We start from the raw sequence: 56,198 nt of genomic DNA, 5'->3' as shown, positions 1-56,198 counted from the left end.
ACTCCTTCACCCTGACCAACCTCGACGCACCGTTGTCGGGGGCCCTCACCGGTACAGCCAACCCGTCCCCGATGAAGAGCATCGGGGACTACGAGCTCGCCTCCCTCCGCGTCACGGACGCAGTGGGGCGCTCAGCGACCTATCACCGTGGGGGCCTCCTCGACCTCCCGGGCGGTTCGAGCATCCACAGCTTCGACTTCTCGCGCCGCGTGGTCCGGCTGGCGAAGGTGCCGACCGCTCCCACGTGGGCTGCCGTCACGTCAGGCCCGTCCTCGGCCAAGGTCCAGTGGGACGACGCCGGTGACAACGGCGCCCCGATCACCGGCTTCACCGTGACCGTCAGCCCCTCGGGCAAGGTACTCACGACGAGCGGCGCTGCCAGGTCCGTGGCCATCACGGGGTTGACCAACAAGACCCGCTACACGTTCACGGTCCGCGCGAAGAACGCTGTGGGCACTGGGGCCGGACGCTCGGTCTCCGGCACCCCGCGCGCCTTCGGGCTGCGCATCCTGTCGCCGGGAGACTTCGGCGACGACGGGAAGACCGACATCCTGGCCGTCAACCACGACGGCAAGCTGCTCTACTACCCCGGCAACGGGCGCGGGGGCTTCGCGTCCACCGGCAAGGTCATCGGAGCCGGGTGGCAGGTGAACCGACTGGTCCTCCCCCGGGTGGGTCCTCGGGAGGGTGGCCTGCTGCCCGACGCGTGGGCGGTCACCTACGGCGGCGCCCTCCGACGCTACGACGCGACACGCCAAGGAACGTTCTCGTCCTGGGCACCGGTGGGCTCCGGCTGGGACAAGTTCGACAAGGTGTTCACGTCCGGCGACTTCGGCACCGACGGCTACCCCGACGTCATGGGCATCACCGACGGCGGCGACCTCTACTACTACCCCTACCGGTCGCAGACGGCCGGCCTCTACCCGGGCGTCCGGATCGGCGGCGGCTGGAACGTGTTCACCCAAGTGTTCGGCGCGGGCGACCAGACCGGCGACGGACGCAACGACCTGATGGCGATCAAGTCCGACGGCACGCTCTGGCTGTACGCGGGTAACGGCAAGGGTGGGTTCGCCGCAGCGGGGAAGCGGATCGGCAGCGGCTGGGGCTCGGTGCGGGCGGCCTTCGTCGCCGACTTCGACGGCGGCGGTCCTGACCTCCTCACCGTCGACGCCAAGGGAGACCTGCGGCTCTACCACGGCAACAACCGGGCGGGCTTCAGCTACCGCGGCGTCATCGGCAAGGGCTGGAACATCTTCCTCTGACCGTCGGTCACGACCTGCTGACGAGCGGGCACCCGGCGGAGCACACTGGCCGGACGAGTCGTCGGCAGGAGGCCCAGCATGACCGTGTCGCCATCGGAAGCACCCCCGCCGCAGGGCGTCCCCGACGGGGTCCGCGCGCAGATCCTCGCCACCGAGCACTGGAGCCTGCTGGCCACGCGCAGCATGACCTGGTCCGAGGTGATGAGCCGGATCACCATCCACCTCACCGTGTCCTCGGCTTCGCTCGTGGTGCTCGCGCTCTTCGCCCAGGCCTCCGGGTTCGACACCGCCTTCCGGGTGATGGCGATCGGACTCGCAGCGGCCGTGCTCGTCATGGGCACCCTGACCCAGATCCGGGTGGTCAACGCCAGCATCGACGACGCCTCGACCGTCCTCGGCATGAACCGGCTCCGCGCGGCCTACCTCGACCTCGACCCGGGCATCGCGCCGTACCTGGTCACCTCGGCCCACGACGACCAGAAGGGCCTGATGGAGACCTACCTGATGGGCTGGCCGCGCTCGACCCTGAGCCACATCGCTGGGAGCACCAGCATCTTCCTGACCGTCGTCAACGCGATCGTCGCCGGGACGCTCGGTGCCCTGGTGGCCGATGCGGCCGGCGCCGCGTCACCGGCAGTGGCGATCATCGGCGTCGGGTGCGGCCTCGGCTACGTGGCCGGCCAGCTGGTGATCGGGCAGCGGACCTTCGCCTCACCCCGGCAGGAGTCGCGCTTCCCCACGCCGGACGTCGACTGATCCCCCGTTCGTCCGCGTTTCGTCCGGTCTGCGAGACGGCTGGGCGACTCCGTGGACGAGTCCCGCCCCGTCGTGCTCCACTGGTGGCATGTCTTCGACCACCGCGGTGACCGCCACGCACATGGCTTCCATGTGCTGCGGCGTCATGCGGTGTTGCTGCTGCGCCTGATCCCAGCCCCGCACCAGCCCGGCGCTCCATCTGAGCGAGCGCCCCACCGCACCGGAGACGAACCCATGAGCACCACTCTTGCCAGCCACGCGGCATACCACCGCATCCACCTCGACCTGCACCTGACCCAGGGCTCTGTGTGTCCCCGAATGTGTTGCCACACCGCACATTCCGACACCCAGTCCACTGAACAGGAGCAGTTCCATGACCGCCATCACCACCGCCGGGACTCCCGGCGTCAACCGCTTCACCCGTAGCCAGCTGCTGCGCACCGCACGGCTCTTCGCCACCGACCCCGACCTCGACCGCCTGGTCGACCCCGAGGCCACCGAGCGCAGCTGGCAGCGCCTCGACGCGACCGACCACCTCGAGATCTGGCTGATCAGCTGGCCCGTCGGCGCCAGCACCGGGTGGCACGACCACCTCCAGTCGGAGGGCGCCTTCCTCACCGTCAAGGGCGAGCTCGCCGAGCAGTCCTGGTCGGGGAACACCGCCCACGACCGCTACCTCTGGGAGGGCGAGGGCCGGACGTTCGGGCCGCACCACGTCCACAACGTCGCCAACCTCGGCGACCGGCCGGCCCTGTCCGTGCACGTCTACTCCCCCTCGCTGCGCGGGATGACCCGGTACGCCCTGCTCGACGGGCGCCTGAAGCAGACCGGGATCGAGCGGGCGGGAGAGCAGTGGTGACCGCCGTCGCGCCCAGCACCACGGCGGCACCCTCCGTCCACTGGGAGACCCGGCTGTTCAGCGACCCGACCGCGACCAGCGCGTCGCCGGCCGGGCGCGGCTGGGACGCGCCGACCTACGCCGGCATCGACGACCAGCTGGGTGACGCCCGCAGCCGGCTGGACCGGGTGAGCGTGCGCGCCGCCTACCAGGAGGTGCTCTACGGGCGGGCCATCCTGGTCGACATCCGACCGGCGGCCCAGCGCCTCGTCGAGGGCGAGGTGGCGCCCCACCTCGGCGTCCTCGTCGTCGAGCGCAACGTGCTCGAGTGGCGGTTCGACCCCCGGCACGACGCGCGCCTCGAGGTCGCGTCGTTCGACGCCCGCATCCTCGTCCTGTGCCAGGAAGGCTTCACCTCGTCGCTGGCCGCGGATGCCTTGCTGCGCCTGGGGATCCACCGCAGCACGGATGTCGTGGGCGGGTTCCGCGCATGGCGCGAGGCGGGCCTGCCCGTCGCCGCCTGAGCTCACCCTGGGACCGGGGTATGCCGCGCGGCTCGGCCCCGCGGCATACCTCCTGTCGGCTGGGCCGCTGGAACCGGCCAATTGGCCGCTTTCCCAGCCACGATCGCCGGTAGGGCCGCTGGAACCGGGCAATTGGCCGACTTCTCAGCCAGGATCGCGGGTTGGCGCGATGGAACCGGGCAATTGGCCGACTTTAGGGCGCGCGACGGTGCCGCGCGGCGCCCTCCGCCGGGTCGTTCAGCCGCGTCGGCGGCGGATCGCCCCCAGGCCGATCAGCGCGACCGCCGCCGCGGCCAGCGCGGCGATGCGCTCGGTGCGCAGGTCACCGGACTCGGTGCGGGTGGCCTCGGTGAACTTCGCCTTGACGGACTCCACCTGACGTCGGGCGATCTCCTGCGGCGCGGTGCGGGTGTGCAGCTCGTCGACCGTGCCCGCAAGCCGCTCGCGCGCCGCGGCGATGTCGGCCTCGATCTGGTCGACGGACCGGCTCGCCCCGGACGAGGCCTTGCCGTTCTGGTTCTCGCTCATGCGGCGCTCCTCGGTGGGTCGGGCGGAGTCTGGGTCAGGCGGGGAGACGAAGGTGAGCCGGACGTCAGGCCAGCCCGAGGTCGCGGCGCAGCTTGGCGACGTGCCCGGTGGCCTTGACGTTGTACCAGGCGTTCGAGACCTTGCCGTCCTCGTCGACCACGACGGTGCTGCGCAGGACGCCCTCGACGGTCTTGCCGTAGAGCTTCTTCTCGCCGAACGCGCCGTAGGCGTTCATGACCGCCTTGTCGGCGTCGGACAGCAACCGGATGGTCAGGCCGTCCTTCTCCCGGAACTTCGCGAGCTTCTCGGGCTTGTCGGGAGAGATGCCCAGCACCTCGTAGCCCTCACCGCGCAGGGTGTTGATGTTGTCGCTGAAGTCGCACGCCTGCGTGGTGCACCCCGGAGTCATCGCCGCCGGGTAGAAGTACACGATCACCTTGCGCCCACGCAGGTCGGACAGCGAGACCTCGCCGCCCTGGTCGTCGGGCAGGGTGAAGTCGGGGGCGGTGTCGCCTGTGGTCAGTCGCTCGGCCACTGCTGTCTGCTCCTCGTCGTCCGGACGGTGTTGTTGCACGATGGTGTTATTGCGAGTCAGTTGCAATAACGTGGCTGTCACCAGCGGTTCCCAACCTATCCCAGCCGGGCTACGAACACCTCAGGACAACCGCAGCCGACGGCACCACCCCACGGCAAGGAGCGACCCGTGCACGTCCCCGATGGATTCCTCGACGCACCGACGTCGATCGGCACCGCAGTCGTGGCCGCCGGTGGGGTGGCGCTGGCCCTGCGCGGAGCCCGTCGCGAGCTCGACGACCGCACCGCGCCGCTCGCCGGGCTCGTCGCGCTGTTCATCTTCAGCACCCAGATGCTCAACTTCCCCATCGCCGCAGGCACCTCGGGCCACCTGCTGGGTGGCGCCCTGGCTGCGGTCCTCGTGGGTCCGTGCACGGCCACGCTGTCGATCACGGTGGTCCTGCTGGTGCAGGCCACCCTGATGGCTGACGGCGGGATCACCGCGCTCGGCACCAACATCACCCTGATGGGCCTGGTCGGGGTGTGGACCGGCTGGCTGGTGTTCATCGCCCTGCGCCGGGTCCTGCCCAAGCGCCCACTGTGGGTGGTCCCCGCCGCAGCCGTCGCCGCGCTGGTCTCCGTGCCCACGGCCGCCCTGGCGTTCTCGCTCCTCTTCGACGTGGGTGGCACGGTGGACGTGCCGTTCGCCACCGTCGCCACCACCATGGTCGGGATCCACACCCTGATCGGGATCGGCGAGGCGGTCATCACCGCACTGGCCGTGCTGAGCATCGTCGTGGTGCGTCCCGACCTGGTCCACGGAGCCCGCCCGAGCCTGGAGCGCCGCACCCTGACCATCCGCGAGGGGGTGTCCGCGTGACCGCAGCCGCGCCACGACCCCGCGTCTCGACCCGACGCCTGATGGCGGTGGGCATCCTGGTGTGCCTCTTCCTCGCGGGGGTGGTCTCCTACTACGCCTCCAGCCACCCCGACGGGCTCGAGTTCGTCGCGAAGGAGCAGGGCTTCGCTGGTTCGGCCGCGCCGCACGCCAGCGACGGCTCCCCCTTCGCCGGCTACGCGACCCGCGGCATCGACGACGCCCGGGTCTCCGGCGGCGTGGCCGGCCTCGTGGGAGCCGCGCTCGTGTTCGTCATCGCCGGCGGACTCTTCGTCGCCGTGCGTCGACGCGACCGGGCCACCAGCGACGACGTCACCAGCGCCGGAGCCACCAGCGACGCGGGGGTCAGCGTGGGCGCCGACGGCGGCCGCCCCGAGCGGGACGGCGCCTGACGTGGGCGCGGGACACGGTCACCACCTGCACTTCCACGGGCACTCCCCGGTCCACCACCTGCCGGCGCACCTGAAGCTGCTCGCCCTCGTGGGTTTCGTCCTCACCATCGTCCTGACTCCCCGCACCGCCTTCCCCGCGTATGCCGTGTACCTCCTGCTCGTCCTCGTCGCCCAGCGGGCGTCGCGGGTGCCGTTCGGCTACTTCGCCAAGCGGATGGTGGTCGAGGTGCCGTTCGTGCTCTTCGCGCTGCTGATGCCGTTCGTCGCGACCGGGCCCCGGGTCGACGTGGGTCCGCTGCGCCTGTCCGAGCACGGGCTGGTCGGCGGGTTCGCCCTGCTGGCCAAGGGCACGCTGGGGGTGATGGCCTCGCTGGTGCTGGCCACCACCACCGAACCGCGGCACGTCGTCGCCGGCCTGGAGCGGCTGCGGCTGCCAGGTCAGCTCGTGCAGATCATGGGCTTCATGGTCCGGTACCTCGAGGTCGTGACCGGCGAGCTGTCCCGGATGAAGGTCGCGCGCGAGTCGCGGGGCTTCCGGGCCACGTCGGTCCGTGCGTGGCCGGTGCTCGCCACGACCGCCGGGGCCCTGTTCATCCGCTCCTACGAGCGCGGAGAGCGGGCCCACCTGGCCATGCTCTCGCGCGGCTACACGGGGTCGCTGCCGGTGACCCACCCCGCAACGGCGACGCCCGCGCAGTGGCGCCTGGCCGGCATGCTCCCGGCTGCGGCGCTCGCGACCCTGCTCGTGGTGGTGACCAGGTGACCACCCCGGTGCTCGAGGTGCGCGGGCTGGCATACGCCTACCCTGACGGACACCAAGCGCTGTTCGGCGTGAATCTCCATGTGCACCAAGGGGAACGCGTTGCCCTCCTCGGACCCAACGGCGCCGGCAAGACCACCCTCGTGCTCCACCTCAACGGCATCCTCACCGCCGGTGCCGGCTCGGTGTCGGTGTCCGGCCTGCCGGTGACCGAGCCCAACCTGATGGAGGTGCGTCGGCGGGTGGGCGTGGTCTTCCAGGACCCCGACGACCAGCTCTTCATGCCCTCGGTGCGCGCCGACGTGGAGTTCGGTCCGGCCAACCTCGGCCTGCGCGGCGCGGCGCTCGAGGCCCGGGTGGTCGCCGCCCTCGACCAGGTCGGGATGCTCGACTTCATCGACCGACCGCCGCACCACCTGTCGTTCGGCCAGCGTCGGCGGGTCGCGGTGGCCACGGTGCTCGCGATGGAGCCCGAGATCCTGGTGCTCGACGAACCCTCGTCCAACCTCGACCCCGCGTCGCGACGGGAGCTGGCCGACATCATCCGGTCCCTCGACGTCACGGTGCTGATGGTCACCCACGACCTCCCCTACGCCTACGAGCTCTGCCCCCGCTCGGTGGTCCTCTCCGACGGCGTCGTGGTCGCGGACGGCACCACGCGGGAGGTGCTGACCGACGACGCGCTCATGTCGGCGCACCGACTCGAGCTGCCGTTCGGCTTCGACCCGCGGACCATCCCCACGCCCTAGCGGGGTGCGTCCTCCCACGCGGCCTCGTCGGCGCCGTAGCGGCGCCCCACCCAGGCGAACTCCCGCGGGGAGTCGTCGAGGGTGAACGCCGGGCGAGCCTGCACGACGTGCCCGTATGCCGTGTCGGAGCCGACCGTCCACGGGCCCAGGTCGTCGACCGGCACGACGGCCCCGTCGAGGGCGTCGGTCTGCAGCAGCCAGTGGGCGGTGCGGGCCAGGTGCGCCGACACCCGCCAGGTGCCGCCCTCATCGGCGCGGCGGCGCAGGGCGGAGAGCACGCCCGCCGCGAGGAGGTAGCCGGTCGCGTGGTCGAGCGCCTGGGCGGGGAGCGCGCCCGGGGCCTGCCCGTCGCGCGACTCGAGCACGGCGATGCCGGTGGCCGCCTGCACGATGCTGTCGAAGCCCCGGCGGGCGCCCCAAGGACCACTCGGGGTCCACGCGCTGAGGGTCGCGCAGACGAGGTGGGGGTGCTGCTCGGCGAGCCGCTCGGGGTCGAGGCCGAAGGCTCCGAGCGCCCCGGGCCGGTAGCCGGTGACCAGGACGTCGGCCCTCCCCAGCAGGTCGTGGAGGCGGTGGCGGGCGTGCTCGTCCTGCAGGTCCACGAGGGTGGAGCGCTTGCCGGAGTCGGTGTCGAGGTGGAGCGCGGCGAGCTCGGGGAGGTGGGGGCTGTCGACCCGCAGCACGTCGCACCCCAGCTGGGCCAGCGCCCGCGTCGCGACCGGGCCCGCGAGGACCCGCGTGAGGTCGAGGACGCGCGGTCGGACCGGCACCGGCAGGGGGTCCGTCGGGGCGACCGAGCGCACCGCCAGCACGTCGTGGCCCGCGACCGCGTGGGCCTGCTCCGACGCCATCCACTCGGCGATCGTCCGCACCCGCACGGCGATGCCGTGGTCGGCGGTGACGAGGTCCTCGAGGTGCTGCGCCGGTCGCTCGGCTATCGCCGCGGTGGCGGCGTCGCGGGTGGCGCCCTCGGGCAGGCCGAGGGCCCGCAGCAGCCGCACCCGGTGGTGGGGGTAGTTGGCGTGCGTGCGGACCCAGCCGTCGCTCGCCTCGAAAAAGCCTGACAGCGCTGCGAATCCGGGTTCACGCGAACCGTCGATGGTCTGCACCTGGTCGTTCCGGAACGACACCGACACCTGACGAGGGTCGACCCGCACCCGCTGTGCACCACGCAGCGCCGCGCCGGCCAGCCCAGCCGCTGCGACCGCTCCTGCGGCGAGGGTGTTCACCGGGAGTTCGGAGGGCAGGGACCCGCCGGGCGCGAGCTCGAGGTGCGCCGCGGCATACCCCTCGTCGAGGCCCAGGGCCGGGAGCACCTCGCGCAGCAGGTGGTTCACACGTCGACTCTAGGACCCGCCGCAGGCCGCGTCGTGCCGGCCGCCCACGAGGGCGGCTCGATGCCTCTCGCGTCCCGTGGCCCGGGCTCGTGACAATTGTCATGGGGCATTTCGTGCATTGGGCGGAGCCTTGCGGATGACGCCGCACCCACGGTGTCACCAGGGGACCACGAGGCCCCACCCCTCCATCCAGGGAGCACACGATGACCCTTCGAATTGGTCTGGCGACAGTCGTCGCCGGATGTCTCGGGCTGGCCGCCGGGGCCCCCGCCCTGGCCGGCACCACGACGCCGGTGTCCACGGGCACCTCGCTGTCCGCGCGGGCGCCTGAGTCCGCCTTCCACGCTTCCGGCGCCGCTGCCAGCTCGGCCGACCCGGCCAGCTGCACGCGACCCGCCCCGGACAACCGCGTGAGCACCACCATCCACTGCTACACCCCGGACCAGATCCGCGCGTTCTACGGGCTGGCGCCCCTGACGCCGGCCACGACCGACGGAGCCGGCCAGACGATCGTGCTGGTGGACTCGTACGGGAGCCCCACCGCCGCGAACGACGTCTCCTTCTTCGCCCAGACCTTCAACGGACCGACGCCCGACTTCGAGGCGGTCTTCCCACTGGGCAAGGTCGACTACAGCCACGCCACGGGCAACGGCAGCGGCACCGCCGGGCCGACGGCGGCCGACGGCTGGGCGGGTGAGGCCAACCTCGACGTGCAGTGGGCCTACGCGATCGCCCCGAAGGCGCACATCGTGCTGGTCGCCACCCCGGTGGCCGAGACGCAGGGTGTGCAGGGCATGCCCAACTTCATGACCGCGATCGACTGGGCCATTGCGAAGTACCCGGCCGGGACCGTCTTCTCGATGTCGTTCGGCACCAGTGAGGAAGCGTTCGGCGGAACCTCGGCGAAGGCGCAGTTCGCCCGGTTCGACCAGACCTTCCAGCGTGGGCTCGCCAAGCACGACACCTTCTTCGCCTCCTCTGGGGACGACGGCTCGACCGGCGTGGGCCGCTCACACCACCAGGGCACGGTCGTCGACCACCCGTCGGTGAGCTACCCCAACTCCTCCCCCTACGTCACGTCGGTCGGCGGCACGCAGGTGCAGTCCGGCTGGACGTGGGCGCCGACCCAGGACAAGCCGTTCAACGACGACGGCAGCCGCAACCCGCTCTACTGGGCGTGGATCCAGGGCGGCAGCAGCCAGGCCGTGTGGAACGAGAGCTGGGCCGCCATCGGCACCGGCGGCGGCCTGTCGAGCGTCTACGCGCGACCGGCCTTCCAGTCGACCGTGGCCGGCGTCGTCGGCACCCACCGCGGCGTCCCGGACCTCGCCTGGAACGCGGCGGTCAACGGTGGGGTGCTCGTCTTCCACACCTACTTCCCCGAGATCGAGGGACCCCCGGCGTGGGGTGTCTTCGGAGGCACGTCGGCGAGCTCACCGCAGGTCGCAGCCCTCACCGCCATCGCGAACGCCTCGCGCAAGGCGTCTGGCAAGGCCGGCATCGGCAACCTCAACGCGGCCATCTACGCCAGCGGCTTCCCGCGGGCGAGTGCGTTCAGCGACGTGACGGCGCACACCTATGGCACCGCTCCCAGCGGCGTCCTGCAGGACAACCGGATCTGGGAGACCGGCGCGGACGGGTTCGTCACACCGGGTGCGGTGCCCGGCTACCCGACCACGGTGGGCTACGACCTCACCACCGGATGGGGCAGCCCGCAGGCCCCGGGCTACGTCGCGGGACTCACCGCCGCGCCCTGACGCCGACCGACCTAGCCGGTCCCGGGGCAGCAGCAGGGCTGCTCCGGGACCGGCGCCCCGTCTCCGGCTCCGTCAGCCCCTGGTGCGCCAGCCAGCCGTGGCCTTCCGGTCAGCCGTTGGCGCGCGCGTCACCTGCGGTCTGTGCCTTCCACGCTGCGTACTCGGCCCGCAGGCAGGTGCCACAGGGCCGGTACCCAGCGGCGACGGCGGTCGCCTCGTCCGCGAAGAAGACCCGGTGCTTCACGTAGCCACCCTGTCGCAGGGCGCGCAGGGCGGACGGGCAGTCGAGGCGTCCGTAGAGCTTGCCCCGGTGGTTGCCACCCAGCGTCCCGGGCACCGCACTCTCGCAAGGCTTTCCGTCGGCCCCGATGAGGGTGAACACGGCGAGTCAGTACCCCTCCGGCAGCAGCTCGCCGACCGGGATGCTGGGCTCGATCCGGTTGGCGGCCGGCGCCAGGGGACAGACCCAGCGGTAGTCGTAGACGCACGACGGGTTGTAGGCGAAGTTGAGGTCGACCACCCACCGACCGTCGTCGTCGCGCCCCAGGTCGGTGCCCTTGACCGTGTCGAGCAGGTAACGCCCGGCGCCGTAGGTCTCCTGGCCGGCCGAGCCGTCGCGCACCGGCAGGAAGATCCCGCCGCCGTAGGAGTTGAGCCACCACACGTCGAGCGTGCCGAGCGCGTCGAGGGTCACCCGACCCGCGCCGGTGAACGGCACGATCCCGTCGGTGGCCGACCGGAACTCCCACTCCTGCTGGGGTCTCTCGTCGCCGGCGTCCACCGGCTCCACCTCGACGACGAACCGGTATGCCGCGTCGTAGGCCGCGTGCCGCAGCTGCTGGCCCTCGCGGCGCGGCGAGGCGGGGTGCTCGTGGAACAGCCGCGACCGCCTGTCGACCCACAGCGCGTGGGCGGTGGCGGGGTCCGGCTCGGCCCGCACCGCGGCATACAGGGCATGCACCTCGCGTCGCCACGACGCGACGTCGAGGGCGCCGGGGTACTGCAGCTCGTCCTGCCCTTCGAGGGCTTCGTCGGTCACGTGCGCAAGGCGGGACTTGAACCCGCACACCCGAAGGCACCAGCTCCTAAGGCTGGCGCGTCTGCCAATTCCGCCACTTGCGCGTGGTCGCCAACTCTAACGCGGCGGGTGACGTGGCGAGTGAGCGGCAACCCACTCACCCGGCCCCGGAATGAGTGGGTTGGCGCTCACTCACGACGGGCGGAGCGGCTCAGCCGAGGAGCTCGCGCAGGTGCGGGACCATCGCGCGGAAGGCCTTGCCGCGGTGCGATATCGCGTTCTTCTCGTCCGGACTGAGCTCGGCCGCGTGGCGGGTGTCGCCCTCGACCACGAGGACCGGGTCGTAGCCGAACCCGTTGGTGCCCCTGGCCTCGCGCGCCAGCGACCCGGCCATCCGGCCCTCCGTCGCGCGGACCGTGCCATCGGGCAGAGCCAGCACCGCGGCGCAGACGAAGGCCGCGGCCCGGTGCTCGTCCTTGACGTCGGCGACCTGGGCGAGCAGCAGGTCGAGGTTGGCCTGGTCGTCGCCGTGCCGACCCGACCAGCGCGCCGAGAAGATGCCGGGCGCCCCACCCAGGACGTCGACCGCGAGCCCGGAGTCGTCGGCGAGCGACGGCAGGCCGGTGTGGGCCGCGAGCGCCACGGCCTTGAGGCGGGCGTTGCCCTCGAAGGTCACCTCGTCCTCGACGACATCGGGCGCACCCTCGAACTCGGAGGCACCCACGATCTCGAGGCCGAGCTCCTCGCACACGTCGGCGAGGATGGCCCGCAGCTCACCGACCTTGTGGTCGTTGCGGGTGGCCAGGACGACCCGGGTCACAGGCTGCGCCGACATCAGAGCACGCGCTCGCGCGGGGTCGTGGCGAGCGCCTCCTGCTGCTTGCGGGTGAGGTCGGCGCAGCCGACGGTGGCCTTGTCGAGCAGCTGGTCGAGCATGGCGCGGTCGAACGCACCGTTCTCGGCGGTGCCCTGCACCTCGACGAACCGGCCGTCGCCGGTCATGACGACGTTCATGTCGGTCTCGGCCGTGGAGTCCTCGGGGTAGTCGAGGTCGATGACCGCCTCGCCCTTGACGATGCCGACGGAGACCGCCGCGATCGAGCCGGTCAGCGGCTGGGCGTCCTTGGCGATCAGCCCCTTGGCGCGGGCGTCCTCGATGGCGTCGACGAGCGCGACGTAGGCACCCGTGATCGAGGCGGTGCGGGTGCCGCCGTCGGCCTGGAGGACGTCACAGTCGAGCACGATGGTGTTCTCGCCGAGTGCCTTGGTGTCGATGATGGCACGGAGGCTGCGGCCGATCAGCCGGCTGATCTCGTGGGTGCGCCCGCCGACCTTGCCCCTGCGCGACTCGCGGTCGGACCGGGTGTTGGTCGACCGCGGCAGCATCTCGTACTCCGAGGTCACCCAGCCGGTGCCCTTGCCCTTGAGCCAGCGCGGCACGCCCTCGGTGAACGACGCCGCCACCAGCACCCGGGTGCGGCCGAACTCCACGAGCACGCTGCCCTCGGCGTGGTCGAGCCAGTTGCGCGTGATGCGCACCTCGCGGGTCTGGTCGGGGGTGCGTCCGTCGTGGCGAGTCATGCGGCAAGGCTAACGGGGGCGTATCGGGCGTCGGTGGCCCGGCCTAGGGTGGGAGCCATGGCTGACACCACTCGTCTCGGCGCCCACGTCGACTCGGCCGACCCGGTCACCGCCGCCCAGGAGCGCGGCGCCGGGCTGAGCCAGTTCTTCCTCGGCAACCCGCAGGGCTACAAGGGTCCGGAGTACGCCTACGAGGGCGGGCCGGAGGGGTTGCGGGCTGCGGCGGAGGCCGCCGACGTCGACCTCTACATCCACGCCCCCTACCTGATCAACGTCGCCTCGACGAACAACCGCATCCGCATCCCCAGCCGCAAGCTGCTGCAGCAGTTCATCGACGCCGGTGCGCTGATCGGCGCCAAGGGGCTGATCGTGCACGGTGGCCACGTCGAGCAGGCCGATGACGTCGACAAGGGCATCGACAACTGGCGCAAGGCGATCGAGGCGACCGACCTCAAGATCCCGCTGCTGCTGGAGAACACCGCGGGCGGCGACAACGCCATGGCCCGCACCCTCGAGCGCATCGCCCGGGTCTGGGACGCGATCGGCAGTGCCGAGGGGTCCGACCACGTCGGCTTCTGCCTCGACACCTGCCATGCCCACGCGGGCGGCATCCCCCTGGCCACCGCGGCCGACGACATCCGCGCCATCACGGGTCGGATCGACCTGGTGCACTGCAACGACTCCCGCGACGAGTTCGACTCCGGGGCCGACCGCCACACCAACCTCGGCGAGGGACTCATCGACCCCGACGAGCTGGTGGGTGCCGTGCGGGCCGCCGGTGCACCGGTCGTGATCGAGACCCGTGGCGGCCTCGAAGGTCAGCAGGCCGACCTCGACTGGCTCCGCGCCCGACTCTGACCGACTCCGATGGGCTCCGACCGACTCTGACGGGCTGGGCCCGCGGCTCAGTCGACCGTCGGGTGCGTCGCGAGGAACCGGCGGATGTGCTCGCGCGGCTGGTCGGCCAGGTGTGGTCCGTGGGTGAACGCCGCCGTCGTGTAGTCCAGCTCGGCGAGGCGGTGCGCGGTCTTCTGGGTCAGCGCGAAGTTCGAGCAGAACGACTTGATCGGCCAGCGCAGCCCGCGGACGTTGAAGATCGAGTCACCGGTGATCAGCACCCCCGACTCGCGGTGCAGGTATGCCGCGTGGCCGGGTGAGTGCCCGGGGGTGTGCACGACCTCGAGACCGCCGGCGACGTCGAGCACCTGCCCGTCGGTCAGCCGCTCCCCCACGGTGACCGGCGGGAACGCGTTGCTGCCCATCAGCTTGGTCATGATCCTGGCCACGAGGAACGACTGGTCACGCTGAGCGGTGGTCCCGGCCTCGGCATAGGGCGCGTCGTCCTCGTGGATGCCGAAGTCGCGCCCGGTCTGCTCGGCCACGTGCGCGGCCCCGCCGGCGTGGTCGGGGTGGGCGTGGGTCAGCAGCAGCCGCGTGACGTCCGACGGGCCGGAGCCGATCGACGCGAGGGCGGCCATCACCTTCGGCCCGGACTGCTTGATGCCCATGTCGACCAGGGTCACCTGGCCGTCGGCGGCACGGAGGATGAAGCCGTTGACGAAGTCCCCGAGGAGGGGGATGCGCCAGACACCTGACGCGATGGGGACGGCTGCCGCTCTGGCCATGCCCGGAGCCTAGGGCGCTCGGGGTCAGTCGGCGAGGTCGGGCGGCCAGACGAGCGTGAACCGCTCGAAGCAGACCTCCAGGTCCTCGGAGAACTCGATGCCGAGACCGGCGCACTGCCGCTCGTACGCCGCGCGGTGACCGTCGAGCCAGGTCTGCAGGGTCCGGTCGCCCTCCCCCTCGTCCCGGGCGAACTGGGGGTCGACGCTGTGGAACGGCCCCAGCCGCAGCTCGGTGGTGCGCAGGACCGCGCGGGGACGTCCCGACCCGTCGCAGCAGACCCAGTAGGCGCCCAGGGGTGGAAACGGATCACTCGAGGCGAGGTAGCCCGCGGCCAGGGTCGCGGTCGCCCGCTTGGCGGCGCCGACGATCAAGCCGAGGATCTCGTCGGCGTACGCGGGGTTGTCACCCCAGCAGACCACGTCGACGTCATCGCGGCGCGGGACCTCGGGGTGCGCCGCGAGGAAGTCGTCGTACATCCGCAGGCCGGCCTCGCGGTCGACCACCACCGGGCCCGTGCCGTCAGGTTCCTCGGGCGGTCCGCTCACGCGCGGCCGCCCACCTCGTAGGTCGCGCCCTGGACGGCCACGTCCAGCGGACCGGACCAGATCGCGGCGGCCTCCGCGCGGCATACCTCGGGGTCGTTCCACGGCGGGATGTGGGTGAGGACGAGGCGACGGACCCCACCGGCGGCGACGGCGGCCGCGGCGGCGCGCCCACCCGAGAGGTGGATGCCGGGGGTGTCGTCGCGCCCGTCGACGAAGGCGCTGTCGGTGAGCGCGAGGTCGGAGCCCGTCAGGAGCGGCGTCAGGGCGTCGCAGGTGTCGGTGTCGCCGGTGTAGGCGATCACCGCGCCGTCGGCCTCGACGCGGAACCCGTAGGCCTCCACCGGGTGGTTCACCCGGTAGGCCGTGACCGTGAACGGGCCGACGGGGGTCACCTGGGTGTCGGCCAGCTCGTGCACGGCGAACTCGTTGGTCATCCCCCCGTGCTCGAGCCCGTGGTACATCAGCGCGAACCGCTCGTCGGCCCCCGAGGGGGCGTGCACGGGGAGCTGGCCCTCGACCGGGCCGCTCGGGCGGTACTTGCGCGTGACGTAGAGCCCGCAGACGTCGACACAGTGGTCGGGGTGCAGGTGGCTGATGAACACCGCGTCGAGGTCGGCCAGGTCGACGTAGCGCTGGAGCGGACCGAGGGCGCCGTTGCCGAGGTCGAGGACGATCGACCAGGTGCGCCCGAGGTGGTCAGCCTGGATGAGGTAGGAGGAGGCGGGCGAGGCGGGTCCGGCGAAGGATCCGGAGCAACCGACCACGGTGAGCCTCATCGAGCCACCACGACCGTCCGCACCACGGAGTTGCCGTAGACGTCGCCGACCTCCGGCCCGAGGAACCGGCGGGCCAGCGCGCGGAACTCCTCGGCGTCGCCGGTCGTGGTGAACCCGTGCTCGGGCGGAGGCAGGTGGCCGGGACGAAGCAGGTCGCGGTCCGCGAGCACCCGATAGAGGTCCTTGGCGGTCTCGTCCGCAGACGACACCAGGGTGACGCCGTCGCCCATGACGTAGGAGATCGCGCCAGTCAGCAGCGGGTAGTGCGTGCAGCCGAGGACCAGGGTGTCGACGTCGCGGTCGACCAGCGGGGCCAGGTAGTCCCTCGCGACGTCGATGACCTCCGGGCCACTGGTGACCCCGGACTCCACGAGCTCGACGAACCGCGGGCAGGGCACGCTGGTGACCTCGAGGTGCGGGGCCGCGGCGAACGCGTCGACGTAGGCGCCGGACTGGTGCGTGCCCCGGGTCGAGATGACGCCCACGCGGTGGTTGCGGGTGGCGCGGGCCGCGCGACGGACCGCCGGCCGGATGACCTCGACCACCGGGACGTCGTAGCGCTCCCGGGCGTCGTGGAGGACCGCCGCACTCGCGGTGTTGCAGGCGATGACGAGGGCCTTCACACCGTGGTCGACCAGCCGGTCGAGGCACTCGAGCGCGAACTCCCGCGACTCGGCGATGGGACGCGGTCCGTAGGGCGCGCGGGCGGTGTCGCCGAAGTAGGCGATCGACTCGTGGGGCAGCTGGTCGAGGACGGCCCGGGCGACGGTCAGCCCGCCATAGCCCGAGTCGAATATCCCGATGGGTGCGTCCGCCACGGGCACAAGGCTAGGTGCCGACCCCGCTCCCGTCCTCATCCTTCCGGCGTCTCGTGTGTCACACAGCACGCTCAGGGCGCCAGCGCGTGCGCCAGCGTCTCCTGCAGCCAGGTGAGGAAGTCGTAGACGGCCAGGGCGTAGACCGCCGGGTCGTCGTCCTCGAGGCCGGAGACCTGCTCCTCGAGCCGGTCGAAGTCGTCGTCCTGCTTCAGGCCGAGTCGCTCCCCCAGCACCAGGCGGACGTCGGTCAGGGCGATGAGGAGGGCCAGGGCCTGCGGCTGCTCGAGCGAGATCTTCTGGTCCTCGAGCGCCGACAGGGCCGTGATCGCCGTCGTCAGGTTGGCCGCCTTGCGGGCCCGCAGCCCGTCCTCGGTGAGGCGACGGAACTCAGCGGCGACCTGGTCGTCCTGGCGGTTCGCGGTCGGGAAGATGCGCTCCAGGGCGGGGTCACGCGGCTGCGGGACGGAGCCGGAGAGCTCCGGGGCCTGGTCGGCCGCAGACAGCGAGACGCCCATCCCGATGCCGCCCAGCCCGGCCACGATGCGGTCGAACTCGTCACCGTCCGTGGCGTCGTCGTCGAGCTCGTTCCCGGCCGCGGGCTCCGGCTCGACCAGCTCGAGCACCTGTTCCATCAGGCCGACGACCAGCCCGCGCTCGACCGCGTCGAGCTTGGCGACGAACCGCCCGTCGCGCCGCTTGAACCCGCGGGCCACGTCAGCTGTCCTTCTGGAAGGTGGCCCACAGGCCGTAGCCCTGGAGGGCCTCGGTATCGGTCTCCATGCGCTCACGGGCACCGGTCGACACGACGGCGCGGCCCTTCACGTGGACGTCCATCATCAGCCGCTCGGCCTTGGCCTTGGAGTAGCCGAAGTAGGTCTGGAAGACGAAGGTCACGTAGGACATCAGGTTGACCGGGTCGTTCCACACCAACGTGATCCACGGGACGTCCACGTCGGCGAGCTCCTCCGTGGAGACACTCTCCTGCTCCACGGGCGCGATCGACATCACCGCAGTGGACGTGATGGTGGGGACAGCACGGGGCACGGGTCCACCTTAGGCTGCGAGCGTGACCCCGCGTTCACCCAGCACCGCCCTGTTGACCGACCACTACGAGCTCACGATGCTCGAAGCCGCCCTCCGCAGCGGGGCGGCCGCGCGCCGCTGCGTCTTCGAGGTGTTCGCCCGCCGGTTGCCCGACGGTCGCCGCTACGGCGTGGTCGCCGGCACCGGCCGGCTGCTCGACGCGATCGAGCGGTTCCGCTTCGCGGACGCCGAGCTCGAGCACCTGCGTGACGTCGTGGACGGGCCCACCCTGGCCTTCCTCGCCGACTACCGCTTCGACGGCGACGTCTGGGGGTATGCCGAGGGCGAGTGCTACTTCCCCGGCTCACCGGTGCTCGTGGTCGAGTCCGACTTCGCCCACGGGGTGGTCCTGGAGACCCTCGTCCTCAGCATCCTCAACCACGACAGCGCGATCGCCTCCGCCGCGTCGCGGATGACCTCGGCGGCCGGTGACCGGCCGTGCATCGAGATGGGGTCGCGCCGCACGCACGAGGAGGCGGCGGTCGCCGCCGCCCGCGCGGCATACCTGGCGGGCTTCGCGACCACCTCCAACCTGGAGGCGGGACGGCGGTTCGGGGTGCCCACGGCGGGCACCGCCGCGCACGCCTTCAGCCTCCTGCACGACGACGAGCGGGAGGCGTTCGCGGCCCAGATCGCGGCGCTCGGCAAGGGCACGACGTTGCTGGTCGACACCTACGACGTGCCCACGGCGGTAGCCCTCGCGGTCGAGCTCGCCGGCCCCGAGCTCGGTGGCGTGCGGCTCGACTCGGGTGACCTGCTGGTGCAGGCCCGCGAGGTGCGCGACCAGCTCGACCGGCTCGGCGCCACCCGGACCCAGATCGTGGTGACCAGCGACCTCGACGAGTACGCCATCGCGACCCTGGCGGCCGGTCCGGTGGACCGCTACGGCGTGGGGACGTCACTCGTGACCGGGTCGGGCGCCCCGACGGCCGGCATGGTCTACAAGCTCGTGGCGCGCACGGATGATGACGGCGTGCTGGTCGGGGTCGCCAAGAAGAGCAAGGACAAGGCGTCAGTCGCGGGACGCAAGTACGCACTGCGCCGGCGCAACGCCAAGGGCATTGCCGAGGCCGAGGTGCTCGGCATCGGCGAGCCACCCCTCGACGACGGCGACGACCGCGAGCTGCTCGTCCCGCTCATGGCTGGGGGGCGCACCGTCTCGACGTCGACCCTCGAGGACGCCCGCGAGCGCCACGCCGTCTCCCTCGCCGAGCTCCCCGCCGCGGCCCTGCGTCTGCAGCGCGGCGAGCCCGTGATCCCCACCGTCTACGAGGACTGACCACGCGTCGGCTCGCGGCGGGCAGTAGCGTCGCCGCATGAGCCGCGCACTGGTCATCGTCGACGTGCAGAACGACTTCTGCGAGGGTGGCTCGCTGGCCGTCGCCGGTGGGGCCGAGGTGGCCCGCCGGATCAGTGCGCACGTGGTCGCGCACCTCGACGACTACGCCGCAATCGTCGCCACGGCCGACTGGCACGAGGACCCGGGTGCGCACTTCTCGCCCGACCCCGACTTCGTGGACAGCTGGCCCGCGCACTGCCGGGTCGGCAGTGACGGCGCGCTCTTCCACCCTGCTGCCGAGCCCGCGTTCGAGCACGTCGAGGCGATCTTCCGCAAGGGCCACCACAGCGCTGCGTACAGCGGTTTCGAAGGTTTCACCGTCGAGGCGGACCGCAAGGTCGCGCTCGCGGACTGGCTGCGCGACCGGGCCATCGAGCAGGTCGACGTCGTGGGCATCGCCACCGACCACTGCGTCCGCGCCACGGCGCTGGACTCCGCGGACGAGGGGTTCGAGACGACGGTGCTGCTCGACCTCACCGCCGGCGTCGCTCCCGAGACCACGAGGGCAGCCCTGGCCGAGCTGGCCGCCGCAGGAGTCGAGACGACCGGCTCCCCCGCCTGAGGAGCCGCCCGCTCCCCGCGCGAAGGTTTACAGGGACGTCACACGGGCACCCTCGTCGCGAAACAGCCGGTCCCTAGCGTGGCCGCGTGGACGAGGAACCCGATGCTGCCCCGCGACCGCGGACAGCCGCCGCGCAGATGGCGTCCGCACGGGTGGCCTCGGCGCGGGTGGCGCCCGACCTCGTGGCGCTCTGCGGCCTCAAACACGTGCCGACCCGGCACGGCGCCGCCATCACGGTCGCCGGCGTGCCCCTCGCGCTGTTCCGCGCCGGGGACCGGGTCTGGGCGGTCGAGGACCGCAACCCCTACACCGGGTGCGGGGTCGCCGGTGGCCGGATGTCACGGGTCGGCCGCACGCCGGTCGTGGTGTCGCCGATGTACCACCTCGTGTTCGACTTGCGGACCGGCGCCTGCCTGAACGCGGTCGGCCTCCCGCAACAGCGTCTGCGCACCGTCCCGGTCGAGGTGGTCGCGGACGTCGTCCACATCGACGTGACCGCCCTGCGAGCAGACCGGGCGGTCGCCGTCGGTGTCAGCGCCTAGTCGTCCGGCCGCTGCCCCGACGAGTTCCCCACTTCTGGCCAGCGGTGCTGTGTCGCACCCCGGACCGGGGGCGCGGGTGAGCCAGGCGTGGCCAGAGGTCGAGGCGGGGTCGCTGTTCTCACAGCCACCCGGAACCACCTGTGCGGCAATGGTTACGGAGCCTTTACGGCAGCCGTCGGGTCGGGAAACACGGTCTTGCCACGCTGACTGCGTGACCACGAACCTGAGCCCCGAACCCACGACCGCGACGTCGCCGACCACGACCACGCCGCCCTCGTCGTCCACCACCACCGCCGCACCCACGCACCGCAGCGGCCGCTGGATCGACCACTGGGATCCTGAGGACCCCACCTTCTGGCGCGGCGGCGGCCGCGCCATCGCCCGCCGCAACCTGACCCTGTCCGTCTTCGCCGAGTTCCTCGGCTTCTGCGTCTGGGCCCTGTGGAGCGTGGTCGTGCCACTGCTCCCGGGCGCCGGCTTCACCCTCACCCTCGACCAGCAGTTCTGGCTCATCGCCGTGCCGAGCCTGGTGGGCGCGACGGTGCGGATCCCCTACACCTTCGCCGTACCGCTGTTCGGTGGCCGCAACTGGACCATCATCTCGGCCCTGCTGCTGCTCCTGCCGGCGTCCGCCCTCGCCTGGGTGGTCACGGAGCCGTCGTCGTCGTTCGGCCTCCTGCTCGCCTGCGCCGCCCTCGCCGGGTTCGGCGGCGGCAACTTCGCCTCCTCGATGACCAACATCTCCTTCTTCTTCCCCGAGGCCGAGAAGGGCAAGGCGCTGGGCCTCAACGCCGCCGGCGGCAACCTCGGCACCGGCCTCGTGCAGATGGTCGTGCCTGCCGTCATCGTCATCGGGGCCGGCACGCACCTCGAGCGAGCCGGGTTGATGTTCATCCCCCTGGCGATCATCGCGGCCGTCCTGGCCTGGAAGGGCATGGACAACCTCACCGGCGCCAAGGCTGACTACCGCAGCTTCGCGGCGGCCACCCGCAACCGGCACACCTGGATCATCTCGTTCCTCTACATCGGCACCTTCGGGTCGTTCATCGGCTACTCGGGGGCCTTCCCCACCCTGCTCAAGACCCAGTTCCCCGAGACGCCCACGACGATCGCGTTCCTGGGTGCCCTGATCGGGGCGCTGACCCGCCCGCTCGGTGGCATGGTGGCCGACCGGCTCGGCGGCGCCCGCGTCACGATCGCGTCCTTCACCCTCCTCATGGCCGGCGCGATCGGGGCCATCGAGGGCCTGAAGTCCCACAGCTTCGTGGTGTTCTTCGGCTCCTTCCTGGTGCTCTTCGTCGGAGCCGGGATCGGCAACGGCGCCACCTACCGGATGATCCCCGCGGTCTTCCGGGCCGGGGTCAGCGCCGACCGCCTGCCCATCGCGCGCAAGACCGCCGCCGGGTGCATCGGCATCGCCGGTGCCGTGGGCGCCTACGGAGGCTTCTTCATCCCCCGCGGGTTCGCCATGGCCAAGGCCCACTACGGCTCGCTCGTCCCGGCCCTGTGGGTGTTCGTGGTCGCCTACCTGCTCATGGCCATCACCACGTATGCCGTGTACGCCCGGAAGGGCTCCACCCTCGCCGCCGAGTCGATCTGAGCCTTCGTGACGACGACCTCCACCTCCACCGTCCGGGCCGACAGTGTCGCGACCCACTGCCCGTACTGCGCCCTGCAGTGCGCCCAGACCCTGACGGCCAACCCCGGACTCGACGGTGCCAACGGCGTCACCGTCGAGGGCAGGGCCTTCCCCACCAACCGGGGTGGGCTCTGCCAGAAGGGCTGGACGAGCGCGGAGGTCCTGACCAGCCCTGACCGCCTGACCAGCCCCCTGGTCCGGGGGGTCGACGGCGAGCTGGCCCCCTCGAGCTGGGACGACGCCCTCGACCTCGTGGCCGACCGGCTGCTCGCGATCCGGCGGGACTCCGGGCCGGACGCCGTCGCGGTGTTCGGCGGTGGCGGGCTGACCAATGAAAAGGCTTACCAGCTGGGCAAGTTCGCCCGGGTGGCGCTCGGCACCGCGAACATCGACTACAACGGACGGTTCTGCATGAGCAGTGCCGCAGCCGCTGCCAACCGGTCACTCGGCGTGGACCGGGGGTTGCCGTTCCCGCTGACGGACCTGGCCAGCGCCGACGCCGTCCTGCTGCTGGGGAGCAACCTGGCCGAGACCATGCCCCCGTCGGTCGCCCACCTCGCCGGGGTGCGCGGTCGGGGTGGGCTGGTCGTCGTCGACCCACGCCGCAGCGCGACCGCCGACCTCGCGGCCGACGGCCAGGGGCTGCACCTCCAGCCGGTGCCGGGCACCGACCTGGTCGTCCTCCTGGCGCTGCAGCACGTGCTCCTCACCGACGGCCTCGTCGACGCCGACTACCTGGAGCGACGCACGAACGGGCTCGAGGACGTCAAGCGTCGCTCGGCCCTGTGGTGGCCGGAGCGGGCCGAACAGGTCTGCGGCGTCCCGGCCGACCTCCTGCGCGACACGGCGCGGCTGCTCGCCGCAGCCAGCCCGTCCCGTGGCGGCACGGGTGCCTTCGTGCTCACCGGCCGAGGCGTCGAGCAGTCCCGGCAGGGCACCGCCACGGTCTCGGCGGCCATCACGCTGTCGCTCCTGCTCGGTCTCCCGGGCCGGGTGGGCAGCGGGTACGGCGCGGTGACCGGTCAGGGCAACGGCCAAGGTGGCCGCGAGCACGGGCAGAAGGCCGACCAGCTGCCCGGCTACCGCATGATCGACGACCCCGCGGCGCGCGCCCACGTGGCCGCGGTCTGGGGGGTGTCGCCGGAGTCGTTGCCCGGCAAGGGAATGCCCGCCGTCGAGCTGCTGGCCTCCCTCGGCACCGCCGACGGTCCGCGGGCCCTGCTGGTGCACGGCTCCAACGTCCTGGTCAGCGCTCCGAACGTCCACCGCGTGGCCGACCGGCTCGCGGCCCTCGACCTGCTCGTGGTCTGCGACTTCGTCCCGTCCGAGACGGCGCTGCTGGCCGACGTGGTCCTCCCCGTCACCCAGTGGGCCGAGGAGGAGGGCACCATGACCTCCCTCGAGGGTCGCATCATCCGGCGACGCAAGGCCGTCGAGCCCCCCGCGGGCGCGCGCAGCGAGCTCTGGGTCTGGGCCCAGCTCGCCGCACGGCTCGGTGCCGCCGGCACCTGGGACACCGAGCCCAGCCTGGTCTTCGACGAGCTCGCCCGGGCCAGCCGCGGCGGCCGGGCCGACTACAGCGGCCTCAGCCACACACGGCTGGACGGCGACGAGGCGCTGCACTGGCCGTGCCCCGCCACCGGCGACGGGGAGCCCGACCACCCCGGCACCCCACGCCTGTTCGCCGAGTCCTTCCCGACTCCGGACGGGCGGGCCCGGATGGTCGCGGTCGACCACCTCGGGCCGGCTGACGACCTCCGCCCCGACGCCCCCCTCTACCTCGTGACCGGGCGGGTCCTGCAGCACTACCAGTCCGGCGCCCAGACCCGGCGGGTGCCGGCCCTCGCAGGCGCGGTGCCGGGCGCCTTCGCCGAGGTCCATCCCTTGCTGGCCGCGCGGATCGGCATCGCGGACGGTGAGCGGGTGCGGCTGACCACGGCGCGGGGCTCGCTCGCCGTCCCGGCCAGGGTGACCGACTCGATCCGCCCCGACACGGTGTTCGTGCCGTTCCACTGGGCCGGCACCGGCAGTGTCAACCGGCTCACCACGGACGCGACCGACCCCGTCTCGGGCATGCCCGAGTTCAAGGTCTGCGCCGTGGACGTCACCGCCGCGCGGGTGCAGTCCGCTGGCTCAGCCCGACCGACGGCGGGGGTGCCGGCATGACGCGCCTCGTCGTCGTCGGGAACGGCATGGTCGGGTCGCGGTTCGTCGAGGACCTGCTGGCCGCCGACACCAGTGGCCGCTACGACATCACCGTCGTGGGGGCGGAGGCCTGCGAGCCCTACAACCGCGTGCTGCTGAGCGAGGTCGTGGCCGGCAAGCACGACCTCTCGGCCCTCACCCTCCCCACCCCCACCAGTCCACGGCTGACGGTGCTGCGCGGCGCACCCGTCTCCCACCTCGACCGCGAGGACCGCGTCGTCGTCACCACCGACGGCGCCCGACTGCGTTACGACCGCCTCGTGCTGGCCACGGGTTCGGCGGCCCGGGTGCCCCCACTGCCGGGCCTGCGCAGCGCCGCCCCGGTGGACCGCGACGACCCGTTCCCCAGCGACGACCTGACGGCCGGCGTCCACGCCCTGCGCACCATCGACGACGCGCGTGAGGTCGTGGCCGCCACCCTCAACGCCACCCGCGCCGTGGTGCTCGGTGCGGGCGTGCTCGGGATGGAGGCGGCCTGCGGTCTCGCCCGGCGCGGCGTCGCCGTCACCGTGGTGCACCCCGCGAGCACGCTCATGGAGCGTCAGCTCGACGCCGAGGCAGGACGGGTGGTCGAGCTCGCGATGGCACGCCTCGGTATCGACCAGCGCGTCGGCGTCGGAGCCACCAGCGCGGTCGTCGACGGAGGCCGCCTCACCGGACTGCGGCTCGACGACGGCGAGCTGGTGCCGACGGACCTCCTGGTGCTCGCGACCGGCACCGTGCCCAGCACGACGCTCGCAGCGAGCGCCGGGCTCGGCGTGGATCGCGGGGTCGTGGTCGACGACGACCTCCGCTCCCCCGACGACCACCGGATCTTCGCGATCGGCGACTGCGCCCAGCCCCCTGAGGGCGGCACCGGCCTGGTGGCCCAGGGGTGGGAGCAGTCCCGACGCCTCGCCGCCCACCTCTGCCGCGACTCCAGCACCTCCGGGAACCCCTCCCGCACGGTCAGCACCGACCTGGCTCGCCGGTCGTCGACGTCAGGCAGCGACGTGGTGCGGCTCAAGGCCCACGGCCTCGACGTCGTGACCATGGGCGTGTGTGGTTCGGCTCGGACGGACGACCCGGCCCAGCGCACCCTGCGCCTCAGCGACCCCGACGTCGGCCGGCACGTCGAGGTCGTCGTGTCCGGCGGTCAGCTGGTCGGCGCCACGTGTGTGGGCGCCGGCGCCGTCGCCGCCGACCTGGTCACGACGTACACCCGGCGCACGCCGGTGCCGGCCGACCCGGCATACCTGCTGCTCCCGGCACTCGTCCCGCACCAGGGCCTCGGCCCCAGCTCCCCCGCCGACCTGGCCGACGACACCGCGGTCTGCCGGTGCAACGGCGTGACCAAGGCCGGCATCACGGCGTGCGTCCGGGACGGCGCGACCAGCGTCGCCGAGGTCGCCGCCGCCACCCGCGCCACCACCGGCTGCGGCGGGTGCCACGACGACGTCTGCGCGCTCCTCGACTGGCTGGCGCCCGCGACCTCACCCGAGGGCGCCGGCACCGGTGAGAACCACGTAACGAAGGGGAAACACATGATCCACAGCACCGAAACGGCGGGCTCCTAACGTGGCCGCCATGGTCCAGCCCACGGTTCCGCGCCAGCTCGTCGTCGTCGGCGGCGGGATGGTCGCGCGCCGGCTGGTGGACGCCCTGCGCTCCCGGGACGTGGCGGGCCAGTGGGCGGTGACGCTGCTCTGTGAGGAGCCGCGCGCCCCCTACGACCGGGTTGCCCTGACGTCCTACTTCACCGGTCGCGACCCCGACGACCTGGCGCTCGGTGGCCAGGAGCTGTGGGACGACCCGCTGGTGACGCTGCGGCGCGGCGTCGCCGCCACCTCCGTCGACCGCGACGGACACACGGTCAGCACCTCCGACGGCCGCGTCCTGCCCTACGACTCCCTCGTGCTGGCGACCGGTTCGTATGCCGCCGTGCCCCCGGTCCCGGGCAAGGACCTCCGCGGCGCGTTCGTCTACCGCACCATCGACGACGTGGCGGGACTGCGCTCCTACGTGGAGAACCTGCGCACCGAGGTCGACCGCCCGCTGCGCGGGGCCGTGGTCGGCGGCGGCCTGCTCGGGCTGGAAGCCGCCGGGGCGCTCACCGCCCTCGACGTGCACACGACCGTCGTCGAGTTCGCGCCCCGCCTGATGCCCCTGCAGGTCGACGAGGGTGGCGGCGAGGCGCTGCGGCGCCTGATCGAGGCGCTGGGTGTCACCGTCCGCACCGGCACGGCGACCGCCAAGATCGTGGGACGGCTCGGCCGGGTCTCGCGCATGGAGTTCGCCGAGGGTGCCCCGCTCGACGTCGACGTGGTCGTCTTCGCCGTCGGGGTCCGTCCGCGCGACGAGCTCGCCCGCGAGTCCGGTCTCGAGGTCGGGGAGCGCGGCGGCGTCGTCGTCGACGACACCTGCGCCACGAGTGACCCGGCCGTCTGGGCGGTGGGCGAGGTCGCGTGCATCGGTGGCCGCACCCTCGGCCTGGTCGCCCCCGGCTACACCATGGCCGAGATCGTGGCCGACCGGCTCCTGGGCGGGGAGGGCACCTTCCCGGGGGCCGACCTGTCCACCAAGCTGAAGCTGCTGGGCGTCGACGTCGCGTCGTTCGGTGATGCCTTCGCCGCGGAGCCCGGTGGGCTCGAGGTGGTCATCTCCGACCCCGTCGCCGGCGTCTACAAGAAGCTCGTGATGTCCGACGACGCCCGCACCCTGCGCGGCGGCATCCTCGTCGGCGACGCCAGCGCCTACGCCGCCCTGCGCCCCATGGTCGGCCGCGCGCTCGGTGGCGACCCCGCGGCATACCTGCTCCCCGAGGGGGCCGCGCCGGCTCCCGCTGGCGACCTCCCGGACGACGCGGCGGTCTGCTCCTGCAACAACGTCACCGCCGGCGCCATCCGCTGCTCGGTGACCGACGCGGGGTGCACCGACCTCGCCGGGGTGAAGGCGTGCACCCGCGCCGGCACGAGCTGCGGCTCCTGCCTCCCCCTCGTGAAGCGCCTGGTCACGACCGAGCTGGAGAAGTCCGGCATCGAGGTCAGCAGCGCGCTGTGCGAGCACTTCGAGCTGTCCCGCGCCCAGCTCTTCGACGTCGTGCGGGTGCAGGGGCTGACGACGTTCAGCGAGATCATCGCCAAGCACGGCACCGGCCGTGGCTGCGACATCTGCAAGCCGGTGATCGGCTCGATCCTCGCCTCGCTCGGCACCGGTCACATCCTCGAGGGCGAGCGGGCGTCGTTGCAGGACACCAACGACCACGTGATGGCCAACCTGCAGAAGGACGGCTCGTACTCCGTCGTCCCGCGCATCCCCGGCGGTGAGGTCACCCCCGAGGGGCTGATCGCCATCGGCGAGGTCGCCAAGGACTTCGGGCTCTACACGAAGATCACCGGTGGCCAGCGGATCGACCTGTTCGGGGCCCGGATCGAGCAGCTGCCGAAGATCTGGAAGCGGCTCGTGGACGCGGGGTTCGAGTCGGGCCACGCCTACGGGAAGTCGCTGCGCACGGTGAAGTCGTGCGTCGGCTCGACGTGGTGCCGCTACGGCGTGCAGGACTCCGTGGGCCTGGCCATCGCGTTGGAACTGCGCTACCGCGGGCTCCGGTCGCCCCACAAGCTCAAGCTCGGGGTGTCGGGCTGCGCCCGCGAGTGCGCCGAGGCGCGCGGCAAGGACGTCGGGGTCATCGCGACGGACCAGGGCTGGAACCTCTACGTGGGTGGCAACGGCGGCTTCACGCCGCGGCACGCCCAGCTCCTGGCCGAGGACCTCGACACCGAGACCCTGGTGCGCACCATCGACCGCTTCCTCATGTACTACGTCCGCACCGCCGACCGCCTCCAGCGGACCGCGGCCTGGGTGGAGGACCACGAGGGTGGCCTCGACGCCATCCGGGCGGTCGTGCTCGACGACTCGCTCGGGATCGGTGCCGACCTCGACCTCGCGATGGCTGGTCACGTCGACGGCTACGAGGACGAGTGGGCCGCCGCCCTCGACGACCCCGAGACCCTGCGGCGCTTCGGGTCCTTCGTCAACGCCCCGGACCAGCCCGACGACACCCTCGCCTACGTCAGCGAGCGCGGGCAGCCGCGTCCGGCCACCGAGTCCGAGCGGGCCGACTCGGGCGTCCTGATCGCCGGGACGACCCTGGAGGTGCGGCGATGAGCGTGGAGGTCAGCGCCGAGGTGGCAGCCGCGGCGGCCCTGACGTGGCACGAGGTGTGCGTGCTGGCCGACCTGTCCCCGGAGCGCGGAGCCGCCGCCTTGCTCGACGGCGTGCAGGTCGCGCTGTTCCGCACGCACGACGACCAGGTGTATGCCGTGCAGCAGCTCGACCCCTACAGCGCCGCGAACGTCATGTCCCGAGGGATCGTGGGGAGCCGGGGAGACGTGCCCACCGTCGCGTCGCCGATGTACAAGCAGGTCTTCGACCTGCGCACCGGCGAGTGCCTGGACGCCGTGGGCAAGGAGCCGAAGCCGTTGCAGTCGTATGCCGTGACCGTCGTCGACGGAGTCGTCAGCGTCGGCCTGCCCGCCCCTGGTCCCCCCGGCGGTGCGACATGACGACCCTGGTCGGCCTGGACGTCACCGGGCGGCGCGTGGTCGTGGCCGGCGGTGGACCGGTGGCCGCCCGCCGCGCCAACGCCCTGGCCCGGGACGGAGCCCTGGTCACGGTGGTCGCCCCGCAGCTGTGTGAGGACCTGTTCGACGCGGTCGCCGACGGCACTGTCGAGTGGGTCGACCGCGAGGTCGAGGAGAGGGACCTCGCCGACACCTGGCTGGTCCACGCCGCCACCGACGACCCGGGCGTGAACGCCCGGGTCTCGCAGTGGGCCACCGCCGCCCGCATCTGGAGCGTGTGCGCCAGCGACGCCGAGCTGGGGACCGCCCGCACACCGGCCACCACCGAGCACGCCGACCTGCTCGTCGGGGTGGTGTCGACCGGCCACCCCGACCCGCGCCGGGCCGCCGCGGTGCGCGACCGGCTCGAGTGGACCCTGCAGTCCGGCGACCTGGACCTGCGCGCCCGACGTCGCCGGGAAGGGGGCCGGGGGCGGGTCGTGCTCGTCGGCGGCGGCCCCGGAGCGCCCGACCTGATGACCCTGCGGGCCCGTCGGCTGCTGTCCGAGGCGGACGTGGTGGTCACCGACCGGCTCGGCCCGACCAGCGTCCTGGCGGACCTGCCGCGCGACGTCGAGGTCGTCGACGTCGGCAAGACGCCCGGCCTGCACGCCGTCACGCAGGACGAGATCAACCGGATCCTGGTCGACCACGCCCAGCGAGGTCGGCTGGTCGTGCGCCTCAAGGGTGGCGACCCCTTCCTCTTCGGCCGCGGGGGCGAGGAGGAGCTCGCCCTGGCGGCCCACGGCATACCGGTCGAGGTCGTGCCCGGAGTGAGCTCGGCCCTGGCGGCTCCGGCGGCGGCCGGCATCCCCGTCACCCACCGGGGCACGGTCGCCGCCGTGCACGTCGCCCACGGCCACGGCCGGCTCGACGACACCGCTGTCGGGGCGGTGGTGCGGGGTGAGGCGACCCTCGTGGTCCTGATGGGCATCAGCCTGCTGGCCGACCACGTCGCCCGCCTGCTCTCGGCCGGGGCGTCCGAGCAGGTGCCGGTGGCGGTCATCGAGGACGCCAGCCTCGACACGCAGCGGGTCACCCGGGGCACCCTGTCGACCATCGCCGCGACCTGCGCCGCCCGGCAGGTGCGTGCCCCGGCGGTCGTCGTCGTGGGCGCCGTGGCAGCCGAGGGATTCCTGGCGGCGCCGCCGTGAGCACCCGCCTGGGCCAGGTCATGACCGGCTGCGTCGTGCTGGTGACCGCCGACCGCCGGTCCGGAGAGCTGGCCTCGGCGCTGACCCGGCGCGGCGCCACCGTGCGGCACGCCCCGGCCCTGAGCATCGTGCCCCACGAGCACGACGACGAGCTGTTGGCCCACACCCGGGAGCTCCTCGAGGCCCCACCCGACATCGTGGTCATCACGACGGGCATCGGGTTCCGGGGGTGGGTGGAGGCGGCCGACGCCGCCGGTCTGGCCGACCAGCTCGTGCAGGTGCTCTCCCGGGCGCGGATCATCGCGCGTGGCCCCAAGGCCAACGGGGCGATCCAGGCCGCCGGGCTGCAGGCGGACTGGGTGGCCGAGTCGGAGACGAGCGCGGAGATCCTCGACCTGCTGCTGGCCGAAGGCGTCGCCGACCAGGTGGTCGCGGTGCAGCACCACGGCGCCGGGGCCGACGGGCTCGACACCGAGCTGGCCGCCGCCGGGGCGCAGGTCCGCAGCCTCGTCGTCTACCGCTGGGGCCCGCCCCCCGACCCGGTGGCCCTCAAGCTGTCCGTCCTTGCCGCGGCCGACGGCGAGATCGACGCGGCCGTCTTCACCTCCGCCCCCGGCGCAGCGGCCTGGCTCGCCGAGATGGACGCCCAAGGCGTCGGCGCCGAGATCGTGGCGCGCACCTGCAGCGGCAGCATGGTGGTGGCCGCCGTCGGTCCGGTGACGGCAAAGCCGTTGCAGGAGAGGGGCATCCAACCGATCGTCCCCGACCGCGGACGGCTCGGTGCCCTCGTCCGCACCCTCGTCAACCACTACGAGCAGGCCCAGACCTCCGCGGTCCAGACGACCGCCGGACGACTCCAGGTCCGGCGCACCGTCGCGCTGCTCGACGACCACGTCCTCCCCGTGTCACCCAGCGGCCTCGAGGTGCTGCGCGTGCTGGCCGACGCCGGGGGCGAGGTGGTCACCCGAGCCCAGGTGCTGTCGGTCCTCCCCGGGGACTCGACCGACCCGCACGCGGCCGAGGTGGCCATCGCCCGGCTCCGCGAAGCCGTGGGGCACAAGGGAATGGTGAAGACCGTGGTCAAGCGCGGCTACCGGCTGACCACGACCTGACCACAACCCGACCACGACCTGACCCGACCGGCCGACGACTGACCCGAACGGCCGACGACCGGCCGATGACTGACCAGGCCGGGCGACGGCCGACCTAGTGGCGGCCGCCCTCGGCGGCTCCCTCGACGACGACGGGCTGGCCGTTCGAGACGAGCCTCCAGTCGTACGTGGTGAAGGTGGTCGGGTCGATCACGCCCTGGTCGGTGGCCCAGTCGATGAGGAGCTGCCGGATCTCGACCTGCGCGTTGTAGAGGACCGGAGCCGTGGTCACGCCGGGGAAGCCGCCACCACCGGACTGGCGGTAGTTGTTGATGGCGATGACGAACCCCGCTGCCGGGTCGATCGGTTGCCCGGCGTAGGTGAGGTTGGCGATCCGCTGGCCCACCGGCTGGGCGATGTCGATGTCGTAGGCCAGGGAGGCGTCGAGGCCGCCCATGATGTCGTAGTTGTAGTCCGGGATGGGGCTGCCGGTCGTCGGGCTGATGGCACCGGTCACGGCGTCGGGGGCGAAGGGTCCGGTGCCGGTGACGGTCTTGAAGTAGGCGGCGGAGTACTCGAGGTAGGCCTTGACCTGCGCGCCGGTGAAGCGGATGCCCAGGAGCGTGTTGTCGTAGATGTACAGTCCCGCGACGTCGCGCACGGTGACATTGCCCGCGGGGATCGCGGCATCGCGGTTGAAGGGCGCGGCGATCGACAGTACCGGCAGCGACTCGTCGGGGGTGCCGGCCAGCGCCGCCTTCACGGCGTCGGCCTGCACGTGGTTGATGAAGTCGATCGCGGCGGTGTCCTCGAACCGGGCCGTCGCCGCCGACATGGCCACGGTGCAGGTGCCGATGACGGAGTTGACGTAGGTGCGCACGATGGCGTGGTCCTCGAGCACGAGGGCGGCCACCTCGGGGTCCTCCGGGACCGTCTTCGCGTCGAGGAGCGTCGCACGAGAGCTGGTCAGGTGCCAGCGGCCCTTGCTGAACTCGAGGACGAAGTCCATGACGGACAGCCGCATCCCCCACTTGAGCGGCTCGGTCAGCAGCACCTTCTTGCCGGGCGTGACCTTGCTCGGCACGAGCAGCTCGACGACCTCCTCGTGGGCGTGCCCCACGAGGACCGCGTCGACACCCGCAACCTCTTCCGCGAGCTGGCGGGACGCGTTCTCCGGGAACGGCAGCGCGTCGCCGTACGACGAGCCCGGCTTGGAGCCCGAGTGGCACGAGACGATGACGAGGTCGCACCCGGCCTGCTTCAGCCGCGGGACCATCACCTTTGCCTGCTCGACGATGCCCGGGAACTTCACCAGTCCCTCGACGTTGGCCTTGTCCCAGATGGCGACGCCGGGCGTCACGAGGCCGAGGATGCCGACCTTGACCGGCTTGCTCCCCCGGACCTGGAAGGTGCGGATCACGTAGGGCTTGAAGATCGGGGCGCCGCTGGTCCAGTCGACCGAGTTGGCGCTGAGCAGCGGGAAGCTGCACTGCGACTCGAAGGCACGCAGGGTGTCGAGCCCGTAGTTGAACTCGTGGTTGCCCAGGGCGGCCGCGTCGTAGCCGATCGCGTTCATGGCCTTGGCCATCGGGTGCTTCGACCCGCCCGTGATCGGGTCGACCTTGGCGTAGTAGTAGGCCAGCGGGGTGCCCTGGATCGTGTCGCCCGCGTCGAGCAGGAGGGTGTTCTGGGCGCCGCGCTCGGCCCGGACAGCGCTGACCAGGGTGGCGATCTTGGCCAGGCCGATGTCGTTGTGCGCCGAGTCGTCGTACTCGACGTCCTTGAAGTAGTCCCAGTTCAGCGCGTTGCCGTGGGTGTCGGTGGTGCCCAGCACGGTCAGCCGGAAGGTGGGCGGCGTCTTCGCCGTCGGCCGGCCGGCTTCGGGCACCGCGTCGGCCCGCGGGGCACTGGCGAAGAAGGCCGCTCCGGCCCCTCCGACGACCGCGAGCGCGAGCATCTCGCGACGGCTCGTCTCGTGCTGGACGAGGTCCTGGACGGCGGGGCGGGCGGACGTCACGATTGCCTCCAACGACAAGTGGCCGGGAGCGGGGGCGGCTCCCGGGTGCGCGAGCCTCGTCGTCGTCGACGGGGCGGGTCTTTCAGCCTAACCCGGGCATGACACGACAGACCATGCCGAACTGGCAAAGTCTGCCGGTCAGCCGATGCTGGTCAGCCGATGCTGTAGTCGGAGCCGTCCCCCGTGGCACCGTCGCCGGTGCGACCGCGGCTCCACGACCAGGCGTACTTCCCGTCGTCGACGGCCCGACCACCCTCACCGAGCTCGAGCGGGCGGAAGGTGTCGACCATGACGGCCAGCTCGTCGAAGTACTCGACGCCGATCGACGCCTCCGACGCCCCGGGCTGCGGCCCGTGGGCATGACCGCCCGGGTGCACCGAGATCGAGCCCTTGCCGATGCCCGAGCCCTTGCGGGCCTCGTAGTCCCCGTCGACGTAGAACATGATCTCGTCGCTGTCGACGTTGGAGTGGTAGTAGGGCACCGGGATCGACAGCGGGTGGTAGTCGACCTTGCGGGGGACGAAGTTGCAGATCACGAAGTTCCAGCCCTCGAAGACCTGGTGCACCGGCGGCGGCTGGTGCACCCGGCCGGTGATCGGCTCGTAGTCGCGCACGTTGAACGCATAGGGGTACAGGCACCCGTCCCAGCCCACGACGTCGAGCGGGTGGAACGGCAGGGTGTGCACGGTGCCGACGATCCCGCCCGGTCCGTTCCCGCGGTGCTTGATGTAGACCTCGGTCTCGTCGCCCGGCTCCGCGCCGACGTCCTCGGCGAGCAGCGGGCCGGCCGGTGCGCGCAGGTCGCGCTCGCAGTAAGGCGCGTGCTCGAGCAGCTGGCCGTACTTGGACAGGTAGCGCTTGGGCGGGGCGATGTGGGAGTTCGCCTCGATGCAGTAGGTCCGCAGCGGCTCCTTGGCCGAGCGCTTGGGGATCCACCGGTGCGTGGTGGCCCGCGGGATGACCAGGTAGTCGCCCTCGGCCACGTCGAAGGCCCCGAACACCGTCTCGACCCGCGCCCTCCCGCGCTCGACGTACACGCACTCGTCGCCGATCCCGTTGCGGTACCACGGGCTGGGAGCTCCGGCCACGGCATACGAGATGCGCACGTCGCCGTTGCCGAGGACGAGGCGACGGCCGGTCACGACGTCGGTGTTCTTCACGTCCTTGGCCTCGAAGAGGTCGTGCAGCTTGAGGTGCCTGGGCATCAGCGGGTGGTTCGGCGTCGTCGACAGGTCGCCGATCACCCACTCCCGCGCGCCCGCGACGGTCGAGGGGATGTTGCGGTGGTAGAGCAGCGAGGAGTCGGAGGAGAAGCCCTCCTCCCCCATCAGCTCCTCGTAGTAGAGCTCGCCCTGCTTGCCTCGGCCGGCCGGCCGGCGGTGCTGGGTGTGCCGCTTCGGCGGGATGTTGCCCTGGTGCTGGTAGAACGCCATCGCTCACTCTCTCGTCCGGTGGTCCCTCGTCCGGTTGGGGCGAGCATTGCACGACCGACCGCCATCCCGACACCGTGGGCTGCCCGGTAGCCTCACCGCCATGACCTCGCTGTCGGATGCCGTGGCCGACCGCCCGGCCGAGCCGGCCCTGTTCGCCGGCCTCGTCGACGACGCCGCCGTCTTCCCCCCGGGCAACGCACCGCTCGCGGAGGCCGTGCGGCTCCACCGCATCCACCGCGCGAGCCGGTATGCCGCGTGCGTCGGTCCGCTGCTCGTCCCCGCCTCGGCTGCCCCCGACCTCACCGGCCTGCTCGACGGGGCAGCACTGGCTGTCGGGGTCATCGGCCGGCCCGGCACCCCGGCCTCCGAGGTGGCCGACGCGGTGGCGCTGCTGCGCCGGATTCCCGGCGTCGAGGTCGCGGGGGTGGAGCTCGGCTGGACCCCGGACTGGCGGGCCACGGACTTCGGTGGGCTCCCCCGCACCCTCGAGGTGCCGCGCGGCTCCGAGCAGGAGACAGCCGTCGCCGACATCGCCGCCGACGCCTCCGATTCCGTTGTCCTGCAAGCAAAGTTCCGCACGGGCGCGACCGAGACCTGGGCCTGGCCCGACGAGGCCGAGCTCGCGACCTTCGTCCGCACCGCCATCGACCACGACCTCGGCTTCAAGCTGACCGGCGGGCTGCACCACGTCGTCCGCGGCACCCACGACGACCAGGAGCAGCACGGGCTGCTCAACGTCCTGGCGGCGGTCCGCTGGGCGCTCAACGGCGAGGAGGTCGACGAGCTGGTGCCCCTGCTGGCCGAGCGCGACCCGGCCGTCCTCGTCCCCCAGGTCACCCGCATGAGCGCCGCCGACGCGGCGATCGTGCGGGCCTTCTTCACGGCCTACGGCTGCTGCGAGGTCACCGACCCGCTCGGCGAGCTGACCACCCTCGGCCTCATCCAAGGAGCCTGACGTGTCCTCCCCCTCCACGCCGGTCACCGCCACGGTGCCCGCACAGTCCTGGCTCGACCTCCCCGCCGGCCACCCGTTCGGGGTCGCCCACCTCCCCTACGGCGTCTTCTCGACCTCGCGCACCACGCCCCGGGTCGGCGTGCGGATCGGCGACTGGGTGCTCGACGCCAGCGAGGTCGCCCGGATCGGGCGGGACGCCGTGGGCGTGGGCGACGGCCCCGACCTGACGGCCGCGTGGGAGCAGCCCAGCCTCAACGCCTTCCTCGACCTGGGCCACGAGGCCTGGGCGGTCGCCCGCGCGTGGCTGGTCGAGATCCTCACCGACGACGTCCACGCGGAGGGCGTCCGGCCGCACCTGGTGCCGCTCGCCGACGTCACCCTGCACCTGCCGATCGAGGTCGCCGACTACGTCGACTTCTACGCAAGCGAGCACCACGCCACGAACGTCGGTCGCATCTTCCGCCCCGACTCCGAGCCACTGACCCCGAACTGGAAGCACCTGCCGATCGGCTACCACGGTCGCTCCGGGACGGTCGTCGTCTCCGGCACCGACCTCGTCCGGCCGCAGGGCCAGCGCAAGGCCCCGAGCGACCCGGCACCGACCTTCGGGCCGAGCCGCAAGCTCGACATCGAGGCCGAGCTGGGCTTCGTGGTGGGCGGCGGCACGACGCTCGGCGAGCCGGTCGACGTCGGCCTCGCCGCGGAGCAGCACCTCTTCGGTGTCGTCCTGCTCAACGACTGGAGCGCCCGCGACCTCCAGGCCTGGGAGTACGTGCCGCTCGGGCCCTTCCTGGGCAAGTCGTTCGGGACCTCGATCAGCGCCTGGGTCACCCCGATGGCGGCCCTGGCGTCGGCCCATGTCCCGCTGCCCGGCCAGGACCCCGAGCCGCTCCCCTACCTGCGTGGTGGGGCCGACGCGGTGTTCGGGCTCGACCTGCACCTCGAGGTGGACTGGAACGGCACCGTCGTCGCCCGGCCGGAGTTCCGCGACATCTACTGGTCGCCGGCCCAGATGCTGGCGCACCTGTCCGTCAACGGCGCCTCGATCCGCAGCGGTGACCTGTTCGGCTCGGGCACCATCTCGGGCGCCGCGAAGGAGACCCGTGGGAGCTTCCTCGAGCTCTCGTGGAACGGCACCGAACCGGTGCAGCTCGAGGACCGCAGCGAGCGGACCTTCCTCGAGGACGGCGACACGGTCGTGCTGCGCGCGTGGGCCACCGGCACCGACGGTGCGCGCCTCGAGCTGGGCGAGGTCAGCGGCACGATCCTGCCGTCCCGCTGACCCGGCGGCCTAGCCCCTGGGCTGCTTCCCCACCACGACGTTCGTCCGCGCGAGCTTGTCGTGCAGGGCCTGCCTGCGCTCGTCCCAGGCCGGCCACAGGAGGTCGACCAGGGCCACGAGCGAGAACAGGTTGCCGAGCAACGGGATGTTGCCCAGCAGGCTGAGCCCGGCCTGCAGTGACGTGCGCTTGGCCGCATCGCCGACGGACAGCACGCCGGGCCGGTCGCGCAGCCGCACGCTGATGCCGACCGCGGCCTTGCCGGGCGTGGCGCCGGTGCGGCTGAGGAAGAACACGGCGTACCCGAAGGTGATGACGGCAGCGATGACGCCGAACGCCAGGATGTAACCGAAGTTGACGTTGTCGGCGGTGATCCGGTCGAAGGCGCCCGGGTCCCCGGAGTCCATGGCCGTGACCAGCTCGTCCCACACGGGCTCGAAGCCCTTGAACAGGAACCAGCCACCGAGCACCAGCATCAGCACGAACTGGATGATGCCGTCGAGGATGAACGCGCCGACCCGCTGCCAGTAGCTCGCGAGCGGCTGGCCGTCAGGGGTGGTGGCCACCCGCTGCACGCCGCCGTAGGTCGGGGCGTTCCAGCCGCCCTGCGGCGACCCGGGGAACTGCGGGTTCTGCTGTCCCGGCTGGGGTGTCGGTGGGGCCGACCAGCCACCGGTCGCCGGCGGCTGCGCCGGTGCCTGGCCCGGCACCGGGCTCGGCGACGGCGCCTGGGTCCCGCCCTGGCCCGGGTACTGCGGTGGGTGGCCCTGTCCCGGGAACTGCTGCTGGCCGGGCTGCGCCACCCCTGTCGCGGGCCGCGTCGAGCGGGGCGTCGTGTGCTTGCTCCAGACCACGCCGTCGAAGTACCGCAGCTGGCTGTCGTCCTCGGGGTCGTCGTACCAGCCGGGAGTCGTGGGCGTGCTCATGCCGCAAGCCTCTCACGCGCGCAGGAGCCTTCCTCCCACGCCCACCGCAGGTCGGTGCCCCGGCCACGGCAGGGGCAGGTGTGCCGGGTGGTCACCACCCGGCATACCCCCTGTCGTGCGGTGCGGCTCAGAGGTTGCCGCGCGCGTCCTGCTCGCGCTCGATGGCCTCGAAGAGCGCCTTGAAGTTGCCCTTGCCGAAGCCGAGGGAGCCGTGCCGCTCGATGATCTCGAAGAACACCGTCGGGCGGTCGCCGAGGGGCTTGGTGAAGATCTGCAGGAGGTAGCCGTCCTCGTCACGGTCGACGAGGATCTTGCGCTTCTGCAGCTCTTCGATCGGGGCCCGCACCTCGCCGATGCGGGCGCGCAGCTCCTCGTCCTCGTAGTAGGAGTCGGGGGTGTCGAGGAACTCGACGCCGTTCGCGCGCAGCTCGTCGACGGTGCGCAGGATGTCGTTCGTCGCCAGGGCGAGGTGCTGGGCACCGGGACCGTTGTAGAACTCCAGGTACTCGTCGATCTGGCTCTTGCGCTTGGCGATGGCCGGCTCGTTGAGCGGGAACTTGACCCGGTGGTTGCCGTTCGCCACGACCTTGGACATCAGCGCGGAGTAGTCGGTGGCGATGTCGTCGCCGATGAACTCGGCCATGTTCACGAAGCCCATGACCTTGTTGTAGAAGGTCACCCACTCGTCCATCTTGCCGAGCTCGACGTTGCCGACGATGTGGTCGAGGGCCTGGAAGAGGCGCTTGGGCGAACCCTCGCGCTTGACCCAGGTGGACGTCCTCGCGACGTAGCCCGGCAGGTAGGGGCCGTCGTAGCGCGAGCGGTCGACGAGGGTGTGCACCGTCTCGCCGTAGGTCGCGATCGAGGCGATCCGCACCGTGCCGTGCTCGTCGGTGACGTCCTCGGCCTCGCGGACCACGCGGGCGCCGGCGCGCTTGGCCTGCGCCACGCACTTGTCGACGTCGGGCACCTCGAGCGAGATGTCGACCACACCGTCACCGTGCTTGGCGTGGTGGGCGATCAGCGGGCTGTCGGGGCTGACCGCGCCGTTGATGACGAAGCGGATCGAGCCCGACTTGAGGACGAACGACTTGTGGTCGCGCTGGCCGTTCTCGGGGCCGCTGTAGGCGACCAGCTCCATGCCCCACGCGGACTGGTAGTAGTGCGCGGTCTGGCTCGCGTTGCCGACGACGAAGACGATCGAGTCCCAGCCGGTGACCGGGAACGGGTCCTTGCTCTCGTCGTACTCGACGAGGCCGACGAGCTGCTTGAGCTGCTCGATGTTGAGGTTGGCCTCGCGCTCCTGCGGCGTCAGGTCCAGGGCAGTGTCCGTGGCGTGAGTGGTCATGCGTGCAGGGTGCCGGGCTGGGGCCACGGTGTGCAACCGCGCCCCGTTGGGCTGCACACTCTGCGCAGACTGTTGGTCATACCCGGCCGGACAGTGGACAATGTGCCCATGAACCTCGACGAGCTCGACGGCCGGCTGATCACCCTGTTCAGCGAGCAGCCCCAGATCGGGGTGCTCGGCGCGTCACGCGAGCTCGGCGTGGCCCGCGGCACGGTGCAGGCTCGGCTCGACCGGCTGGTCCAGCACGGGGTGATCCGGTCCTGGGCGCCGCAGCTCGACGCCGCGGCGATGGGCTACCCGGTGTCGGCGTTCTGCACGCTCGAGATCCGCCAGGGCCGCGGTCACACCCCCGTGGTCGACCACCTCTCCGGCATCCCCGAGGTGCTGGAGGCGCACACCATCACTGGCTCGGGTGACCTGTTCATCCACATCGTCGCGCGCGACAACGCCGACCTGCAGCGGGTCATCGACGCGGTCGTCGACGACGAGCACGTCATCCGGGCGAACACGGCGATCTCGCTGGCCACCCGCATCCCGCTGCGCACCCTCCCCCTGGTCCGCGCGGCATCGACGGCTCGCTCCTGACTCAGTCGTCGAGCCGGAAGCCGAGCTTGACCGTCACCTGCCAGTGCGCGACCGCTCCGTCCGCGATCTGTCCACGGACGCTCTGCACCTCGAACCAGTCCAGGTTGCGCACCGTCTTGGCGGCCTGGGTGACGGCGTTGCCGACCGCGGCCTCGATGCCGTCGGGTGAGGTGCCGACGACCTCCGAGATGGAGTACACGTGGTTGGCCATGTCCTGCTCCGTCCTCGGCGGCCGGGCGTCGCCGTTGCCGGCCACGCTAGCCCTCCGGCGGTGATGCCGCCTAGACCGCGGAGAAGGCGTCGGGGTCGGTGCTCAGCCGGGCGCGGAACGCACTGTCCAGCGCGGCGTCGTCCTCGATCGCCTCGTCGTAGTGGTCGTCGGACGACAGGTCGAGGGCACTCGCGCTGGTCGGGTCGTCGAGGGCTCCGTCGGCGATCGCGCGACGCACCGCCGCGATCGCCTCCGAGGCCGCCGGCACGTGCAGCCAGCGGTAGCCCGCCTCGGCCGCGTCCAGCTCCTCGTCCGTCATGCTCTGCACGGCATCGAGGACGCCGTCCGCCATCGCCGAGCTGTGCAGGCGCAGGGCAGCGGCGAGCGCCTTGTCACCCTCGCCCGGGTTGGAGCCACCGGCCTCGAGTGCCGCGCGGTTCCAGATGCTGTCAGCCAGGTCGTCCATGACCGCAGCATGTCACCTGACCCGGCTCGCGTCCCCCGGAACACGCGCCGGTTCGAGGTAAACCCGCCGGGGACTCCCGGCGCGTTTACATCGAACCGAGAGGGGCCCGACGGCGACGCGATCAGCGCCGGCCGACGAACCAGGCCCGGATCTTCTCGACCCGTGCGACGACCTGCTCCGAGGTGGCCTCGTCGAGGGCGGGCCCACCGCAGGCCCGCCGCAGCTCGTTGTGGATGACTCCGTGCGGGGTGCCCTTCTTGCGCGCGTAGGCGGCGACCAGCTTGTTGAGCTCCTGGCGCTGGGCCGCCAGGGCCCGGTGCGCCGAGACCGGCTGCTCCACCTTGCGGGGGCGACGGGTGCTCTGGGCGGTCTGGCGCTCGTGGAGCAGCACCGCCATCTGGTCCGGCTCGAGCAGCCCCGGCAGACCGAGGTACTCCTGCTCCTCCTCCGACCCGGTGACGGCGTTGAGCCCGAACTGCTTCGCGTCGAAGAGCACATGGTCGAACTCCGCGTCGGACTCCAGCGCCTCGAAGGCCAGCTGGTCGATGTCGGGCGTGCGTGCGGTGCGGTTGGCGGCGTCGAGGAGGGCGTCCTCCTCGGCCCACATGGACGCCGCGCTGTCGTCCTTGCTGACCCGGTCGAGCGCGTGGTCGCGCTCGTCCTCGAGCCGGGCCGCGTGCTCGAGGATGACAGGCACGGACGGCAGGAAGACCGAGGCCGTCTCGCCGCGCCGACGCGCGCGGACGAAGCGCCCGACTGCCTGGGCGAAGAACAGCGGGGTGGACGTCGAGGTCGCATAGACGCCGACACAGAGCCGGGGCACGTCGACACCCTCGGACACCATCCGCACGGCGACCATCCAGCGCGACTCGCTCGCCGCGTACTCCTCGATCCGCGACGACGAGCCCGCGTCGTCGGAGAGCACCAGGGTGGGCTTCTCCCCGGTGATGGCCTCGAGGGTCTTGGCGTACGCGCGCGCCGCGGTCTGGTTCGAGGCGATCACGAGGCCACCGGCGTCGGGCACGCCGCGCCGCACCTCGGTCAGGCGCTTGTCGGCGGCGGCGAGGACGGAGGGGATCCACTCCCCCTTGGGGTCCAGCGCGGTGCGCCAGGCCTGCGCCATCGAGTCCTTGGTCAGCAGCTCCCCCAGCCGGGCCGCGATCTCGTCGCCGGCCTTGGTGCGCCAGCGCATGGCGCCGCCGTAGGCGAGGAACAGCACGGGCCGCACGACCCCGTCACGCAACGCCTCGGCATACCCGTAGGTGTAGTCGGCCGACGAGCGGCGGATGCCGTCGGCATCCTGCGCGTAGGTGACGAACGGGATGGGCGAGGTGTCGGAGCGGAACGGCGTGCCGGTGAGGGCGAGCCGGCGGGTGGCCGGCTCGAACGCCTCACGGATCGCGTCGCCCCACGACAGGGCGTCGCCGCCGTGGTGGATCTCGTCGAGGATCACGAGGGTCGGCACCGACTCGGTGCGGGTCCGGTGCAGTGCGGGCTTGCTCGCCACCTGGGCGTAGGTCAGTGCGACCCCGTCGTACTCGCTGGAGTGCCGGGCCGAGGAGTTGGAGAACCTGGGGTCGATGTGGATGCCGACCCGCGCGGCCGCCTCGGCCCACTGCGTCTTGAGGTGCTCGGTGGGCGCGACGATCGTCACGGCCGAGATGGTGCCCCGGCCGAGCAGCTCGGTGGCCAGGCGCAGCGCGTAGGTGGTCTTCCCGGCGCCGGGCGTGGCGACCGCGAGGAAGTCCCGTGGGTCGGCGCGCAGGTATGCCGTGAGCGCGGCCTGCTGCCAGGCGCGCAGCTTGTCGGCCGTCCCCCACGCCGCCCGCTCCGGGAAGGCTGGTGAAAGGTGCGAGGCGGCTGCGGTACTCATGGGACCGGCCACGTTATCCGTTGTCGCAAAACGACATGCCGAGGCCCCGGCGTCTCCGCCGGGGCCTCGGTCGTGTGCTAGGCCGCGAGGGCCGCTGCCCTCACCTGCCTACCGCGCTGTCAGCTGGCTGTCAGCCGCGGTAGGTCACCCACTGGTTCTGCATGCGGGTGGTCTGCCCGGCCGAGAAGGTGTTCATGCACGAGTCGTCCGTGTAGTCCATGAAGTTCTTGATCGGGTCGAGGCCGGTGGCGGAGCAGGTGTCCCGACCGGTCGGGCACCCGAACGCCGGAGAGGCCTCGGCCGGGGTGTCGCTCACCAAGTCGCCGCCCGAGCAGCCGCCCTGGAAGGTGTGGTAGAGCCCGACCCAGTGGCCCACCTCGTGGGTCGCGGTGTCGCCCTGGTTGTACGGCGACAGGCTGCCCCCGGGGATGCTGCGGTAGTCGATGACGACACCGTCGAGCGTGGTGTTGTTCGTGGACGGGAACTGCGCGTAGCCCAGCGTGCCGTCGGAGAACGTCGTCGAGTAGATGTTCAGCGCGGCCTTGGTGCCCTTGTGGAGGGCGGTCTTCATGGCCTTGGCGTCGCTCGGCTCCTGTCCGCTGGCGGGGAAGGCGATGCTGTACCAGTCGCTGTTCGTCGTGGTCTCCGTGCCGGCGAGGGTGAACGAGAAGCCCGACGAGGCGTAGGCGTTGTTGAGGACGTTCAGCTGGCTCTGGATCTGCGTCGTCGTCAGCTTGCCGCTCGTGCCGTTGGTGATCACGTGCCAGTAGACGCTGACCGTGGTCGCGGCGAAGGCGGGCGTCGTCGGCCCCGGCTTCCTGCTGCTGGTGTGGCCCAGCTTGCCACTGGCCATGGGGGCCAGGCCCTTGGCAGCCGCGGCGGTGCGGTAGGCGGCCTCCATGCGGTCGACCTGGGCCTGGCTGAACTCGTGCGGGTCGACGCGGTTGCCACCCTTGGCCGACCGTGCGGTGTTGACGGCGTCGGTGTGGGTCGCGCAGTCCGCGGCCACCGTGGCCTCACCGGCCATCGGCTGGGCGGTCGCGGTGCCCTGGCCGAGTCCGAGGGCGACGGCTCCCAGCATCAGGGAGGAGAGTGCGATTCGAGAGCGAAGCTTCATGGGCGTCCTTTCGAGGTGCCTCCCTCCGGGTTCGGTGGGTGGCTCGACCTCGCACGCTAGGAGCCCGATGCCCTGGCCCCGGGTCAGGAGAGGCAGGCGCAGGTAAAGACTCGTTCAGGCTTTCGGAGAAAATGAGACCCCTGTGCCTCGGCGGACGTTTGAGGCGCCCACCTGCACCGATGCGGCTACTCGCCGCCGTCCTGGGGTGCCCGCAGGCCTTCGTAGATCTCCTTGCACGTCGGGCAGACCGGGAACTTCTTCGGGTCGCGGCCGGGCACCCACACCTTGCCGCAGAGCGCGACGACGGGGTCGCCGGACAGGGCGCTCTCGAGGATCTTCTCCTTGCGCACGTAGTGCGAGAACCGCTCGTGGTCGCCGGGCTCCTGCAGCTGCTCCTCGACCTGCTCGCGCTCGAGCACGGCGGTCGTGGTGGAGGGCTGGGAGGGCTGGGCCTCAGGGGCCAGCGGGTCGTCCAGGGGGATCTGGGGCTCGCTCATCCCCCGAGTGTATGCCGCGTGGTTCAGCCGCGATTCGGTGCCACAAGCTCCGGATATCCGGGCGTTTCACTTCCAACAGGGGGCTACCGACCGAACGGGAGGAAGGGGTCAGTTCATCTCGGGGTCGGTCGGGAAGGTCGCCACAAAGGCGAGGTGGTCGCGCTGGCGCCGCAGCACCCGGGCCCACAGCTGCTCCGGGTCTGCGTCGAACGCGTCGCGGCCCTCGGACTCCACGACGTACCAGCTCCCCGAGCGGACCTCGTCCTCGAGCTGCCCCGGCGACCACCCGGCATACCCGGCGAAGATCCGCAGGCCGGCCACCTCGGGGACCACGATCGCGGGCGGGGTGTCGAGGTCGACGAGACCGAGCCCGCGGAACAACCGCTTCACCCCGAGCGGCTCGACGTCGCCGGGGACGGTGACGAGGCCGAGCGCACTGTCGAGACCGACCGGGCCGCCCTCGAAGAGCACCGAGGGCGCGGTGGCGTGGGCCTGCCAGTCGGGCAGCACCGCGTCGACGCGGGCGTCCATGGGCCGGTTGAGCACGACGCCCTGGGCGCCCTCCTCGTCGTGGTGGAGGACCAGCACGACGCTGCGACAGAACACGCCCTCCTGGATCTGGGGGGTCGCGACGAGCAGGCTGCCCGACAGGTCCTTGATCTCCACGAGTCCATTCTGCCTGCCGACGCCAGAGCCCCGGTCGCGGGGACCGGGGCTCTGGCCGTTCAGTTGATGCGCTCCCCCGCAACCTGGGCGCCCTCTGGGGGGCTCAGGCTGTGGCTCAGGTGACCGCTCAGCCGCGAGCGGCGCGCGAGTAGCTGCCGCGCTCGCCGCGCGAGCCGCCGGAGCGGTCGTCACGGTAGGAGCGGTTGCCACCCTGGCGCGGGCCACGGGGGCCACCGCCACGGGGACCGCCGGAGGGGCGACCGCCGCCACGCTTCGGGCCCTCGAGCACCCGACGGACCTGGTCCTCGGGGACCGGGATGCCGCTGGGGGTGACGGCACCGGTCGCCGCGAGGCGGTCGTCGCCGGGGACGGCCTTGGTCGGCATCGCGTCGATGCCGGCCTCGCGGGCCATCCGCTCCATGGTGCGGCGCTGGTGCGGGAGCGCCAGGGTCACGACGGTGCCCTTGTCACCGGCGCGGGCCGTGCGGCCCGAGCGGTGCAGGTAGTCCTTGTGGTCGGCCGGCGGGTCGACCTGGAGGACGACCGAGACGTCGTCGACGTGGATGCCGCGGGCGGCGACGTCGGTGGCCACCAGGACCGGCAGGCTGCCGTCGCGGAAGGCACCGAGGACGCGGTTGCGCGCGCCCTGGTTCAGGCCGCCGTGCAGCGCGGCCGCGAAGACGCCCTGCTCGCGCAGCTGGAGGGCCACGCGGTCGGCGCCGAGCTTGGTCCGCACGAAGACCACGGTGCGGCCCGCACGGTTGGCGACCTCGGCGGTGATCGTCTTCTTGTGCATCGGGTCGATGAGCAGCACGTGGTGCTCCATCGTGGTGACCGAGGCCTTGGCGTCGTCGGTCGAGTGCGTCTTGGGGTCGGTGAGGTAGCCCTCGACGAGCTTGTCGACGCCCTTGTCCAGGGTGGCCGAGAACAGCATCCGCTGGCCCCCGGCCGGCATCTGGTCGAGGATCGCGGTGACCTCGGGCATGAAGCCCATGTCAGCCATGTGGTCGGCCTCGTCGAGGACGGCGATCTGGATGTCGCGCAGCTGCACGGCCTCCCGCTCGATGAGGTCCTTGAGGCGACCGGGGGTGGCGATGAGCAGGTCGACGCCGCGGTTCAGCGCACTGATCTGCGTCGTGTACGAGAGGCCACCGGCAACGAGCTTGTGCTTCAGGCCCAGGACGTGCACCAGCGGCTCGAGCGCGTCGGACACCTGCATGGCCAGCTCGCGGGTCGGGACCAGCACGAGGGCACGCGGGCGACGGGGACGGGCCCGCTCGCCATCGGCCAGCCGGGACAGCATCGGCAGGCCGAAGGCCAGCGTCTTGCCGGAGCCGGTCTGGCCACGGCCGAGGATGTCCTTGCCGGCCAGCGCGTCCGGGATGGTCGCGGACTGGATCGGGAACGGCGTGGTGATGCCGTCACGGGCGAGCCGCTCGACGAGGCGCTCGGTCAGGCCCAGGCCGGCGAAGCCGTTGTCGGCGTCCACGGTCACGGGGCCGTCGACGCTCTTGCGGGTGGCCTTCACCCAGGTGTCGGCCTCCATGCGCTCGGACTCGGGGTCGACCTGGCTGTCGAAGCCCCGGGCCGGACGGTCGTTGCGGTCGAAGCTGCGGGCCGGACGGTCGGTCCGGTCGAAGCTGCGCGCGGGGCGGTCGCTGCGGTCGTAGCTGCGGGCCGGACGGTCCGTGCGGTCGGTGCTGCGGGCGGGGCGCTCGCTGCGGTCGAAGCTGCGCGCGGGGCGGTCGGTGGAGCGGGCCGGACGGTCGTCACGGGTGGAGCTGGTCACAGGGCGGTCCTCACGGTTGTACTGACGGGGACCACGGCTCTCACTACGGTCTCTGGCATCACGGTCATTGCGACGAGCCGGGCGGTCGTCACGGGTGGACTCGCGGCGCTGGGGCCGGTCGTCACGGTTGAAGGTGCGAGCCGGACGGTCGTCACGGTCGAAGCTGCGGGTCGGACGGTCGGTGCGGTCGCTGCGGTCGTAGCTGCGCGGCGCGCGGTCGTCACGGGTGAACGAGCGGGCCGGGCGGTCGCTGCGGTCGTAGCTGCGCGGCGCGCGGTCGTCACGGGTGAACGAGCGGGTCGGACGGTCGCTGCGGTCGTAGCTGCGCGGCGCGCGGTCGTCCCGGGCGAACGAGGGGGCCGGACGGTCGCTGCGGTCGCTGCGGTCGTAGCTGCGCGGCGCGCGGTCGTCCCGGTTGAACGAACGGGCCGGACGGTCGCTGCGGTCGTAGCTGCGGGCCGGACGGTCGCTGCGGTCGTGGCTGCGGGCGGGACGGTCCGCACGCTCGGAGCGTTCGGGGCGACGGTCACCGTCGCGAGCCGGCCGCGCGGCATACGAGCTGCCACCGGTGGGTGCGGAGGACTGGCCGCGGTGGGCCTTCTTGGGGCTCTTCGTCCGGGCAGCCTTCTGGTCCGTGGTCCAACGGGCCTTTTTGGGCGCGCCGGATCGCAGGTTCTTGGGCACAGATGTTCAACTCACTTCAGGTACTCGAGGTAGACACGTCTCGAGCCACCTGGCGAGGGCAACGAAGAAGACGAGCCTCAGGCCCGATGGGCCCGTTGGACCGGATCAACAGTTGTCATCCGGTGGTCTGCAGTCGGAGTAGGGAATGCGTCTGTGGCGCCTGTGCCACCTGATGGCGCTGCCGAGCGCCGCCGAACTGAGCCCGACCAGTCTATCAGCGCCGCAGCGCCCTCCCGACCACGACCGACGTGACCCCCAGCACCACGCCGCCGAGGTCCGCCACGGCGTCCCAGGCGTCGCCCGACCGGTGCGGGAGCAGGTAGTGCTGGAGCAGCTCGCTCACCGGGGCGTGCAGGGCCAGCAGCGCGACGAGGTAGGCCGGGCGCACGCCGGCGAGCAGGCCCGCGACCGTGGGCGCGAGGAACAGGAGCACGTGCCCGACCTTGTCGCTCCACGTGACCGGGCCCACGATGTCGACCCGCGGCCAGTAGAGCGCGGCCAGGTGCGCGACGAGGATGACGGCGAAGACCACTACGACGGACCTGGGCCGTCGGCTAGCCAATGAACTCGGGCTCTTCGGCCATCCGCCGGGTGGGGACCTGCTCCGGTGTCGTGCCGAGCACGGCCGCCTTGACCGCAGCCGCGACCACCTTCGACACGTCGGGGTGGAACACGCTGGGGATGATGTAGGCGGCGTTCAGCTCCTCGGGGTGGACCACCTCCGAGAGTGCCTTCGCGGCGGCGAGCATGACGTCCTCGTCGATCGAGGTCGAGGCGGCGTCGAGCAGGCCGCGGAAGACGCCCGGGAAGACCAGCACGTTGTTGATCTGGTTGGCGAAGTCGGAGCGGCCGGTGGCCACGACGGCCGCGTGCTGGGCGGCGGCGATCGGGTCGACCTCGGGCTCGGGGTTGGCCATCGCGAAGACGATCGCGCCGTCGTTCATGGTCGCGATGTCGTCACCGGTGAGGATGCCCGGGGCGGAGACCCCGACGAACACGTCGGCGCCCGCGATCGCCTCCTTGAGGGTGCCGGTCACGCCCCGGTGGTTGGTGTGCTCGGCCGACCACGCGAGGGCCGGGTGCTCGCCGGACGCGATGTCGTCGCGGTCACGGTGCAGCACGCCGAACTGGTCGGCCACGACCACGTCGGTGGCGCCGGCCTTGAGCAGCAGCTTGAGGATCGCCGTGCCCGCCGCACCCGCCCCGGACATGACGACGCGGCACTCGCTCAGCTCCTTGCCGACCACGCGCAGCGCGTTGCGCAGGGCGGCGAGGGTGACGATGGCGGTGCCGTGCTGGTCGTCGTGGAAGACCGGGATGTCGAGCTCGTCGCGCAGCCGGGCCTCGATCTCGAAGCACCGCGGCGCCGATATGTCCTCGAGGTTGATGCCGGCGAAGACCGGGCTGAGCGCCTTGACGGTGCGGATGATCTCCTCGGTGTCCTGGGTGTCGAGGCAGATCGGGAAGGCGTCGATGTCGGCGAACCGCTTGAACAGCGCGGCCTTGCCCTCCATCACCGGCAGCGCAGCGAGGGGCCCGATGTTGCCCAGCCCGAGGACCGCAGAGCCGTCGGTCACCACGGCCACCGTGTTGCGCTTGATGGTGAGGCGGCGGGCGTCCTCGGGGTTCTCCGCGATGGCCATGCAGACCCGCGCGACCCCCGGGGTGTAGATCAGCGAGAGGTCGTCGCGGTTGCGGATCGGGACCTTGGACTCGATCTTGAGCTTGCCGCCCAGGTGGGCGAGGAAGGTGCGGTCGGAGACCTTGCCGATCTCGACGCCGTGCACCCCGCGCATCGCCGCGACGAGCTCGTCGGCGTGGTCGGTGTCGCGAGCCGCTGCGGTCACGTCGACGCGCAGCCGGTCGGCGCCGGACGCCGTGACGTCCAGCCCGGTGACCAGGCCGCCACCCTTCTCGATGACCCCGGTGAGCTCGGAGACCGCGGTGGCGCGGGCCGGGAGCGTCAGCCGGACGGTGATGGAGTTGGACACGGACGGGGCTGCGGTCATGTCGGGCATTCTCCCGATTACCGCGGGGTATGCCGAACCGGGTCCACGACCTGACGCCCGGGCCGAGCCATCGCCAGCCGCCGGTCGACGAGGTCCTGCCCGCTCACGGCCAGCCAGCCGCACACCACCGCCAGCGGGAGCTCGACCAGCACGGCCATCGCGAGCGCGACCCACCGCTCACCGTGGGTGGGTGCGGTCACCACGTCGAACCACGCGTCGGCGGCGAGCAGGGCGGCACTGGCCCCCGCCGCCGCCGCGAGCCACCGTCGGCGCCGCACCGCGGCCCAGCCGGTCAGGGCGAGCAGCACCAGGAGGGCGAGGTCGAAGCCGCCCCACGCCAGGTCGAAGTGCGCGGCAGGTGCGGTGCGTGGCAGCACCACGAACAGGTATGCCGTCCACGGCACCATCAGCGCGGCCAGCGCGGCCAGCATCCAGCCCGCCACCGTCACGCGTCGCGCCCGCGCCCGCATCAGGGCGTCGCCGCCCGTGCCACGGCGCGCAGGAGGTAGCGCTCGTGCTCGAGGTCCTTGCCCCAGAACACCGAGTCGGTCAGCTGCACGACGGTGCACTCCCCCACCAGCTCGCCCACGACCGCCGCGAGCTCCTCCGAGGGCACGCCCGAGCTCCACGGCAGGGCCGGCTTGTCGGCGGCGGCCTCCAGGCCCCAACGCCCCTCGACCAGCACCATCCGGCCACCCGGGCGCAGGAGGGCGGCCCACCGACGCAGTGCCTCGGTCGGGTCGGGCAGGGTCCACAGGATGTGCCGGGCGAAGACCACGTCCACGGAGCCGGGCTCGAACGGCGGGTCACCCGCATCGCCCTGCTCGACCTCGATCGCGGCTCCGAACGGCGCGGACTTGGCCCGGGCCAGGCGCACCATCTCCGCCGACAGGTCCACACCGCGGACCTGGTGGCCGAGCTCGGCCATCAGCACGCTCATCGTGCCCGTGCCGCAGGCGAGGTCGGCCACCGACGACGGCGTCGTGGGCAGCCAGGTGCGCAGCAGGTCCTTCCACGCCGACCGGATGTCGGAGTCGAGCAGGCCGTGGTCGGGGTAGCTGTCGTACTCGGCCGCGAAGTCGTCCCAGTAGCGGCGGATCTCGTCGGTGCTCGTGCCGTCGGCGGTGACCGGCTCGGCGGTGACCCGCTCGGTGGTCGCGGCCCGGGTGCTGGTCTCTTCGGTGCTCATCTGCGCCAGCCTAGGCTGGTCCCATGACAGGACACAGCGGGTCCGGTGGCGACGTTGCCCACGTCGAGGTCACCGGTTCAGGGACCGCCTCGGCCGCCCCCGACGTCGTCCGGGTGCGGGCCGGGGTGCAGTGCGAGGCCGACGACGTCTCCTCGGCCCTCGCCGACGCGGGCAGCCGCGCGCAGGCCCTCGCCCAGGCAGCGCGCGACCACGGCGTCGCGGACGCCGACCTGCGCACCACGGGCACCGGGGTCCATCCCCGCCACGACCGCGAGGGGGTCACGGTCGTGGGCTACACGGCATACCAGAGCCTGTCGGTGACGGTCCGCGACCCGGCCCTCGTGGGGAGCCTCGTCGAGGCCTTCTCCGGCGCCGCCGGCAACGCCCTGACCATCGACCACATCGGCCTCGAGCTGGCCGACTCCGCCCCCCTGCTCACGCAGGCGCGCGAGGCCGCGTTCGCCGACGCGCTGGGCAAGGCGCAGCAGTATGCCGCGCTGGCCGGTCGCACGCTCGGGAAGGTTGCGCGGTTGTCCGACGTTGAGCGTGGTGGGACCCAGCCCCGGTTCGCCATGATGGCGGCCGGCAAGGCAGCCGACCTGTCCGTCGAGCTGGGCGAGAACTCGGTGACCGCGACCGTCGCGGTCCGATGGGAGTGGACGTAGAGATGGCTAGCACGACGCTGACGGCGGAGAACTTCGAGAAGACGATCCTCGAGGGCGGCACCGTCTTCGTGGACTTCTGGGCCGAGTGGTGTGGGCCGTGCAAGCGGTTCGGACCGGTCTTCGAGAGCGCCTCGGAGCAGCACGCCGACGTCGTCTTCGGCAAGGTCGACACCGAGGCCGAGCAGGCCCTCGCCGCCGCCGCCAACATCACCTCGATCCCGATGCTGATGGGCTTCCGCGACGGCATCCTCGTCTTCGCCCAGGCCGGGGCCCTCCCCGCCCCGATGCTCGAGGACGTCATCACCAAGGTGCAGGCCCTCGACATGGACGCCGTGCGCGCCGACATCGAGGCGCAGAAGGCCCCGCAGGCCTGAGCCGCGGGGGCCCGTGCCCCGGTCAGGCTGCCCGGCTCCGCACTGCGGTGCGGTGTGCCCTGGCCGACCGCGCCGCGAGGAGCAAGGCTGCGCCCACGGCGATGCAGACCACCTCGGAGATGGCGGCCGCGAACACCGCGAACCCCTCCCAGTGGCTGTGCACGCCCATCAGGCCGACGGTCGTCGAGATGACGAACGCGCCCAGCGTCGAGAGGCCGAAGCCGAGGGTCAGGAAGGCCGGCACCCAGTGCTGCCACGTGAGCAGCAGGACCGCGATCACGACGCCGGCCACGACGTTGACGAGGAAGGCGGGACCGACGGACTGGTCGCGTACGCCGCCGAACCAGAGCCTGAGGTGGACCGCGGCCGACACGACCAGCGCGACCGCTCCCAGTGCACGCCACTTCATGGTGATCTCCTTTGCCAGGGTGCCCTGCGACCGGGCCAGACCCGGCCACCTACCCATGACGACGGTGCAGCCCCCGTCGGGAGTTCACCCGGCCGGCTCCGTCACCGGCTGCCTCGGTCACCGGGCGACTGCGGCACCGGTGCCCGGGAGCGGGCCGAAGGCCGTCAGCACCCGATCGCGGAACGCGTCCATGCGCCAGACCGGTGCTGCCGAGGTGGGCCGCATGCCTTCGTCCCAGCCCCAGCCCGCGATCCGCTTAGTCACAGCAGGGTCGTGGGCGACGAGGGTGACCGGCACCCGGTGGCTGGCCCCGACCCCTGACACGACCGTCGACGGCTGGTGGTCGCCGAGCAGCACGAGCACGAGGTCGTCGTCGTGGGCCCGTTGCACGAACCCGACGAGGCTGTCGATCGAGTAGGAGATCGACTGGGCGTAGGCCGCCCGCACCGACGCCGGGTCGCGCCAGACCTCCGCCCTGGTGGCGGCCCGGTCGCGGATCGGCCGGTAGACCGACCCGTCGCCGAGGGAGTCCCAGTCGACCAGCCGGGGCAGCGGCGCCCACGGGACGTGGCTCGTCACGAGGTCGATCTCGGCCATCACCGGCGCGCGGGGACGAGGGGTCAGCTCGCGGTCCCTGAACGCCTCGAGGGTGTACTGGTCGGGGATGGTGGCGTAGCCGAACCGCGGCCCGGCGTACCCGACGTTGCGGGCGTCGTAGACCTGGTCGTAGTGGTAGAACGAGGTCGCCTCGGGCCAGTCCTGACGGTTCGACGGGACGTCCACGACGGTGCGCCAGCCGGCCTTGCCGAAGGCTCCGCTGAGGGTGAGCCGGTCAGTCGTCACGAGCTGGTCGTAGCGTCGCTGGCTGTCGACCCACACCCCCGACTGCAGGGTGGAGTGGGCCAGCCAGCTCGTGCCCCCGAAGGTGGGCGAGTCCAGCCACGCGCTCCGGATCGAGTAGCCGGCCGTCTCCAGCTGGTCCGTCGCCCGGTCGAGGGTGGGGGCGACCCCTGCCGGCGCGGGCGTGCCCGTGACGGCGACCTCGCCATAACTCTCGACGAAGACCACCAGGACGTCCTTGCCGCGCAGACCGGTCAGCAGGTCCGCCGCGGGGGCCGCTGCGAAGGGATCGGTCGCGACGGCCCTGGCGAAGGCGGCCCGGTCGTGCAGCCCCGCGCGCGTCAGGGCCACGTGGTCACCGACGAGCCCGACCGAGGAGGTGGACGCCAGCGCCAGCCCGGGCGCGACCTGCAGCGGGGTCGCCGCGGCCACCAGCCAGGCGGTGCCCAGGACGACCGCGGCGCGGGTCCAGCCGAGCCGGTGCCGGTCCACGTGCGGAGCGAGCCGGCGGACGAGTCCGTGCAGCGACCACGGCACGACCACGAGGAGCGCCACGGCGACGACGGCTGCACCGACCACGGCCGCAGTGGCCCACGACGTCCCGACCGAGTCTGCGAGCAGGTCGCGCGCCGACCTCAGGTAGGTCCAGTCGGCCAGGAGGTCGAAGGGCCGGCGCAGCGCCGAGGTGAAGCCGATGTCGAGCAGCTTGACCAGGGTCGCGGCCCCGAGCACCGCGCCGAGCACCAGGCCGGCTCGGCGACGCGAGCGGTCCCGGAAGGCCAGGAGCAGCACCGCCAGCAGGACCGGTTCGAGCGGCAGCCTGAGCAGCCACGTCAGCGGCTCGTGGCCCGGGTCGTCCGGCGCCACGAGCACCACCCACACCACCATCAGCGGCACCAGCCCGACGACCGCCGCCACAACAGGCCGGATCCGACTCCCCCGGTGTCGGTCGGCGGGGTCGGGCCGGCTCACGGGCTCACCCCGACCCGCTGCCCGTGCCCTTCGTCGACGCCGGGAGCAGGTCTGCGCGCGACCGTTCGGCGTGCGGTCGGCCAGGCCGGTCGGCGGGCCTGTGCCTGCCACAGCTCGGCACCCTGGGTGCCGAACGACCAGGCAAGCAGGACGAGCGCCGCGGCGACGGCTCCGGTGAGCACGGGCCGCGGCAGGACGTCTGCGGTCGCGAGGGTGAGCACGATGCCCTGCAGGGCCGCAATCGCCTTGCGCCAGTAGCTCGGCGGGACCGAGCCGCCGAGCCACGGAGCGACCCAGGTGGCAGCGACGAGCGCGTAGCGGAAGAGGCCGATGGCCAGCACCCACCAGCCGAGCAGCTGCGCGGCCGCGATGCTGAGGACGAGGATCAGGAAGGCGTCGACCTCCATGTCGAGCCGGGCACCGAGGGAGGTCGCCGTGCCGGTGCGCCGGGCGACCCAGCCGTCGACCGCGTCCAGGGCGAGCGCCACGCTCGCGAGGGCCACGAGGGGCGACCGGAGGACGGAGCCCGCCAGCCCCGCCTCCGTGGCGCCGCCGACCGTGGCGGCACCGACCGAGGTGCCGGCCACGGTCGGACCGAGGAGCGAGCTCGTGGTCAGCGCGGCCACGACGCAGGCGAGCGTCCCGCGGGTGACGGTGACCAGGTCGGCCGGCCCCAGCCCTCGTCGTCCGCGGCGGGCCAGCGCCTGGGCCAGGAGGACCCAGCCACCCCCGGCACACGCGACAGCCACCAGGAAGCCTGCGAGACGTGCGACCCCACCGAGCTCGCCCAGCCCGGGCGCCAGGGCCCCGAGGAGGGCGCCGAGCACGGCCCACTGCACGACCATCGGCGCCACCGGGACTGCATTCCTGCGCACCACACCTCCACTGTCTCGGGCCTCACCCTAGGACGGCCCAGCACGCCGCTGAGTTCACCGGGTCGCCACCGCGCCGCCCAGCGGGCAGGACACCGGGCGGTCGCTAGGGTGGGGCCGTGTCCGGGGCTGCACGCGCATACTGGTTGACCGCACCCGGGGTGGGCGAGCTCCGGCCGGTCCTGGTGCCCCTCCCCGGGCCGGACGAGGTCCTCGTGCGCACCGTCTGCTCCGCCGTCAGCCGGGGCACCGAGGTGCTGGTCTTCGAGGGCAGGGTGCCGCAGAGCCAGCACGCCACGATGCGAGCGCCCTTCCAGGAGGGCGAGTTCCCGGCCCCGGTGAAGTACGGCTACCTCAACGTCGGGATCGTGGAGCAGGGGCCGGCCCACCTGAGTGGTCGGCTGGTCTTCTGTCTCCACCCCCACCAGACGAGGTACGTCGTGCCGGCCGACGCCGTGGTGGTGGTACCCGACGGCGTGCCTGCCGAGCGGGCGGTCCTCGCCGGCACCGTCGAGACCGCGGTCAACGCCCTGTGGGACGCGGCACCGTTGGTGGGCGACCGGGTGGCCGTGGTGGGCGCGGGCATGGTGGGCTGCTGCGTCGCTCGCCTGCTCGCCGGCATGCCCGGTGTCCGCACCACCCTGGTCGACGTCGACCCCTCGAGGGCCGCGGTGGCCGCAGCCCTCGGTGTGGACTTCGCCCGGCCGGACCAGGTCGGCGCCGGCGAGGGCACCCACGACCTCGTCGTGCACACCAGCGCCACCGCCGCGGGCCTCCAGCTCGCCATGGCACTCCTCGGCGCCGAGGGCGAGGTGGTCGAGCTCAGCTGGTACGGCGACCGGGAGGTCAGCATCGGGCTCGGCGGGTCGTTCCACTCGGGCCGGCTCGCGATCCGCGCGAGCCAGGTCGGAGTGGTCTCCCCCGCCCGCCGGTCACGCCGCACCCCGGCGGACCGGCTGGCCCTCGCGCTCGACCTGCTGACGGACCCCGCCTTCGACGCCATCGTCACCGGACGCTCGGCGTTCGACGAGCTCCCGACCGTCATGGCCCGTCTCTCGGACGGGAGCCTGCCGGCGATCTGCCACCTGATCACCTACGACGCCGGCACCACCACAGACACCACCACAGGCAGCACCACAGACACCACCACGAGCAGCAACGACGAGCAGGGGTAGCCGTGTTCAGAGTGACCGTGCGGGACCACATCATGATCGCCCACAGCTTCCGGGGCGAGGTCTTCGGTCCCGCCCAGTCGCTGCACGGCGCCACCTACGTGGTCGACGCGACCTTCCACCGCCCCGACCTGGACGACGACGGCATCGTCGTCGACATCGGGCGGGCCGGGGAGCAGCTGCGCGTGGTGCTCGCCGACCTCAACTACCGCAACCTCGACGACGACCCGACGCTGACCGGCGGCAACACCACGACGGAGGCCCTGGCCAAGCTCGTGGCGGACCGCCTGGTCGACCGCATCCACGCCGGGGAGCTCGGCGCCACGGCCGCCGGCATCACGGCGGTCACGGTGACGCTGGCCGAGTCGCCGGTGGCCTCGGCCAGCTACGAGCGCGAGCTGTAGGACGACCGGTGCGGACCGTCCACGTCGTCGTCCCCGACTCGGTCGACGACCCGGCCCGGCCGAGCGGCGGCAACACCTACGACCGTCGCGTCTGCGCCGGTCTGCAGGACCTCGGGTGGGACGTCCGGGTGCACCGCCAGCCCGGACGCTGGCCGCACCCGGACCCGGCCAGCGTCACGGCTCTGGCCAGCGTGCTGGAGTCGCTGCCGCGCGACGCCGTGGTCCTCGTGGACGGGCTCCTCGCCTCGGGCCACCCGGAGGTCCTCCGGCCGGCCTCCGAGCGGTTGCGCGTCGTCGTGCTCGTGCACCTGCCGCTCGGGCACCCGGTCGCCCTCGACGCGACGGGGCAGGCCGCGCCCGCAGCCCGTTCCGCCGTGCGAGCGCAGGAGGGCTCGGTGCTCGAGGCAGCCGCGGCGGTCCTGACCACCAGCCGCTGGACGGCGGACTGGCTTCGGGCCTCCTACGACCTGGCTGCGCACCGGCTGCAGGTGGCCCGACCGGGGGCGGACCACGCCCAGCCGGCGACCGGCACGGTCGAGGGCACCGCGCTG

At 72.4% G+C, this 56,198-nt stretch carries 59 protein-coding genes and 1 tRNA gene (2 of these 60 running past the window's edge); 28 read left to right on the top strand and 32 right to left on the bottom strand.

Features of this window, described 5'->3' with window-relative positions:
* The 4 genes from ASG95_RS07120 to ASG95_RS07105 all read left to right on the top strand — a co-directional run.
* Positions 1-1,262, top strand: partial view of an FG-GAP-like repeat-containing protein gene (locus ASG95_RS07120; RefSeq protein WP_157581785.1) — the 3' portion only. 1,021 nt of this gene lie to the left of the window's left edge; 1,262 of the gene's 2,283 nt are visible here — the last part of the coding sequence; the start codon falls outside the window, past its left edge; its stop codon occupies positions 1,260-1,262.
* 78 nt (positions 1,263-1,340) lie between these two features.
* A complete protein-coding gene (locus ASG95_RS07115) occupies positions 1,341-2,018 on the top strand; it encodes a hypothetical protein (RefSeq protein WP_057377006.1) in 678 nt (225 codons plus the stop codon).
* 373 nt (positions 2,019-2,391) lie between these two features.
* Positions 2,392-2,877, top strand: coding sequence for a cysteine dioxygenase family protein (locus ASG95_RS07110; protein WP_057377005.1), 486 nt, complete (start codon positions 2,392-2,394; stop codon positions 2,875-2,877).
* Positions 2,874-3,380: a rhodanese-like domain-containing protein gene (locus ASG95_RS07105; protein WP_235543540.1), complete on the top strand. Its 507-nt coding sequence runs from the start codon at positions 2,874-2,876 to the stop codon at positions 3,378-3,380. Before ASG95_RS07110 ends, ASG95_RS07105 begins: the two co-directional genes overlap by 4 nt.
* Before the next feature lie 237 nt (positions 3,381-3,617).
* On the opposite strand, the gene ASG95_RS07100 is transcribed toward ASG95_RS07105, so the two are convergent.
* Complete coding sequence (locus tag ASG95_RS07100; protein ID WP_057377004.1) at positions 3,618-3,908, bottom strand: DUF3618 domain-containing protein; 291 nt, start codon at positions 3,906-3,908, stop codon at positions 3,618-3,620.
* A 64-nt stretch (positions 3,909-3,972) separates the two neighbouring features.
* The gene (gene bcp / locus ASG95_RS07095; RefSeq protein ID WP_056923685.1) at positions 3,973-4,443 is read right to left on the bottom strand and encodes a thioredoxin-dependent thiol peroxidase; all 471 of its coding nucleotides are present in this window, start codon (positions 4,441-4,443) and stop codon (positions 3,973-3,975) included.
* 168 nt (positions 4,444-4,611) lie between these two features.
* On the opposite strand from bcp, the gene ASG95_RS21755 reads away from it, so the two are divergent.
* From ASG95_RS21755 to ASG95_RS07075, 4 genes are read left to right on the top strand one after another with little or no spacing between them, the layout of a single operon-like run.
* Positions 4,612-5,301 (top strand): energy-coupling factor ABC transporter permease, encoded by a 690-nt coding sequence (locus tag ASG95_RS21755; RefSeq protein ID WP_057377003.1) that lies wholly within the window; start codon positions 4,612-4,614, stop codon positions 5,299-5,301.
* Positions 5,298-5,711, top strand: a complete 414-nt coding sequence (locus ASG95_RS21750; protein WP_235543538.1) for a PDGLE domain-containing protein — start codon at positions 5,298-5,300, stop codon at positions 5,709-5,711. The genes ASG95_RS21755 and ASG95_RS21750 overlap by 4 nt, the downstream gene beginning before the upstream one ends.
* 1 nt (position 5,712) lies before the next feature.
* Positions 5,713-6,474, top strand: a complete 762-nt coding sequence (cbiQ, locus tag ASG95_RS07080) for a cobalt ECF transporter T component CbiQ (RefSeq protein WP_057377002.1) — start codon at positions 5,713-5,715, stop codon at positions 6,472-6,474.
* Positions 6,471-7,220 (top strand): energy-coupling factor ABC transporter ATP-binding protein, encoded by a 750-nt coding sequence (locus ASG95_RS07075; RefSeq protein WP_056923688.1) that lies wholly within the window; start codon positions 6,471-6,473, stop codon positions 7,218-7,220. The genes cbiQ and ASG95_RS07075 overlap by 4 nt, the downstream gene beginning before the upstream one ends.
* Here the strand turns inward: ASG95_RS07075 and ASG95_RS07070 are convergent.
* The gene (locus ASG95_RS07070) at positions 7,217-8,557 is read right to left on the bottom strand and encodes a CoA transferase (RefSeq protein WP_057377001.1); all 1,341 of its coding nucleotides are present in this window, start codon (positions 8,555-8,557) and stop codon (positions 7,217-7,219) included. The two genes, ASG95_RS07075 and ASG95_RS07070, sit on opposite strands and share 4 nt — an antisense overlap.
* Before the next feature lie 203 nt (positions 8,558-8,760).
* Between ASG95_RS07070 and ASG95_RS07065 the strand changes: the two genes are divergently transcribed.
* Positions 8,761-10,314: a S53 family peptidase gene (locus ASG95_RS07065; RefSeq protein ID WP_057377000.1), complete on the top strand. Its 1,554-nt coding sequence runs from the start codon at positions 8,761-8,763 to the stop codon at positions 10,312-10,314.
* A 109-nt stretch (positions 10,315-10,423) separates the two neighbouring features.
* Here ASG95_RS07065 and ASG95_RS07060 read toward each other — a convergent pair whose 3' ends face one another.
* The 5 genes from ASG95_RS07060 to rph form a co-directional block, all read right to left on the bottom strand.
* A complete protein-coding gene (locus tag ASG95_RS07060) occupies positions 10,424-10,696 on the bottom strand; it encodes an Ada metal-binding domain-containing protein (protein WP_057376999.1) in 273 nt (90 codons plus the stop codon).
* Between the two features lie 6 nt (positions 10,697-10,702).
* A complete protein-coding gene (locus ASG95_RS07055) occupies positions 10,703-11,353 on the bottom strand; it encodes a DUF1684 domain-containing protein (protein ID WP_235543536.1) in 651 nt (216 codons plus the stop codon).
* Between the two features lies 1 nt (position 11,354).
* Positions 11,355-11,436 (bottom strand) — tRNA-Leu (locus ASG95_RS07050).
* Between the two features lie 107 nt (positions 11,437-11,543).
* Entirely contained in the window at positions 11,544-12,167 is a 624-nt protein-coding gene (gene rdgB, locus ASG95_RS07045) for an RdgB/HAM1 family non-canonical purine NTP pyrophosphatase (RefSeq protein WP_082592406.1), read from the bottom strand.
* On the bottom strand, positions 12,167-12,913 hold the full coding sequence (rph, locus tag ASG95_RS07040) for a ribonuclease PH (protein ID WP_057376998.1): 747 nt from the start codon (positions 12,911-12,913) through the stop codon (positions 12,167-12,169). Before rph ends, rdgB begins: the two co-directional genes overlap by 1 nt.
* Before the next feature lie 57 nt (positions 12,914-12,970).
* Here rph and ASG95_RS07035 point away from each other — a divergent pair, with 57 nt between their 5' ends.
* Complete coding sequence (locus ASG95_RS07035; protein WP_057376997.1) at positions 12,971-13,771, top strand: deoxyribonuclease IV; 801 nt, start codon at positions 12,971-12,973, stop codon at positions 13,769-13,771.
* Between the two features lie 47 nt (positions 13,772-13,818).
* Here the strand turns inward: ASG95_RS07035 and ASG95_RS07030 are convergent, their stop codons facing one another.
* The 6 genes from ASG95_RS07030 to clpS form a co-directional block, all read right to left on the bottom strand.
* Positions 13,819-14,538 carry an MBL fold metallo-hydrolase gene (locus ASG95_RS07030; protein ID WP_057376996.1) on the bottom strand — a complete coding sequence of 240 codons (720 nt, stop codon included), beginning with the start codon at positions 14,536-14,538 and terminating at the stop codon, positions 13,819-13,821.
* Between the two features lie 24 nt (positions 14,539-14,562).
* Positions 14,563-15,084 (bottom strand): ASCH domain-containing protein, encoded by a 522-nt coding sequence (locus ASG95_RS07025; protein ID WP_162259374.1) that lies wholly within the window; start codon positions 15,082-15,084, stop codon positions 14,563-14,565.
* Positions 15,081-15,860, bottom strand: a complete 780-nt coding sequence (locus ASG95_RS07020; RefSeq protein WP_057376995.1) for an MBL fold metallo-hydrolase — start codon at positions 15,858-15,860, stop codon at positions 15,081-15,083. The genes ASG95_RS07025 and ASG95_RS07020 overlap by 4 nt, the downstream gene beginning before the upstream one ends.
* On the bottom strand, positions 15,857-16,678 hold the full coding sequence (gene murI, locus ASG95_RS07015) for a glutamate racemase (RefSeq protein ID WP_057378786.1): 822 nt from the start codon (positions 16,676-16,678) through the stop codon (positions 15,857-15,859). The genes ASG95_RS07020 and murI overlap by 4 nt, the downstream gene beginning before the upstream one ends.
* Positions 16,679-16,749: 71 nt before the next feature.
* Positions 16,750-17,391: a DUF2017 domain-containing protein gene (locus ASG95_RS07010; RefSeq protein ID WP_057376994.1), complete on the bottom strand. Its 642-nt coding sequence runs from the start codon at positions 17,389-17,391 to the stop codon at positions 16,750-16,752.
* 1 nt (position 17,392) lies between these two features.
* Positions 17,393-17,683, bottom strand: a complete 291-nt coding sequence (gene clpS, locus ASG95_RS07005; protein ID WP_056923830.1) for an ATP-dependent Clp protease adapter ClpS — start codon at positions 17,681-17,683, stop codon at positions 17,393-17,395.
* Between the two features lie 61 nt (positions 17,684-17,744).
* Between clpS and ASG95_RS07000 the strand changes: the two genes are divergently transcribed.
* From ASG95_RS07000 to ASG95_RS06955, 10 genes are all read left to right on the top strand, one after another.
* Positions 17,745-19,040 carry a nicotinate phosphoribosyltransferase gene (locus ASG95_RS07000; RefSeq protein WP_255358319.1) on the top strand — a complete coding sequence of 432 codons (1,296 nt, stop codon included), beginning with the start codon at positions 17,745-17,747 and terminating at the stop codon, positions 19,038-19,040.
* A gap of 37 nt (positions 19,041-19,077) precedes the next feature.
* Positions 19,078-19,662: an isochorismatase family protein gene (locus tag ASG95_RS06995; RefSeq protein WP_057376993.1), complete on the top strand. Its 585-nt coding sequence runs from the start codon at positions 19,078-19,080 to the stop codon at positions 19,660-19,662.
* A gap of 86 nt (positions 19,663-19,748) precedes the next feature.
* The gene (locus ASG95_RS06990) at positions 19,749-20,204 is read left to right on the top strand and encodes a nitrite reductase (NAD(P)H) small subunit (RefSeq protein ID WP_157581781.1); all 456 of its coding nucleotides are present in this window, start codon (positions 19,749-19,751) and stop codon (positions 20,202-20,204) included.
* 211 nt (positions 20,205-20,415) lie between these two features.
* On the top strand, positions 20,416-21,804 hold the full coding sequence (locus ASG95_RS06985) for an MFS transporter (RefSeq protein ID WP_056923699.1): 1,389 nt from the start codon (positions 20,416-20,418) through the stop codon (positions 21,802-21,804).
* Positions 21,805-21,810: 6 nt separating this feature from the next.
* Positions 21,811-24,009 (top strand): molybdopterin oxidoreductase family protein, encoded by a 2,199-nt coding sequence (locus tag ASG95_RS06980; RefSeq protein WP_057376991.1) that lies wholly within the window; start codon positions 21,811-21,813, stop codon positions 24,007-24,009.
* Positions 24,006-25,604 (top strand): FAD-dependent oxidoreductase, encoded by a 1,599-nt coding sequence (locus ASG95_RS06975; RefSeq protein WP_082592403.1) that lies wholly within the window; start codon positions 24,006-24,008, stop codon positions 25,602-25,604. The genes ASG95_RS06980 and ASG95_RS06975 overlap by 4 nt, the downstream gene beginning before the upstream one ends.
* Before the next feature lie 10 nt (positions 25,605-25,614).
* Positions 25,615-28,194 carry a nitrite reductase large subunit NirB gene (nirB, locus tag ASG95_RS06970; RefSeq protein ID WP_056923832.1) on the top strand — a complete coding sequence of 860 codons (2,580 nt, stop codon included), beginning with the start codon at positions 25,615-25,617 and terminating at the stop codon, positions 28,192-28,194.
* Positions 28,191-28,592, top strand: coding sequence for a nitrite reductase small subunit NirD (gene nirD / locus ASG95_RS06965; RefSeq protein ID WP_056923701.1), 402 nt, complete (start codon positions 28,191-28,193; stop codon positions 28,590-28,592). Before nirB ends, nirD begins: the two co-directional genes overlap by 4 nt.
* Positions 28,589-29,803: a uroporphyrinogen-III C-methyltransferase gene (gene cobA / locus ASG95_RS06960; RefSeq protein WP_057376990.1), complete on the top strand. Its 1,215-nt coding sequence runs from the start codon at positions 28,589-28,591 to the stop codon at positions 29,801-29,803. Before nirD ends, cobA begins: the two co-directional genes overlap by 4 nt.
* A gap of 20 nt (positions 29,804-29,823) precedes the next feature.
* Positions 29,824-30,915, top strand: a complete 1,092-nt coding sequence (locus tag ASG95_RS06955) for a uroporphyrinogen-III synthase (RefSeq protein ID WP_057378784.1) — start codon at positions 29,824-29,826, stop codon at positions 30,913-30,915.
* A gap of 94 nt (positions 30,916-31,009) precedes the next feature.
* On the opposite strand, the gene ASG95_RS06950 is transcribed toward ASG95_RS06955, so the two are convergent.
* Positions 31,010-32,911, bottom strand: a complete 1,902-nt coding sequence (locus tag ASG95_RS06950) for a bifunctional UDP-sugar hydrolase/5'-nucleotidase (protein ID WP_235543534.1) — start codon at positions 32,909-32,911, stop codon at positions 31,010-31,012.
* A 152-nt stretch (positions 32,912-33,063) separates the two neighbouring features.
* Positions 33,064-34,344 carry a homogentisate 1,2-dioxygenase gene (locus ASG95_RS06945; RefSeq protein ID WP_057376989.1) on the bottom strand — a complete coding sequence of 427 codons (1,281 nt, stop codon included), beginning with the start codon at positions 34,342-34,344 and terminating at the stop codon, positions 33,064-33,066.
* A gap of 100 nt (positions 34,345-34,444) precedes the next feature.
* On the opposite strand from ASG95_RS06945, the gene ASG95_RS06940 reads away from it, so the two are divergent.
* Entirely contained in the window at positions 34,445-35,299 is an 855-nt protein-coding gene (locus ASG95_RS06940; RefSeq protein ID WP_157581779.1) for a hypothetical protein, read from the top strand.
* 1 nt (position 35,300) lies between these two features.
* Complete coding sequence (fahA, locus tag ASG95_RS06935) at positions 35,301-36,581, top strand: fumarylacetoacetase (protein WP_235543532.1); 1,281 nt, start codon at positions 35,301-35,303, stop codon at positions 36,579-36,581.
* Positions 36,582-36,590: 9 nt separating this feature from the next.
* Here fahA and ASG95_RS06930 read toward each other — a convergent pair whose 3' ends face one another.
* Positions 36,591-37,505 carry an RDD family protein gene (locus ASG95_RS06930; protein ID WP_057376988.1) on the bottom strand — a complete coding sequence of 305 codons (915 nt, stop codon included), beginning with the start codon at positions 37,503-37,505 and terminating at the stop codon, positions 36,591-36,593.
* Between the two features lie 127 nt (positions 37,506-37,632).
* On the bottom strand, positions 37,633-38,853 hold the full coding sequence (gene hppD / locus ASG95_RS06925) for a 4-hydroxyphenylpyruvate dioxygenase (protein WP_057376987.1): 1,221 nt from the start codon (positions 38,851-38,853) through the stop codon (positions 37,633-37,635).
* Between the two features lie 108 nt (positions 38,854-38,961).
* Between hppD and ASG95_RS06920 the strand changes: the two genes are divergently transcribed.
* Positions 38,962-39,438, top strand: coding sequence for an Lrp/AsnC family transcriptional regulator (locus ASG95_RS06920; protein ID WP_057376986.1), 477 nt, complete (start codon positions 38,962-38,964; stop codon positions 39,436-39,438).
* A gap of 1 nt (position 39,439) precedes the next feature.
* On the opposite strand, the gene ASG95_RS06915 is transcribed toward ASG95_RS06920, so the two are convergent.
* From ASG95_RS06915 to ASG95_RS06865, 11 genes are all read right to left on the bottom strand, one after another.
* Entirely contained in the window at positions 39,440-39,649 is a 210-nt protein-coding gene (locus ASG95_RS06915) for a dodecin (RefSeq protein ID WP_056923837.1), read from the bottom strand.
* Positions 39,650-39,719: 70 nt separating this feature from the next.
* On the bottom strand, positions 39,720-40,115 hold the full coding sequence (locus ASG95_RS06910) for a hypothetical protein (RefSeq protein ID WP_057376985.1): 396 nt from the start codon (positions 40,113-40,115) through the stop codon (positions 39,720-39,722).
* A gap of 121 nt (positions 40,116-40,236) precedes the next feature.
* Positions 40,237-41,988, bottom strand: coding sequence for a DEAD/DEAH box helicase (locus ASG95_RS06905; protein WP_057376984.1), 1,752 nt, complete (start codon positions 41,986-41,988; stop codon positions 40,237-40,239).
* 130 nt (positions 41,989-42,118) lie between these two features.
* On the bottom strand, positions 42,119-43,105 hold the full coding sequence (locus tag ASG95_RS06900; protein ID WP_056923709.1) for a zinc metalloprotease: 987 nt from the start codon (positions 43,103-43,105) through the stop codon (positions 42,119-42,121).
* Between the two features lie 185 nt (positions 43,106-43,290).
* A complete protein-coding gene (locus ASG95_RS06895; protein ID WP_056923710.1) occupies positions 43,291-43,602 on the bottom strand; it encodes a DUF3039 domain-containing protein in 312 nt (103 codons plus the stop codon).
* A gap of 108 nt (positions 43,603-43,710) precedes the next feature.
* Positions 43,711-44,262, bottom strand: coding sequence for a YqgE/AlgH family protein (locus tag ASG95_RS06890; protein WP_056923838.1), 552 nt, complete (start codon positions 44,260-44,262; stop codon positions 43,711-43,713).
* Between the two features lie 133 nt (positions 44,263-44,395).
* The gene (locus tag ASG95_RS20780; RefSeq protein WP_082592402.1) at positions 44,396-46,741 is read right to left on the bottom strand and encodes a DEAD/DEAH box helicase; all 2,346 of its coding nucleotides are present in this window, start codon (positions 46,739-46,741) and stop codon (positions 44,396-44,398) included.
* 214 nt (positions 46,742-46,955) lie between these two features.
* Positions 46,956-47,273 carry a hypothetical protein gene (locus tag ASG95_RS06880; protein WP_057376983.1) on the bottom strand — a complete coding sequence of 106 codons (318 nt, stop codon included), beginning with the start codon at positions 47,271-47,273 and terminating at the stop codon, positions 46,956-46,958.
* A gap of 22 nt (positions 47,274-47,295) precedes the next feature.
* A complete protein-coding gene (locus tag ASG95_RS06875) occupies positions 47,296-48,750 on the bottom strand; it encodes an NAD-dependent malic enzyme (RefSeq protein WP_057378780.1) in 1,455 nt (484 codons plus the stop codon).
* A gap of 17 nt (positions 48,751-48,767) precedes the next feature.
* Positions 48,768-49,199, bottom strand: coding sequence for a hypothetical protein (locus ASG95_RS06870; protein WP_157581777.1), 432 nt, complete (start codon positions 49,197-49,199; stop codon positions 48,768-48,770).
* Between the two features lie 20 nt (positions 49,200-49,219).
* Complete coding sequence (locus ASG95_RS06865) at positions 49,220-49,939, bottom strand: class I SAM-dependent methyltransferase (protein WP_082592401.1); 720 nt, start codon at positions 49,937-49,939, stop codon at positions 49,220-49,222.
* 23 nt (positions 49,940-49,962) lie between these two features.
* Here ASG95_RS06865 and ASG95_RS06860 point away from each other — a divergent pair, with 23 nt between their 5' ends.
* Positions 49,963-50,604 (top strand): SIMPL domain-containing protein, encoded by a 642-nt coding sequence (locus ASG95_RS06860; protein ID WP_057376981.1) that lies wholly within the window; start codon positions 49,963-49,965, stop codon positions 50,602-50,604.
* A gap of 2 nt (positions 50,605-50,606) precedes the next feature.
* Positions 50,607-50,978 carry a co-chaperone YbbN gene (locus ASG95_RS06855; RefSeq protein ID WP_056923714.1) on the top strand — a complete coding sequence of 124 codons (372 nt, stop codon included), beginning with the start codon at positions 50,607-50,609 and terminating at the stop codon, positions 50,976-50,978.
* Between the two features lie 22 nt (positions 50,979-51,000).
* Here the strand turns inward: ASG95_RS06855 and ASG95_RS06850 are convergent, their stop codons facing one another.
* The 3 genes from ASG95_RS06850 to ASG95_RS06840 all read right to left on the bottom strand — a co-directional run bounded on the left by ASG95_RS06850 (position 51,001) and on the right by ASG95_RS06840 (position 54,074).
* On the bottom strand, positions 51,001-51,387 hold the full coding sequence (locus tag ASG95_RS06850; RefSeq protein WP_057376980.1) for a hypothetical protein: 387 nt from the start codon (positions 51,385-51,387) through the stop codon (positions 51,001-51,003).
* 117 nt (positions 51,388-51,504) lie between these two features.
* Positions 51,505-53,199: a CDP-alcohol phosphatidyltransferase gene (locus ASG95_RS06845; protein ID WP_235543530.1), complete on the bottom strand. Its 1,695-nt coding sequence runs from the start codon at positions 53,197-53,199 to the stop codon at positions 51,505-51,507.
* The gene (locus ASG95_RS06840; protein WP_235543529.1) at positions 53,196-54,074 is read right to left on the bottom strand and encodes a CDP-alcohol phosphatidyltransferase family protein; all 879 of its coding nucleotides are present in this window, start codon (positions 54,072-54,074) and stop codon (positions 53,196-53,198) included. Before ASG95_RS06840 ends, ASG95_RS06845 begins: the two co-directional genes overlap by 4 nt.
* Positions 54,075-54,190: 116 nt before the next feature.
* Here ASG95_RS06840 and ASG95_RS06835 point away from each other — a divergent pair, with 116 nt between their 5' ends.
* The 3 genes in view from ASG95_RS06835 to ASG95_RS06825 are tightly spaced (at most 8 nt apart) and all read left to right on the top strand, a layout consistent with a single transcriptional unit that may run on beyond the window.
* Positions 54,191-55,246, top strand: a complete 1,056-nt coding sequence (locus ASG95_RS06835; RefSeq protein ID WP_235543527.1) for a zinc-binding alcohol dehydrogenase — start codon at positions 54,191-54,193, stop codon at positions 55,244-55,246.
* Between the two features lie 2 nt (positions 55,247-55,248).
* Positions 55,249-55,647 carry a 6-carboxytetrahydropterin synthase gene (locus ASG95_RS06830; RefSeq protein ID WP_057376978.1) on the top strand — a complete coding sequence of 133 codons (399 nt, stop codon included), beginning with the start codon at positions 55,249-55,251 and terminating at the stop codon, positions 55,645-55,647.
* An 8-nt stretch (positions 55,648-55,655) separates the two neighbouring features.
* Positions 55,656-56,198 carry the 5' end (the start) of a glycosyltransferase family 4 protein gene (locus ASG95_RS06825; RefSeq protein ID WP_082592399.1) on the top strand. 612 nt of this gene lie beyond the right edge of the window, so only the first 543 of its 1,155 coding nucleotides appear in the window; the start codon lies at positions 55,656-55,658; the stop codon falls past the right edge of the window.

The organism is Phycicoccus sp. Soil803 (assembly GCF_001429685.1).
In the GTDB taxonomy this organism is placed as follows: Bacteria; Actinomycetota; Actinomycetes; order Actinomycetales; family Dermatophilaceae; genus Pedococcus.
This window is presented reverse-complemented; position numbering and strand designations above follow the sequence as displayed.

Excerpts from the sequence above, each read along its gene's own strand:
- ASG95_RS07115 (WP_057377006.1), top strand. The coding sequence starts at position 1,341 with ATGACCGTGTCGCCATCGGAAGCACCCCCGCCGCAGGGCGTCCCCGAC.
- ASG95_RS07110 (WP_057377005.1), top strand. The coding sequence starts at position 2,392 with ATGACCGCCATCACCACCGCCGGGACTCCCGGCGTCAACCGCTTCACC.
- ASG95_RS07100 (WP_057377004.1), bottom strand. The coding sequence starts at position 3,908 with ATGAGCGAGAACCAGAACGGCAAGGCCTCGTCCGGGGCGAGCCGGTCC.
- ASG95_RS07065 (WP_057377000.1), top strand. The coding sequence starts at position 8,761 with ATGACCCTTCGAATTGGTCTGGCGACAGTCGTCGCCGGATGTCTCGGG.
- rdgB (WP_082592406.1), bottom strand. The coding sequence starts at position 12,167 with ATGTCGGCGCAGCCTGTGACCCGGGTCGTCCTGGCCACCCGCAACGAC.
- rph (WP_057376998.1), bottom strand. The coding sequence starts at position 12,913 with ATGACTCGCCACGACGGACGCACCCCCGACCAGACCCGCGAGGTGCGC.
- ASG95_RS07035 (WP_057376997.1), top strand. The coding sequence starts at position 12,971 with ATGGCTGACACCACTCGTCTCGGCGCCCACGTCGACTCGGCCGACCCG.
- ASG95_RS07030 (WP_057376996.1), bottom strand. The coding sequence starts at position 14,538 with ATGGCCAGAGCGGCAGCCGTCCCCATCGCGTCAGGTGTCTGGCGCATC.
- ASG95_RS07020 (WP_057376995.1), bottom strand. The coding sequence starts at position 15,860 with ATGAGGCTCACCGTGGTCGGTTGCTCCGGATCCTTCGCCGGACCCGCC.
- clpS (WP_056923830.1), bottom strand. The coding sequence starts at position 17,683 with ATGTCGATCGCGCCCGTGGAGCAGGAGAGTGTCTCCACGGAGGAGCTC.
- ASG95_RS06995 (WP_057376993.1), top strand. The coding sequence starts at position 19,078 with ATGAGCCGCGCACTGGTCATCGTCGACGTGCAGAACGACTTCTGCGAG.
- ASG95_RS06975 (WP_082592403.1), top strand. The coding sequence starts at position 24,006 with ATGACGCGCCTCGTCGTCGTCGGGAACGGCATGGTCGGGTCGCGGTTC.
- nirB (WP_056923832.1), top strand. The coding sequence starts at position 25,615 with ATGGTCCAGCCCACGGTTCCGCGCCAGCTCGTCGTCGTCGGCGGCGGG.
- nirD (WP_056923701.1), top strand. The coding sequence starts at position 28,191 with ATGAGCGTGGAGGTCAGCGCCGAGGTGGCAGCCGCGGCGGCCCTGACG.
- cobA (WP_057376990.1), top strand. The coding sequence starts at position 28,589 with ATGACGACCCTGGTCGGCCTGGACGTCACCGGGCGGCGCGTGGTCGTG.
- ASG95_RS06955 (WP_057378784.1), top strand. The coding sequence starts at position 29,824 with ATGACCGGCTGCGTCGTGCTGGTGACCGCCGACCGCCGGTCCGGAGAG.
- ASG95_RS06945 (WP_057376989.1), bottom strand. The coding sequence starts at position 34,344 with ATGGCGTTCTACCAGCACCAGGGCAACATCCCGCCGAAGCGGCACACC.
- ASG95_RS06940 (WP_157581779.1), top strand. The coding sequence starts at position 34,445 with ATGACCTCGCTGTCGGATGCCGTGGCCGACCGCCCGGCCGAGCCGGCC.
- ASG95_RS06930 (WP_057376988.1), bottom strand. The coding sequence starts at position 37,505 with ATGAGCACGCCCACGACTCCCGGCTGGTACGACGACCCCGAGGACGAC.
- hppD (WP_057376987.1), bottom strand. The coding sequence starts at position 38,853 with ATGACCACTCACGCCACGGACACTGCCCTGGACCTGACGCCGCAGGAG.
- ASG95_RS06920 (WP_057376986.1), top strand. The coding sequence starts at position 38,962 with ATGAACCTCGACGAGCTCGACGGCCGGCTGATCACCCTGTTCAGCGAG.
- ASG95_RS06915 (WP_056923837.1), bottom strand. The coding sequence starts at position 39,649 with ATGGCCAACCACGTGTACTCCATCTCGGAGGTCGTCGGCACCTCACCC.
- ASG95_RS06910 (WP_057376985.1), bottom strand. The coding sequence starts at position 40,115 with ATGGACGACCTGGCTGACAGCATCTGGAACCGCGCGGCACTCGAGGCC.
- ASG95_RS06905 (WP_057376984.1), bottom strand. The coding sequence starts at position 41,988 with ATGAGTACCGCAGCCGCCTCGCACCTTTCACCAGCCTTCCCGGAGCGG.
- ASG95_RS06900 (WP_056923709.1), bottom strand. The coding sequence starts at position 43,105 with ATGAAGCTTCGCTCTCGAATCGCACTCTCCTCCCTGATGCTGGGAGCC.
- ASG95_RS06895 (WP_056923710.1), bottom strand. The coding sequence starts at position 43,602 with ATGAGCGAGCCCCAGATCCCCCTGGACGACCCGCTGGCCCCTGAGGCC.
- ASG95_RS06875 (WP_057378780.1), bottom strand. The coding sequence starts at position 48,750 with ATGACCGCAGCCCCGTCCGTGTCCAACTCCATCACCGTCCGGCTGACG.
- ASG95_RS06865 (WP_082592401.1), bottom strand. The coding sequence starts at position 49,939 with ATGAGCACCGAAGAGACCAGCACCCGGGCCGCGACCACCGAGCGGGTC.
- ASG95_RS06860 (WP_057376981.1), top strand. The coding sequence starts at position 49,963 with ATGACAGGACACAGCGGGTCCGGTGGCGACGTTGCCCACGTCGAGGTC.
- ASG95_RS06855 (WP_056923714.1), top strand. The coding sequence starts at position 50,607 with ATGGCTAGCACGACGCTGACGGCGGAGAACTTCGAGAAGACGATCCTC.
- ASG95_RS06850 (WP_057376980.1), bottom strand. The coding sequence starts at position 51,387 with ATGAAGTGGCGTGCACTGGGAGCGGTCGCGCTGGTCGTGTCGGCCGCG.